This window comes from Roseovarius sp. D0-M9 (assembly GCF_037083805.1).
In the GTDB taxonomy this organism is placed as follows: Bacteria; Pseudomonadota; Alphaproteobacteria; order Rhodobacterales; family Rhodobacteraceae; genus Roseovarius.
Map to the genome: position 1 here is coordinate 1 of NZ_JBAPKZ010000024.1, position 57,027 is coordinate 57,027.

The following is a 57,027-nucleotide window of genomic DNA, read 5'->3' on the forward strand; positions in this document are numbered from 1 at the left end:
ACCTGCCGTGGTCTATTGGCTGAGAAAAGACAAAACCCAACCCGATCAGCAGGTGCAAAAAGTAGCTTAATTTACGCCAGATCCTGTCCAAGGAATGGGGAGTAGCTCAATAACCTGTTTTTGTCCGCCCGCGGCCCGGGTCCAGCACCGGCGCCGTGGTTTCGTCCATGAACAGCTTCGTGGACGTCTTCAGGTGCTCGGCCAACCGATCCACGACGGGCGCCAGTTGAAAGGCCGCCACGCCGACCCAGTCGGTCTGGGTCGAGCGGTGAATGTCGATTCCCGAACGGGACAGGACCTGTGACTGCCGATACAAGGGGCAATGTTCCGCATACTTGCTCACCACCACATGCGCGATGGCGCCTTCGTCGGCAGCCCACCCTCTATCAGCCAAGACGGCGTCGGCGCCTGGGTGATCCCATCCGTGCAGGTGCGACAGGCGTATTTCGGGCGGATCGTCACGATCACCCGGCACTGCGCCGGAACGATGTCGAGCCGCTCGTTGCGGTCCTCGCCAATCCTGTGCATCTGCCCACATCCACACGGGCAGTCGAAGCTGTCCGGCTCGATCACTCGCTCGATGCGCGGCAGCCCTTCCGGCAGATTGCCACGATTGCGTCTGGTGATCTTTTTGCGCTTGGACGTGTCATTATCTGGCGCCTGCACCTGCTTTTGTTCGCGGGCCTCGGCGACGGCAGCCTCAAGATCCTCGAACGCCAGCTGGTGATCATCTTCACTGAGCTTCTCGGACTTCTTGCCGTGGACCACGTGGTTCAGCTCGGCCACCAGATACTCAAGACGCTTGACGATGTGCTCCAGCTCTGCGGTTCGCGCAGCTTTTGCCTGCAAGGCCTCGAAAGCCACACGGTATTCCGGTGGCAGGACGGACAGATCGAGGTCTTTGGCAGCGGCGGTCATAGCCAAGTTTATAGCCCGGAATCAGGTCCATTACCGCTGCATTCGACACCCTGATTCATTCCGCCGCAGCCGGAGGCCGGGTCTCCAAAGCTTTGACCTTGCGCCAGTCCAGCTCGGAAAACAGCGCCTCGAATTGCGCGTGATTCAGCGCCATCATTCCGTCCTTGATCGCGGGCCAGGTGAAGGTCGTGTCCTCGAGCCGCTTGTAAGCCATCACGAGACCTGACCCGTCCGGGCAAGAAAGGCGCGATCAGTGCCCATTCGGGGTCTGTCAGATCGCTTGCGTATCTGCCACCCGCTCGGGCATGCTGGCGGCGAGTGAGTTCGGTCCAGGCCATCGTGATCTCCGTTCAGCTTTGCAACCGAACAGAAGCACAACCTGCTGAACTCACTCAATTAGTTTCAAATCGGGCTCTGAGAGAAAGGTTGGCCAAAGTCTGGCCAACCGAAGAATTTTTTATAACACATCCGGTAAGGGGCTTGCATGTGTTGGGCCCGCCCTTTTTTCGTTCTGCCTTGAGGGCTTTGATCAGCTGCCCCGAGGCAACGCGGCAATGCCGGTGCGCGCCAGATCCGAGAGGCCAAGAGGGCGCATCAGATCGGCGAAGGCGTCAATCTTTTCCGATGTGCCGGTGATCTGGAAGGTGAAGCTGTCGAGGGTGCTGTCCACGACGTTCGTGCGGAAAATATCCGCAAGGCGCAGTGCTTCGACCCGCTTGTCGCCCGTGCAGATGACCTTGATCAGCGCCAGCTCTCGCTCGACCGCGCGCCCCTCGACGGTGAGGTCATGCACCTCGTGGACGGGCACGATCCGGCCCAGCTGTGCCTTGATCTGCTCGATCACCTGAGGGGTCCCGGTGGTCACGATGGTGATGCGGGACATATGCCCTTCATGGTCGATTTCGGCCACGGTCAGACTGTCGATGTTGTAGCCGCGCCCGGAAAAAAGACCGATGACGCGCGCCAGCACGCCCGCCTCGTTGTCGACGAGAACGGCGAGGGTGTGGCGCTCTTCCACGTCCGAGAAATTGGGGCGCAGGTTATAGGCCGAATGCTTGTTCGAGCCTTTCTTGATATTCAATGCGGACATCGCCTGTCTCCTTGGCAGACACGCACATTTCGTGCGAACCATCTGCAAAAATATGTATTACGATGGGCTTGCGAGCCCCTCTTAAACCATCACTGCGCCCTTGGTGCCAATGGCGTCCTTGGTGGACGCCTGGCCCAGCAGCATCTTGTTGTGCGGCTCGCCCGACGGGATCATGGGGAAGCAGTTTTCGTGTTTTTCCACAAGGCAATCAAAGATCACCGGGCCGTCGTAATTGATCATCTCCATGATCGCATCGTCCAGATCGGCAGGATCGTCGCAGCGGATGCCCTTGGCACCGAACGCTTCGGCCAGCTTGACGAAGTCGGGCAGGGCCTCGGACCAGCTTTGTGAATAGCGCTCGCCGTGCAGCAGCTCTTGCCACTGGCGGACCATGCCGAGGCGCTCGTTGTTGAGGATGAATTGCTTGACCGGCAGGTGGAACTGGATGGCTGTTCCCATCTCCTGCATGTTCATCAGCCAGCTTGCCTCGCCCGCGACATTGATGACGAGCGCATCGCGGTGCGCCATTTGCACGCCGATGGACGCCGGAAAGCCATAGCCCATGGTTCCAAGGCCGCCCGAGGTCATCCAGCGGTTCGGATCCTCGAAGCCGAGGTATTGCGCGGCCCACATCTGATGCTGGCCGACTTCGGTGGTGATGTAGCGGTCGTGACCCTTGGTCAGCGCCTCGAGGCGGGCGAGGGCATGCTGTGGTTTGATGACCTTGCCCGTTTGCTTGAAGCTGAGGCAATCGACCTTGCGCCATTCGTCGATGCGCTTGTTCCACTTGGCGATCGCCTCGGCGTTGACCTTGCGGCCACGCGATTTCCAGACCTTGAGCAGATCCTCCAGCACATGGGCGATATCGCCGACGATGGGGATGTCGGTCTTGATCACCTTGTTGATCGACGAGGGGTCGATGTCGATGTGCGCCTTTTTCGAGCCGGGCGAGAATGCGTCGAGGCGCCCGGTGATCCGGTCGTCAAAGCGCGCGCCGATGTTGATCATAAGGTCGCAATCATGCATCGCCATGTTCGCCTCATAAAGGCCGTGCATGCCCAGCATGCCTAGCCACGCTTTGCCCGATGCCGGGTAGGCGCCCAGCCCCATGAGCGTCGATGTGATCGGAATGCCCGTGGCATCGACCAACTCGCGCAGCAGCTGGCTGGCGGCGGGGCCGGAGTTGATGACGCCGCCGCCGGTGTAGAAGACCGGGCGCTTGGCCGTCTCCAACGCCGCCGCCAGTTCGGTGATGGCATCCAGATCGCCCTTGACCTGCGGCTGGTAGTGTCCGGTGCGCACCTTTTGCGGCGCGGTGTATTCGGCGCTGGCAAATTGCACGTCCTTGGGGATGTCCACCAGAACCGGGCCGGGGCGGCCTGCGGTGGCAACATGGAATGCCTCATGGATCACCGCTGACAGGTTGGCCGTGTCCTTGACCAGCCAGTTATGCTTGGTGCAGGGGCGGGTGATGCCGACGGTATCGGCCTCCTGAAAGGCATCCGATCCGATCATGAAGGTCGGCACCTGTCCGGTCAGCACCACAAGCGGGATGCTGTCGAGCAGGGCATCGGTCATGCCGGTGACCGCATTGGTCGCGCCGGGGCCAGAGGTGACCAGCACGACACCCGGCCTGCCGGTCGAGCGGGCATAGCCTTCGGCGGCGTGAACGGCACCTTGTTCATGACGCACGAGGATATGCTGGATACCCTCCTGCTGAAAAACCTCATCATAGATCGGCAGAACGGCGCCGCCGGGATAGCCAAAGACGACGTCCACGCCCTGATCCTTGAGGGCCTGAACCACCATTTTCGCTCCGGTCATCTGACGTGTCATCGCTTTGCTCCGTTCATGACATCATTGCGCATCGGCGCATAAAAAAGCCCCCGAAGTGGCGGGGGCGCATGGGGGACCTTTAGGGTGTCCGGTTACCGGCCCATGCGTATTTCCCGTGTGACTACAACTAGCGGCTCCACTGGACCACTCCCTTTTGCGTTTGTCCGGACATTATGACCGGGTGGCAGGGAGGTCAAGCGCAAGGGGTGGATTAAATGTCGCGGGCGGGCCATTTTCTTTGCGTTTGTTGCGCCTGGCGGATTGTTTTTGACGTTTTATCCACGGACAAGTGGCGCCACGGCGCGCAAGGGCGGCGAAAATGTCGCGCCTCGCGTCCTTGGCCGGGCCATTCGGGGCGGTGCGGCCCGCTCTAGCGCTGACGTGCGTGCATGATGAAGCCGAGAAAATTCAGCAGCACCTGTGCCGCAAGAACCGAAGTCACATCGCCCACATCATACGCGGGCGCCACCTCGACCAGGTCGATGCCGACCACTTCGTGACGCTCTGCCACCTTCTGGAGCAGCTCCAGCACCTCGTAATAGAGAAAGCCGCCATGGCTGGGTGTGCCTGTGCCCGGTGCGATCGATGGGCAGAAGGCGTCGATGTCGAGCGTGACGTAGACGCGCGCGCCTTTGGGGATGCGGTCTGCCAGAGCCTCGGCACTCAATGCGCGGCACTGGCGGACCGACAGAATATCCGACCCCATGGCGCGCGCCGCGCCATACCCTTCCTTGGCGGTCGAGCTGACATTGCGGATGCCCAGCTGAGTAAGGCCGGTCACATAAGGCTTCTCGGCGGCGCGGCGCATGGGGTTGCCGTGGCCATTGCGCACCCCATGCCGTTCGTCCACGAAATCGAGGTGAGCGTCAATTTGCAGAATATGGATATCGCCGTGCCCGTCAAACGCGTCGACGCAAGGGATGTTGACCGAATGATCGCCGCCGATGGTGACGGGCAGGGCGCCCGCATCGAGGATGGCGCGCACGCCCTTCGTGATGTTTGCGTGGCTTTGGGCCGTGTCCGTGTGAACGATGTCGGCGTCGCCGATATCCACGATGCGCACGTCCGGGCCAAGATAGGTGGTATCATCCTCATGGTCATAGGCGCCGCCATGTCCAAAACTGAAGAGGGTCGACGCCTCGCGCACGGCACGCGGGCCAAAACGGGCGCCGGGGCGAAACTGTGTGCCGCCGTCGAACGGCGCGCCGAGAATGGCGATATCGGCGTCGATCGCGCCCCAATCGGCCACATAAGCCCGCTTGCCGAAGGTCGAAATACCCACGAAGGGCAGGTCGAGCCGCCCGCTTTCATACCCATGTCCGCTCATCTGTCCGCCTCCTGTCAGGTCCGTCAGGCCAGATAGACAGCCCGCGCGCGCCGCGGCAAGCCACCATTTGCCGCGCCTGCGCCTTTTGCCTTTCGCACAAGCGGCATCCGTGAAATAGGGAGTTGCCAAACGATCTGTTCATGGAGAAACGTGATGAAGATTCGTGAGGCTTTGACCTTCGATGATGTCCTTCTGCTTCCTGCCGCGTCCAATGTGCTGCCCAGCACCGCCGATACGCGCACGAAAGTAACCCAGTCAATAACGCTCAACATTCCCTTGCTCAGCTCGGCCATGGATACGGTGACCGAGTCGCGCATGGCGATCTGCATGGCGCAATATGGCGGGATGGGCGTGATCCACCGCAATTTCAACGTCGAGGATCAGGCGAACGAAGTGCGCCGGGTCAAGCGGTTTGTCAGCGGCATCGTCTATAACCCCATTACCCTGACGGCAGATCAGACGTTGGCTGATGCAAAGGCACTGCAAGAGCAGTACCGCGTCAGCGGCTTTCCCGTCATCGATGCCAAGGGCCGCGTCGTCGGCATCGTCACCAACCGCGACATGCGCTTTGCCGATGATGACCACACGCCCGTAAGCGCGATGATGACCTCGGAAAACCTGGCGATCCTGCAAGAGCCTGCGGACCTCGAAGAGGCCAAGTCCCTGATGAAGGCCCGCCGCATCGAAAAGCTGCTGGTCACCGACGGCGGGGGCAAGCTGACCGGGCTGTTGACGCTCAAGGACAGCGAGCAGGCGGTGCTGAACCCTTCGGCTTGCAAGGATCGCCTCGGGCGCCTGCGCGTTGCCGCGGCGACGACGGTGGGCGATACAGGCTTCGAGCGTAGCCAAGCCCTCTTGGATGCGGGCGCCGACATGATCGTGATCGACACCGCGCATGGCCATTCGGCGGGCGTGGCCGAGGCGGTGCGCCGGGTCAAAGCCGTTGCAGGCGATGCGCAGGTGGTCGCGGGCAATGTCGCCACCGGGGACGCGGTGCGCGCACTGATTGATGCGGGCGCGGATGCGGTCAAGGTCGGCATCGGCCCCGGCAGCATCTGCACGACGCGCATGGTGGCCGGCGTCGGCGTGCCGCAGCTGACCGCGATCATGGATTGCGTCGCGGCGGCGGGCGACGTGCCGATCATCGCGGATGGCGGCATCAAGTTTTCGGGCGATTTTGCCAAGGCGATTGCCGCTGGCGCCTCCTGCGCCATGGTCGGCAGCATGATGGCCGGCACGGACGAAAGTCCGGGCGAGATGATCCTCTTCCAGGGACGCTCCTACAAGGCGTATCGGGGCATGGGAAGTCTTGGTGCGATGGCCCGCGGCAGCGCAGACCGCTATTTCCAGAAGGACGCTGCCAGCGACAAGCTGGTCCCCGAGGGCGTAGAGGGGCAGGTGGCCTACAAGGGCTCGGCCGGGACTGTCATCCACCAGCTGGTCGGCGGACTGCGCGCCGCGATGGGCTATACCGGCTGCGCCACGGTCGACGACATGCGCAAGGGCTGCGAGTTCGTGCGCATCACCGGCGCCGGTCTGAGCGAGAGCCACGTGCACGACGTTCAGATCACCCGCGAGTCGCCCAATTATCGAATTGGATAATTGGATCAGCGGGATGTGCGGCTATCTGGATGTCACTATAGGGCGCGCGCCATGACCCCCGGCGCGCGCATTCAGGCCGCCATTGAGCTGCTGGATCGTATCAGTGAGGGCGCGCCTGCCGAAAAGGCGCTGACGACATGGGCCCGCGGCGCCCGGTATGCTGGCTCGGGGGATCGAGCCGCCGTGCGCGACCACGTTTTCCAAGCCTTGCGCTGTTGGCGCTCCTACGCCTGCATCGGTGGCGGCGAGACGGGCCGTGCGCGCATGATCGGTGCGCTGCGCAGTGCAAAGGTGGATCCGGACACGTTTTTCACCGGTGCAGGCCATGCGCCGGAGCCGCTGAGTGCTGATGAGCGGTCCGCAGGCACTGTGCCCTTGGGGGCCGCCGCCTGCGATCTGCCCGATTGGCTCTGGGATGCCTTTCGCGTCTCGTTGAAGGACCGTGCAGAAACAGCGGCGCAGATGCTGCGCGAGCGCGCGCCCGTCATGCTGCGCGTGAATCAGGCCCGTGCAAGCCGCGACCAAGTCATTCGTTCTTTGGCTCAAGACGACGTGAAGGCCGAGCCGCAACCCATTGCCAAGAATGCCCTTTTGGTCACCCACGGCGCGCGCAAGGTGGCGCGCAGCCGCGCGTATCTGGAGGGCCTCGCAGAGCTTCAGGACGGCTCGGGTCAAGCTGCGATGGAAGGGATTAATCTGACGGATGCGCAGAGCGTCCTCGACTATTGCGCGGGCGGCGGCGGCAAGGCGCTTGCGCTGGCTGCGCGCGCGCAGGCAGAGATCTATGCCCATGATATCGACCCCGCGCGGATGCAGGATCTGCCCGAGCGCGCGGCGCGGGCAGGCGCGCGCGTGGCGACGCTGGAAACATCAGCTTTAGCGTCCAAGGCCCCGTATTCCATCGTTTTATGCGATGCGCCCTGTTCGGGAAGCGGCACCTGGCGCCGCGCTCCCGAGGCAAAGTGGCGCCTGACGCCTGAGCGTCTGGCCGAGCTGACCGAGATCCAGGCAGGCATCCTGCGCGAGGCGTCGCACCTCGTCGCGCCCGAGGGGCGGCTGATCTACGCCACCTGTTCTGTGCTCAGGGATGAAAACGAGGACCGCATTGATGCCTTTCTGGACAGCGCCCCCGAATGGGCGCTGCGCAAGATGCAGCGCTTTGATGTCTCGGAGGCGGGCGATGGATTTTTCGTGGCACATATGGCGCGAAAAGATAAAATTGCTCAGTTCTGATGGGGGTTTTCCCGGAAATATTAAGACGCGGTTAAGGGTTCTGGTGCAAGCGTAGCAGAGATCTTGTGCAGCAAAGGACCTCGCGCGTGACCGTTCCTGACCATGCAATCGGCCCTGTGAAGGTTGCGGCGTCTCGCATGCGGCCTCATGCGAGCCTCGTGTTTTGCTCGGCAATGCTTTTTGCCCTCACCGCATTCATGGTGGCGCCCGGACCTGAAAGGCATGTGATCATATTGGTCGCCGCCATATTGGGCTGCGCGTCATTGTGGATCGTTGCCATTGCGCGTCTGTCTGAGGCCTCGGGCGTTCGCGCGACCTCGGCGGTGAGCGATCTGATCGAGCATGACGCCGTCGCATGCATCGTGACCGGTGCCGATGGTGAAGTCACCTACTGCAATGACGCGGCAGAGCGCGGCTATGAAGCCCGACGTTTCAGCACGATTGCGGGGGTGCTTCAGCCCTTGATCGCAAATCCGGGTGCAATTCTATACAGGCTCCAGACCAGCGCCCGCGCGCGGGGCGCTGCCCATGAGGATGTGGTCACCGGGGCCGGGCATGTTCGCCTATCAGTGCATCGCGCGGGTGGGGACATGCTGCTCTGGCGGATTGAGAAATCCGCTGAGAGTGCGGCGCGCCGCGGCGGTGCCGTTCCGTTGCCGATGCTGACGGTCGGCCGCAACAACGCCGTGCTTTTCATGAATGATGCGGCCCGGCTTCTGATTGGCGAGCGGGCGCGCACCCTAGATCGCATTTGTGCCAAGTTACCGCTGAGGTCGGGCCAGATGAACGACATCAGCACGCAGACGGGTGTGCAATCGTGTCTGGTGGTCGAGCTTGAAGGCATAGCAGGGCGTAGGGAGATCTTTGTGATGCCCGGTGTGGCCGCCACAGAGCGCCCATCAGATGGCTGGACCTTCTTTGATGAGCTTCCCGTGCCTTTGCTCAAACTGACGCGGGGCGGGGCCATACTGCTTTGCAACAGGCCTGCAAGTGATCTGCTCGGGTGCGCCGATTGGGGGGGCAAGCAGATCACCGACTTGCTGGAAGGGCTGGGAAGGTCCATTCCGGACTGGCTGGAGGATGCCGCGCTGGCCAGGGGAAGCGTGCATTCCGAATTCTTGCGCGTGCGCCGTGCAGATGAGGAAATCTTCATTCAAGTGACACTCAACCGCGCGACCCAAGAGGGTGAGACCATCTTGATCGCGGTGCTGAATGATGCGACCGAATTGAAATCCTTGGAGGCGCAATTCGTTCAATCCCAAAAGATGCAGGCGATCGGGCAACTTGCTGGCGGTGTTGCACATGATTTCAACAATCTTTTGACGGCGATTTCCGGACATTGCGATCTTCTGCTTTTGCGCCACGATCAGGGCGATTCGGACTACGGTGATCTGTTGCAGATCGCGCAGAACGCCAACCGGGCAGCCTCGCTCGTGAATCAGTTGCTTGCTTTTTCGCGCAAGCAGACGCTGCGTCCCGAGATCATGGATTTGCGTGACGCGATGTCGGATCTCACACATTTGCTCAATCGGCTCGTGGGCGAGAAAATCATCCTGTCGCTCAATCATGACCCGACCTTGTGGTCGATCCGCGCGGACAAGCGTCAGTTCGAGCAGATCATCATGAACCTCGTCGTAAATGCGCGCGATGCAATGTCTGGGGGCGGCGAAATCAAGATTGAGACGCAGAACGTAACGCTTGAGGCGCCGTTGCACCGGGACCGTGCGGTCGTCTCTCCGGGACGCTGGGTGAAAATAAGCGTATCGGATCAGGGCACCGGCATCCCTCCGGATCGGCTGCAGAAAGTCTTTGAGCCGTTCTTCACCACCAAGCGTCCGGGGGAGGGCACGGGCCTAGGGCTTTCGACAGCCTATGGAATCGTCAAGCAAACCGGTGGCTTCATTTTCGTTGATAGCGAGCGGGATGTCGGCACGACCTTTTTCTTGCTGTTTCCGGCACATGAAACTGCGGCGGCCGTCATTGCAGCCGAGCCTCAGCCAATCATGGAGGTTACTCCGGCAGAGGGAAGTGTTCTTTTGGTCGAAGATGAGGCGCCGGTGCGGGCCTTTGCCTCACGTGCGCTCCAGATGCGCGGATTCACCGTTCTGGAGGCAGAATCGGCCGAAGAGGCTCTCGATATACTTTCGGACAAATCGGTCTTTGTGGATGTCTTTGTCACCGATGTCGTCATGCCTGGGATGGATGGTCCGACGTGGGTGCAAAAGGCGCTGGTGGATCGGCCAGAGGTTCGTGTGGTCTTTGTCTCCGGCTACGCAGAGGAGGATTTCGGCGATACGCAAGCCCGGATACCGAATTCCGTTTTCTTGCCAAAGCCGTTTTCTCTGACCGAGCTGACGGAGATTGTTCAACGCCAATCCAAGGTCTGAAGCATTGCGTTTGGTCTGGGCATCATCATTCTGCGCGTAGCACGTGATGCACTTCTGTTGCGCCCGAAATTTTCACATAACTTGATGTTTCGAACGGCTGAAAGGCGGCGATCGAATCGCGGATCCGACCCTTGTTCACAGCGCGTATCGATTCAGTGACGTCTCACTTCACCGCATCATCACGTCTTGAGGAGGGGCAGTCATATTGATCGGGTTTTCATCCTCACGGTCCTTGCTACCGACAGTGGGCAAGCACGCGTGTTATGACGCTCCGAAAGATTGGCTCTATGAGATGGCCGTTCTCGTCAAGCCGAATGCACGGGGGATGCGTCAGGTTCTGCGGTGTAGTGGCCACGTTCAGTGATGCTGTCATAAAGTCGGAAATCAGGCGCATATTTGCGGCGCAGAATGGCTTCGGTCTCACTCGACAGTGGCAAAGGCTCCTGCGGCGACGCGTTCAATCGCCGCGTTTCGACGCGCAGACCAAGCCGATCTTCCAGATACGCTGTCAGCGCGCCTTGGTTCTCATAGCGAAAGAGATGGGTTGCCGCAGTCCCGTTTCGCTGCGGTTCGAGAAATTTCGATTGCGACCCGACATTCGCATGACGCGGTTGATCACCCTGCACGTAGGCTTGGACGAAATCATCGAAGCTGAGCCCCTCGGTGCTGGTTGGCCGGCCCGACAGAAAGGGTCTCTGACGATAGCGATACCAACTGCCCAGCCAGTCGATCGGCGCGCGCATCACGGCGATCACGTGCAAATCTTCGCCGATGAACTTTTCCAAGGCCGGTCGGAAAAACCGATTGTAGCGAAAAATCGGCGCGTGCTTGAGCTCGGGCGGATCGCTGATGATCATCGACGCGTGCGGGCCAAGGGCCGCTTGCCACGCGGTCGTGCCGGTCTTGGGGACCGACAGGAAAACCAGTTTATGCTTTGAGAATACCATCATAGCGCGAGTGTTACCCTTGGATTGCGCAAAAAAACATATGCTCATGGGGCGATCTTAACCGTTCTTCAACACTTCCGGGGAATTGTGAAGCCAAGAACATTTGACTTGAAATGTTCGCGCTTTGTCTGCAAAAGGGTGGGAACAAGACGCGAACAAACGCAGTGATTGCCGCTTGGGGCATGGTGTGGAATAAGGATGCGAACGCAATGGCAACGGCAGATCTTTTGAGCATGGACAATAAGAAGAGCGCAGACAAGCAAAAGGCCCTCGACAGTGCCCTGGCGCAGATCGAGCGGCAATTCGGCAAGGGCTCGATCATGAAGCTGGGTGGCGACAATGTCCTCAAGGACATTGAGGCGACCTCGACCGGATCGCTCGGCCTGGATATCGCGCTGGGGATTGGCGGTATTCCAAAGGGCCGTGTCGTCGAGGTTTATGGTCCCGAAAGCTCGGGCAAGACAACGCTGACGCTGCATTGCATCGCCGAAGAGCAGAAGAAGGGCGGCGTTTGTGCCTTCGTTGATGCAGAGCACGCTCTTGACCCGCAGTATGCGCGCAAGCTGGGTGTCGATCTGGATGAGCTGCTGATTTCGCAGCCCGACACGGGCGAGCAGGCCTTGGAGATCGTGGATACGCTGGTGCGGTCCGGCGCGGTCAGCATGGTCGTGGTCGATTCGGTCGCGGCACTGACGCCGAAGTCCGAACTGGAAGGCGACATGGGCGACAGTAGTGTTGGCGTGCATGCCCGTCTGATGAGCCAGGCGATGCGCAAGCTGACCGGTTCCATCAGCCGCACGAAATGCACGGTGATCTTCATAAACCAGATCCGCATGAAGATTGGCGTTATGTTTGGCTCGCCCGAGACGACGACGGGCGGCAATGCGTTGAAATTCTATAGCTCGGTGCGTCTCGACATTCGCCGGATCGGCGCGCTCAAGGACCGTGACGAGGTGGTCGGCAACGCGACCCGCGTCAAGGTGGTCAAGAACAAGGTGGCCCCCCCCTTCAAGCAGGTTGAGTTTGACATCATGTATGGCGAAGGCATCAGCAAGATGGGCGAGATCCTGGATTTGGGCGTCAAGGCCGGTATTGTCGAGAAATCGGGTAGCTGGTTCAGCTATGGTGATGAGCGGATCGGGCAGGGACGTGAAAACGCCAAGACGTATCTCAAGGAGCACACCAAGATCTCGCTTGAGATCGAGGACAAGATCCGCGCAGCCCATGGTCTTGATTTTGACCTGAGCGACGCCGATCGCAGTGGTGGAGATGACGACGACCTGATGGAAGCGTAGGCGCGCCGCCATTCCCGAGACGAAAGGCCCGGGCGCAGTTGCGCACCGGGCCTTTTTCTTGCGGTAGACAGGGCGGGCGGGGGCGGATAATCAGAAACGCGCCCGACCCGTCAGAATTGATCCCGTGAAAGAGGCCCCGCATGCCGACGCTGAACGATATCCGCTCGACCTTTCTGAGCTATTTCGACCGCAACGATCACCGCATCGTCGACAGCTCGCCGCTCGTGCCGCGCAATGATCCGACGCTCATGTTCACCAATTCGGGCATGGTTCAGTTCAAGAACCTGTTCACCGGCGTCGAGCGCCGCGACTACAACCGTGCCACTTCTAGCCAGAAATGCGTGCGCGCGGGCGGCAAGCATAACGACCTGGACAACGTCGGCTACACCGCGCGCCACCACACTTTCTTTGAAATGATGGGTAATTTCAGCTTTGGCGACTACTTCAAGGAGGATGCCATCCGCTTTGCCTGGGAGCTTCTGACGCGCGATTTCGGTCTCGACAAGTCCAAGCTTCTTGTGACCGTTTACCACACCGACGATGAGGCGGCGAATATCTGGAAAAAGGTTGCGGGCCTTACCGATGACCGTATCATCCGCATCGCGACGGATGATAATTTCTGGTCGATGGGCGCGACCGGCCCGTGCGGGCCGTGTTCCGAGATTTTTTACGATCATGGCCCCGAAATCTGGGGCGGTCCTCCGGGCAGTCCCGAAGAGGATGGAGATCGCTTCATCGAAATATGGAACCTCGTCTTCATGCAGAACGAGCGGTTTGAGGACGGCACGCAGCGCGATCTCGATATGCAGTCGATCGACACCGGCATGGGGCTGGAGCGGATCGGGGCGCTCTTGCAGGGCAAGCACGACAATTACGACACTGACCTGATGCGCGCGCTGATCGAGGCCAGTGCCCATGCGACCAGCACCGATGCGGATGGGCCGGGCAATGTGCATCACCGTGTGATCGCCGATCATCTGCGCTCGACCTCGTTCCTGATGGCCGATGGCGTGATGCCCTCGAATGAGGGGCGTGGGTATGTGCTGCGCCGGATCATGCGGCGCGCGATGCGCCACGCGCATCTCCTAGGGGCCAAGGATCCGGTGATGCACCGCCTTGTGCCGTCGCTGGTGACGCAGATGGGGCAAGCCTTCCCCGAGCTCGGCCGCGCGCAGGGCATGATCGAAGAAATGCTGCGTCTGGAAGAGACACGCTTCAAGCAGACGCTGGAGCGGGGACTGGGCCTTCTGGATGAAGCGGTGATGGATCTGGACGAAGGCGCCGATCTGCCCGGCGCGACCGCGTTCAAGCTGTATGATACCTTCGGATTTCCGCTCGATCTGACGCAGGATGCGCTGCGTGAAAAGGGGCGCGGCGTTGACACCGCAGGATTTGACGAGGCGATGGCCGAACAGAAGGCCAAAGCGCGCGCCGCATGGGCCGGCACCGGCGAGGCGGTTGATCAGGCTGTCTGGTTCGACATCGCGGAAAAGAGCGGCGTCACCGATTTTCTGGGCTACGACACAGAAACAGCCGAGGCGCAGATCGTCGCCCTCGTCGAGGACGGTGCGCCGGTCGCCAGCGCATCGGAGGGGGCCTCGGTCCAGATCGTGCTGAATCAGACGCCGTTCTACGCCGAATCCGGTGGTCAGGTTGGCGACAGCGGCACGTTGCGCTGCGAAGGCGGCGAGGCACGCATCACCGATACGCGCAAGGTGGCGGGTGTCTTCATCCATTTCGCCGAGATCACGCAAGGCACCCTGAGCAAGGGCGCGGCGGCGCAGCTTGAGGTCGATCATGGCCGCCGCAGCGCGATCCGGGGCAACCATTCGGCGACGCACCTGCTGCATGAGGCGCTGCGCGAGACGCTGGGCGATCATGTGGCGCAGCGCGGCAGCCTCAACGCCGAGGATCGTCTGCGCTTTGATTTCAGCCACACCAAGGCATTGAGTGCCGATGAACTGGCCCGCGTCGAAGCCGATGTGAACGCCTTCATTCGCCAGAATGCGCCGGTGCAGACGCGCATCATGACGCCGGACGAGGCGCGCGCCTTGGGAGCGCAGGCACTCTTTGGTGAAAAATACGGTGATGAGGTCCGGGTCGTCTCAATGGGACGCAAGGACGGATCGGGCCGCGGCACCGATGGCCAGACTTACTCGATCGAGCTTTGCGGGGGCACGCATGTGGCCGCGACGGGTGATATCGGGCTGTTCGTGCTGCTTGGCGATGCGGCCTCGAGCGCCGGGGTGCGCCGGATCGAGGCCCTGACCGGCGAGGCGGCGCTGCGCCATCTGGGCGGGCACTCAAAAGCGCTGACCGAAATCGCGGGCGCGCTGAAGGTGCGACCCGAGGATGCGCAATCGCGCGTGCAGGCCTTGATGGACGAGCGCCGTGCGCTGGTCCAGGAGGTTGCGCAGTTGCGGCGTGATCTGGCGATGTCGGGCGGTGCGGGGCAGGGCGGCGAGGCCGAGATCGAAGAGATCGGCGGCATGCGCCTGATCGCCCAGGTGCTGAGCGGCGTGGCCGGCAGGGATTTGCCCGGTCTGATCGACCAACTCAAGGCGCGCGTGGAAAGCGGCGCGGTCCTTTTGATCGCCGATGTCGGCGGCAAGGCTGCGGTCGCTGCGGGTGTGACCGATGACAGAGTGGGCGATACCTCGGCGGTTGACATGGTGCGCGCGGCTGTCACCGAACTTGGCGGCAAGGGGGGCGGTGGTCGCCCCGATCTTGCGCAAGGTGGCGCGGCCAGCGTCGACAATTCCAGCGCCGCGATGGATGCGGTGCGCGCCCTTTTGAAAGGATAAACCATGCCAGCACTTTGGATCGGCCACATCACCGTCACCGATGAGGAGGCGTATGGCCGCTATGCCGCGCTGGCCGGGCCCGCCATCGCCAAACATGGGGGCGCGTTCATCGCGCGCGGCGGGCGCTTTGTTCAGCTTGAGGGCAAGGCGCGTCCACGCAATGTCGTCGCCCGCTTTGCTTCGGTCGAAGCCGCCGAGGCATGCTATCATTCGCCCGAATACCAAGAGGCGCTCGCCCATGCCAAGGGCGCGGCGGAGCGTGAGTTGCTGGTGGTCGAGACGACCGAATAGCGTGATCTCGTGCATTGGTGCTCTGAACCGACGCGTACCCAACTGTCTCGTTAATCGTCGGTTTCAGCAGACGGCGCGGCGATTGTTGCCATGGCTGCTTCGGTGTCTCCGGCATTGGCTTGGGATCTTGGTCGCGCCCGAGCATATCGTGATTTGCCAGATTGCCTGTAAGAAAAGCTGATAGGGCTGGACGCATTAGCGACGGCACCTAACTCCTCCTCACAAGGGGGAGTTCGCTGATGACATGGATACTGCGGTTATTGATTGTTTGTCTGCCTTCGGTGCTGGCCGCGCAGGAGGCCAAGCTACTTGACCGCGACGGCGCGGTCCTGTTGATGCGTCATGCCTTGGCGCCCGGCACAGGCGATCCGGGGGATTTTCAGCTGGGCGATTGCAGCACGCAGCGCAACCTCAGCGATGAGGGTCGCGATCAGGCGCGCCGCATCGGCGCCGCCTTGCGCGCGGCGGATGTGCGCCCCACGCATGTCTTTACCAGTGAGTGGTGCCGTAGTCGCGAGACGGCCGAACTCCTGGATCTGGGCGAGGTGATCCCGCTTCCTGCGCTCAACTCGCATTTTGCGGGACGCGGCGACAAGGCTGCACAGACGCGCGCGGTAATGGACACGCTGGCCAATTTGCCAGACGATGCGCGCCCGATATTGGTGACGCATCAGGTCAATATCACGGCGCTCAGCGGAACTTTCGCCCGTTCGGGCGAGATCGTGATGACCGTATCAGACGAAAACGGCCAGCTCATCGAGGCTGGCCGATTCATGATTGAGCCTTGAAATCAGGCGCTTTTTGAGGCGCGCTTGCGCTCGTGCGGGTCCAGATGCCGCTTGCGCAGACGGATCGCATTGGGCGTGACCTCAACCAACTCGTCATCGTCGATATAGGCGATGGCTTGCTCGAGGCTCATCTCGACTGGGGTGGTCAGGCGCACGGCCTCATCGGTGCCGGAGGCGCGCACGTTGGTCAGCTTCTTGCCCTTGAGGGGGTTCACTTCCAGATCGTTTTCGCGGCTGTGCTCGCCGATGATCATGCCGGTATAGATCTTGGCCTGCGGGCCGATGAACATCTTGCCGCGATCCTCTAGGTTCCACAGCGCATAGGCCACCGACTCGCCGTTTTCCATCGAGATCAGCACGCCTGCGCGGCGACCCGGAATGGTGCCACGATACGGCGACCAGCTGTGAAACACACGGTTCAGCACGCCGGTGCCGCGAGTGTCGGTCAGAAATTCGCCGTGATAGCCGATCAGGCCGCGCGACGGGACATGCGCGATGATGCGCGTCTTGCCAGCGCCTGCGGGCTTCATCTCGGTCAGATCGCCCTTGCGCGGACCGGTCAGTTTTTCGATGACGGCGCCCGAGTATTCGTCATCGACGTCGATCGTGACTTCCTCGATTGGCTCCACGCGCTCGCCATTCTCGCCTTCGCGCATGACGACCTGCGGGCGCGAAATGCTCAGCTCAAAGCCCTCGCGGCGCATGTTCTCGATCAGAACGCCCATCTGTAATTCGCCGCGCCCAGCAACCTCGAAGGCCTCGCCGCCGGGGGTGTCGGTCACCTTGATGGCGACGTTCGATTCGGCTTCTTTCATCAGGCGGTCCCGGATCACGCGGGATTGCACCTTCTTGCCATCGCGGCCGGCAAGGGGGCTGTCGTTGATGCCGAAGGTGACGGTGATCGTCGGCGGATCAATCGGACGCGCCTCAAGAGGCTCGTCCACCGCGAGGGCGCAGATCGTGTCGGCGACCGTCGCCTTGGACATGCCCGCAAGGCTGACGATATCGCCGGCCTGCGCTTCTTCGATGTCCTGACTGGCCAGACCCCGGAAGGCCTGGATGCGCGTCACGCGAAATTGCTCGATCTTCTGGCCGATGCGGCTGAGGGCCTGCACGGTCGCGCCGACCTTCAGCTTGCCCGATTCCACGCGGCCCGTCAGCAGGCGGCCCACGAAGGGGTCCGCGCCCAGCGTCGTTGCCAGCATGCGGAAATCCTCGTCCTGACGCTTGACCTGGCGCGGCGATGGCACGTGATTGACGATCAACTCGAAGAGCGCGGTCAAATCCTTGCGCGGTCCGTCCAGTTGATGATCGGCCCAGCCAGAGCGCCCCGAGGCATACATATGCGGGAAATCGAGCTGATCGTCATCCGCGCCAAGGCTGGCGAAAAGGTCAAAGCATTCGTCCAGCGCGCGATCGGGCTCGGCGTCGGTCTTGTCGACCTTGTTCAGAACCACGATCGGGCGCAGGCCGAGGGCCAGCGCCTTGGAGGTGACGAATTTGGTCTGGGGCATCGGGCCTTCGGCCGCGTCGACCAGCAGAACCACACCGTCGACCATGCTCAGGATACGCTCCACCTCGCCACCGAAGTCGGCGTGGCCGGGCGTATCGACGATGTTGATGCGCTTGCCCTTCCATTCGACCGAGGTCGGCTTGGCAAAGATGGTGATGCCGCGCTCGCGCTCCAGGTCGTTGCTGTCCATCGCGCGCTCGTCCACGGCCTGATTGGCGCGGAAGGCGCCCGATTGCTTGAGCAATTCGTCGACTAGCGTCGTCTTGCCATGGTCCACGTGGGCGATAATCGCGATGTTGCGAAGGTCCATTCGAGTAAATCCTTGGGGTTTTTTTCAGCGCCCTATAGCCTGCGCGCCTGTTTGACCAGAGCAAAGAGGGGTTCAGGCGGATATCGGCGCGCCTGTGTTGCCGCGCGGCAGGCTAAAGGTGCAGCCGTGTCGGGCCGATATCACGCAGCATCGCACCCGCCTCCAGCTTGAAACGCGCAAGGCCCGGCCCGCGCGCCGGATCGGCAAGCCCGAGATCGAGGCGCGCGTAACCACGCTGGCTTAATATGCACGAGGCGCGCCAGAGAAGCAAATTATGTGCGCTGAGGCCGCGCCCGCGTGGGCCGGTCCAGCCGATGTGATAGGTCGCGGTATCGCCGTGGAGCAGCATCAGCATGAAGGCGACGGGCGTCCCGGCCTCGGCTGCGGTGATCATCAGGTTCGCCTCAGGCGCAAACGCCGCCCACCTTTCAGTGAAGGCAGTCGGCAGCGCGGCGTAGCGCCGTACTTTGCGCTGCGCCGTCTCGGCGGCCAGAAGGGGCGCATCGCGGGGCAGGTCCAGCGGGCGCGCGGTGACGGTCAGGCCGGCCTTTTCGGCGTGCGCCAGGCGATTGCGCCATTTTCCGTGCTGGGCGGCGCGGCGCGCGGCCTCATCCGGGCGCAGGTCCAACTCGGCCATCTTCATGCCCTTCGAAGCGCGCAGGCCGGTTTTCCCCAAGCCCGTGGCCTCCAAGCCTGCGTCGGTGCTGGTTGCCCAAAGCGCGCGCCAAGGCGCCGCACGGGTCAGGGCGGCGTTGGCGCGCGTGCACAGATCAGGCGGCGCGCCAGCGCACCAGACCGGACCGCGCGGCATCCAGGCAAGCCGCAGCGGGCCGATCTTGCGCAGATGGATGCGCGCGCGCCCGATCAATGCGCCCTCTGCGCGCAACTCCGCCAGCGCGCTGGTGCATCCGAAATGGGCGAGGGTCGCAGCGTAGGGGCCGCTTTGCTGAAGAGGGGTGCCGGGCAGATCACACGCGCACTCGGGCTCGCCAAAGGCGATGTCGATTTCAGGATATGTGAGCCGCGGATGGAACATGGGCGCCAGTAAACGGCGCCCATGCCTAACATCGCGTTAACGGGCGAGGGCTGGCTGCCTTAAAACGGAATCTCGTCGTCGAAATCGCGCGAGGGGGCACTGCCACCACCGCCGCTGCCCGAGGAGCCGCCACGGTCGTCGGGGCCGCCATAGCCACCCCCACCGCCGCCATAATCGCCGCCGCCGCCGCCATATCCACCGCCCGCGCTGCCGCCGCCACCACCTTCGCCGCGACCGTCCAGCATGGTCAGCGTCGAGGAGTAGGGCCGCAGAACCACCTCGGTCGAATAGCGATCCTGGCCGGACTGGTCTTGCCATTTGCGCGTCTCAAGCTGGCCCTCGATATATACTTTTGAGCCCTTTTTCAGATATTGCTCGGCAATCCGTGCGAGCGGTTCGGAAAAGATAGCGACCGAATGCCATTCGGTGCGCTCGCGGCGCTCACCGGTGCTTTTGTCCTTCCACTGCTCGGATGTGGCGATGCGCAGGTTGCACACCTTGCCGCCGTTCTGGAAGGTCCGCACCTCGGGGTCGCGGCCCAGATTGCCGATGATGATGACTTTGTTAACCGACCCGGCCATGCGCGTCCTCCTAATGGAATTTTGAATTTCACCCCGTGTTACATCACCACACGCTGGTTAACGCCAGCCTAAAATATGGCAACAGCGCCGGGGGTCGAGGTGGCGACGGTGCGTCAAGACTGGATATCGGCGCCGTAATCGGTTAACGTTTCGCACCTGGGACGGGATAAAGAGATTTCATCATGAAGACTTTTCTGGCAACCGCGCTGGCGGTTTCTGTTGTGGCAGGGGCGGGACAGGCTCAGGTCCTGTCCACGAAAGGCACTGGCAATCTCTTCAAATCGAAGACAAGCGTGTTGGATAACCGCGCCGCGTCGCAATACAATTCTTCGGTCCGCCTGCAACCGGCCAAGATCAACACACCCACCAAATGGGGCACGGCCAAGACCTATACCGGCAGTTACCGTGGCGAGTTTCTGAGCATGGCCAAGGAGGCCGCGCGCAGACATTCCGTGCCCGAAGACCTCTTCTTGCGGCTTGTGCAGCAGGAAAGCGGCTGGCGGCCCACGGCGCTGAGCCACAAGGGCGCAATCGGGCTGGCGCAGTTGATGCCGGGCACGGCTGCGGTCCTGCGCGTCGATCCGCATGATCCGCGTCAGAACCTCGAAGGCGGTGCGCGCTATCTGGCGATGCAGTATCGCGAGTTTGGCTCGTGGCGTCTGGCGCTTGCCGCCTATAATGCGGGGCCGGGTGCGGTCAAGAAATACGGCGACGTGCCGCCCTACAAGGAAACGACCAATTACGTGCGTGTGATCTGGGGCAGCTGAGGCAGCTCAGGCCTTGCGGGCGCGGCGGCGCAGCTCGGACGGGCTGAGCCCTGTATGCTGCAAGATGAAGCGCGAGAAGTAGGCCGCGCTGCCAAAGCCCAGCTGCGCCGCGACATGGCGCACCGCGTCGCTCCCATCCTCCAGGCCCTCGCGCGCGGCGTGAAGGGTCCGCTGTACCAGCAGATCGGCGGCGGTCATGCCGCAGCAGGTCTTGCAACTGCGCGTCAGATGCGTGGGCGTCACCCCCAGATCGCGGGCATAATCGGCCATTGGCTGGCCCGTTGCGTGATCCTGTTCGATCAGCGCGGCATAGGCGGCGACAAGGCGCTGCGCGGCACTGAGGCGCGGCGCAGGTGCCTGCCCGATCAGCGCCCGGCGCAGCCAGACCGTGACCATGATCGCCAGCGCTTCGGCGGCCTCGTCGGCAAAGGGGCGCGCGGCGCTTGCCTCGCGCGTCATGGCCTCGAGAAGGCTGGTCAGTTCGCCCTGCTGATGAACTTCGCGGATTCGCAGATGTTCGCTCTGATCGGGCATCAGGGCGGGACCGTCGGGCGCAATCAGACAGACCTGCCCATAGCAGCCCGGCCCGACATCCAGCGAGAAGAGCGTGCCAGCGGGCACTGCAAGCGCATTATGCGCGCCGACACCGCGCCGCAGGCCGCTGACCGTGGCGCGGGCCTGACCGCGTGTCACCCAGATCAGCGCATGGCGCGGCTGGCTGTGCGGCAGGTTCAGCCGCCACGGCGCGCCGCGCGACCATTGCGCGATGGTAAGGATCTGCGGGGCGTCACTCATTGGCGATGTGCGCCTTTTGTTAGAATCATCCAAGCTTGCATCAGGGGCAGGGCTGCGGCCAGTGGGAATGGTTATAAATTGCAGATCTGGCGATTTATGTGCGCAGATTAGGTGCGCGCGATGCGCTGCCAGTCCTTCATGCGCGCGCGAAACCATGTGCGCTGGCGCTTGGCGAACTGGCGCGTGGCGATGGTGGCGGCCTCAGTCGCGGCGACAAGCGTGCATTCGCCGCGCAGATAGGCGGCGAGTTCGGGCGCGCCGATGGCGCGGGCCGCTTGTCGTTCGCGGGGCCTGTGCAGATGTGTGCGCACCTCGTCCAGCGCGCCGGCCTCGATCATCGCCTCCAGACGATGCGCGATACGCGTATTCAGCCAATCACGCGGGGCATCCAGCACCAGCGCATGGCACTGCGGCAGCGGCAACAGGGGCGCGGGCGTTGCGTCCTGCCACGCAGCCAGACCGCGCCCCGTGGCGCACTGCACCTCCCACGCGCGCTGGACGCGCATGGGGTTTTTCAGATCGACGCGGGCCGCTGTCTGGGCGTCGAGTGCGGCGATCATCCTATCCATCCCGCCATCCAGCCGCAGCGCATCGGCCTTTTCGCGCACATCCTCGGGGATGGGGGGAATCTCGGCCAGCCCTTGGGTCAGCGCCGTGAAATAAAGCCCCGTGCCGCCAACGATGATGGGCCTTTCGCCACCGGACAGAAGCGGCGCCACCTCGCGCAGCCATTGGCCGGCGGAATACGCCGCGTCCTGTGCGACATGGCCATAGAGCAGATGGGGCGCGCGCGCCTCATCCTCGGGGCTGGGCCGGGCGGTCAGGATGCGCCAGCCGTCATAGACCTGCATGGAATCGGCGTTGATCACCACGCCGCCCAAACGCTCGGCAATCTCCAGCGCCAGCGCGGATTTGCCCGATGCGGTCGGCCCCGCGATCAGGACGGGCCGGTCGCGCGATATGTCGAGATGGCTCAGCATGTGTGCCTTCTAGCGTGGGCGCGGCGCGCTGGCGAGGGCCGGTGCGGCGTTTTGGTGCCGGGCCGAGGGCAGCCCGCGCTTTAAGCGATTGAACATTGCCGCCATTTGCGACATTTTGCGCGCCAGAGCGCCCCCTGACATTTTGCCAGACCCGCAAGCCAGACCCACAAGACGGAGCCACCCCATGCCCGATAGCGACACCCCAAGAACGACCTTTCGGCGCGTGATGCTGAAAATCTCGGGGGAGGCGCTGATGGGAGATACGGCCTACGGCCTGCATCCGCCGACGGTCGAGCGCATCGCGCGCGAGGTCAAGGTGGTCCACGACATGGGCGTCGAGATCTGCATGGTCATCGGCGGCGGCAACATCTTTCGCGGGCTTCAGGGCAGCGCGCAGGGGATGGAGCGGACGACCGCCGACTACATGGGCATGCTCGCCACCGTGATGAACGCGCTTGCCATGCAAAGCGCGCTGGAGGCCGAGGGCGTCTTTTGCCGGGTCATCTCGGCCATTCGGATGGACGAGGTCGCCGAGCCTTACATTCGCCGCCGTGCCGTGCGCCACCTCGAGAAAAAGCGCGTCTGCATCTTTGCGGCGGGCACGGGCAACCCCTATTTCACTACCGATACCGCCGCGACGCTGCGCGCCAACGAGATGGCCTGCGAGGCGATCCTCAAGGGGACCAAGGTGGATGGTGTCTATGACAAGGATCCGGTGACCAACGCGGATGCCGTTCGCTACGACCGCATTTCATATGACGACGTGCTGCAAAAACACCTGAAGGTCATGGATGCCAGCGCCATCGCGCTGGCGCGCGACAACAACCTGCCCATCATCGTCTTTTCGCTGGACGAGCCGGGGGGATTCAAGGGAATCCTCGCGGGAGAGGGCACCTATACCACCGTTCACGCCTGAGGGCGCACCGGGCCTGCGCCGCGCGCGCGGCCATCTGACAGACTGCAAGAGGATAGACCACCATGGCCGAAGACATCGAAATCGACACCGCCGATCTGGAGCGGCGGATGGAAGGCGCGATCGCCTCGCTCAAGATCGAATTTGCCTCTCTACGCACGGGGCGGGCCTCGGCCTCGATGCTGGAGCCGGTGATGGTCGACGCCTATGGCGCGCAAACGCCGATCAATCAGGTGGGCACCGTCAACGTGCCCGAGCCGCGCATGGTCACCATCAACGTCTGGGACAAGGGGCTGGTCAACAAGGTGGAAAAGGCCATCCGCGAGAGCGGCCTTGGCATCAATCCACAGATGAACGGCACAATCATCATGCTGCCCATTCCCGAGCTGAATGAAGAGCGCCGCCGCGAACTGACCAAGGTGGCCTCGAATTACGCCGAACACGCCCGCGTCGCCGTGCGCAACGTGCGCCGCGACGGCATGGACCAGATCAAGAAGGCCAAGGGCGAAGGGATGTCGGAGGACGACCAGAAGTTCTGGGAGACCGAGGTGCAGGACCTGACCAACCGCTTTATCGCCCGCGTCGACGAAACGCTCGAGACCAAGCAGGCGGAGATCATGCAGGTTTGATGTTCACCCGATCGAGCACCAAGCGGCAGGCAAAAGGCGCCGAAGCCGCGCCGCGCGACCCCGATGAGGGCCATCGCGGTCCGCGCCACGTGGCGGTCATCATGGATGGCAACGGCCGCTGGGCGCAGGCGCGCGGGCGGCCGCGTCTCTTTGGCCATCACGCAGGGGCCAAGCGGGTGCGCGAGATCGTCAATGCCTGCCCTGATCTGGGGGTCGAGTACCTGACGGTCTTTGCGTTTTCCACCGAGAATTGGAAGCGCACGCAGGCCGAAGTTTCCGGGCTGATGAGCCTTTTCCGGCGCTACATTTCGAAAGAGGCGCGGGCGCTGCGCGACGAGGGCGTGCGCGTGCGCTTTATTGGGGACCGGGTGCGCCTCGATGCCAAGCTGATTGCGCTGATGGACGAACTCGAATCTTTGACTGAGCATAATGAGCGGATCAACCTGACTATCGCGCTCAATTACGGCAGCCGAGACGAGGTGAGCCGCGCGATCAAGGATCTCGCAGGGGATGTCGCCAAAGGAACGCTGAGCCCAGCGGATGTCGATGAAGAGACCCTGACGAAGTATCTGGACACAAGGGTTCTGCCGGATCCGGATCTGGTGATCCGCACCTCGGGCGAGGCGCGGATTTCGAACTTCCTGCTTTGGCAGTCGGCCTATGCGGAATATGAATTCGTCGATACGCTCTGGCCTGATTTCACCAAGGACATCTTTGCCGGAATCGTTGGCGCATACGGCGTGCGCGATCGCCGATTTGGAGGAACGAGCACATGAGCCGCTCTGAGCGCTGGGGCGATCTCAACGTCCGGCTGATCTCGGCTGCGGTGATGATCGTCATCGGCCTCGTCGAAGTCTGGCTGGGCGGCGCGCCCTTCATGGTTGCCATCTGGGTGCTGGGTGGCGCCATGGTGTGGGAGTTGTCGCGCATGCTGGGCGGTCGGGCCTGGGCGCCGGGCATGGGTGTGATCGCCGGAGGGGCGCTGGCGCTGGCGTGGCTGGTGCCCATCTGGCTCGCTCTGCCGGGCCTCATCGCCGTCGCCTGTTTCGGCGCGTGGCAGATCGCGGCGCGGCGTATTCTCTTTGGCACCTTTGCGGCGGCGACCCTGCTGGCGTGTCATGCGACTGTGCTCTTGCGCATTGATGCGGGCATGGCATGGCTTTTGTGGGTAGTCTGCGTGGTCGTGGCGACGGATGTGGCCGGATACATGGCGGGCCGCTCTCTGGGCGGGCCTAAATTCTGGCCTGCGATCAGCCCCAAGAAAACCTGGAGCGGCACAATTGCGGGATGGGTCGCGGGCGCGATCGTGGGCCTCATCTTCGGCCTGATCCTCGGCATCGGGGGCAGCCTGGTCGTGCTGTCGGTAATCCTTTCGGTTGCGGGGCAGGCGGGCGACATTTGGGAGAGCTGGATCAAGCGGCGCGTCGGCGTCAAGGACAGCTCGAACCTGATTCCTGGCCACGGCGGCGTCCTGGACCGGTTTGACGCGATGCTGGGCGCGATGCTGCTGGCGGGGCTGATGTGGCTCTTTGGGCTGCTGCCGGGAATAGTATGAGACGCGTCAGTATCCTTGGTGCCACCGGGTCGATCGGGCAGAACACACTGGACCTGATCCGGCGCGCGCCCGGCGCGTTTCAGGTCGCCGCGTTGACCGGCGGGCAGAACATTGCGCAATTGGCCAAGGATGCGGTGGAATTTCAGGTCGAGCTGGCCGTGACCGCTGATCCGGCGCGTCTCGAAGACCTACGCGCGGCCCTTGGCAGCAGCGGCATCTCTGCGGCAGCGGGCGAAGCGGCCCTGATCGAGGCGGCCGAGGTGCCCAGCGACTGGATCATGTCGGCCATCGTCGGGGTCGCGGGCCTCGCGCCCGGCCTCGCCGCCTTGGGGCAGGGCACGACGCTGGCGCTTGCCAACAAGGAATCGCTGGTGGCCGCGGGCCCCCTGATGATGGCGACCGCCGCCGCGCATGGCGCGCGGATCCTGCCGGTCGACAGTGAACATTCGGCGATCTTTCAGGCGCTGGTGGGCGAGGACGCGCGCGCGGTCGACCGTATCGTCATCACCGCTTCGGGCGGTGCATTTCGCGATCGCCCGCTCGCGGATCTGGCGCATGTCACGGTGGCCGAAGCGTCTGAACACCCCAATTGGGAGATGGGCCAGCGGATCACGATAGACTCGGCCTCCATGTTCAACAAGGCGCTGGAAGTCATTGAGGCCAAGGAGTTTTTTGGGGTCCACCCAGATCAGATCGAGGTTCTGGTGCACCCGCAATCAACTGTGCATGCGCTGGTCGGTTTCGTCGATGGTGCACTGATGGCGCATGTTGGTCCTCCAGACATGCGGCACGCCATCGGCTATGCCTTGAATTGGCCCCACCGGCGCGCCCTGCCGGTCGAGCGGCTGGATCTGGCCGCGCTTGGCCGGCTTGACTTTGCCCACCCCGATCCCGCGCGCTATCCCGCGCTGGGGCTGGCGCGGCAGGTGATGGAGGCGGGTGGTCATTCGGGCGTCATCTTCAACGCGGCCAAGGAACGCGCGCTGGATCACTTCATCGCCGGACGCATCGGTTTTTCCCGGATGAGCGCGCTGGTCGCCCAGGCCCTGGACGAAGTGTGCGATACGCAAACACCCGGTTCAGGCTGCGACACGATCACGCTTGAAAGCGTCCGGCGCTGGGACCACTTTACACGTCAACACATCGACCGGCTTGTCGCTGCCTGAGGGCAAAAGGCGACTGGCTTGTTAGAAAAGGACATTCCTTGGACATTTTCGCGATTATTCCGCAATTCGGCAGTTTCATCGGCGTCATCGCCGCCTTCGTGGTGGCGCTCTCCGTCATCGTCGCGATTCATGAATACGGCCACTACATCGTGGGGCGCTGGTCGGGCATCAAGGCCGAGGTATTCTCGCTGGGATTTGGCCCGGTCATCTTCTCGCGGGTGGATAAACACGGCACGCGCTGGCAACTCGCGGCGCTGCCCTTTGGCGGATACGTCAAGTTTCTTGGCGATGCTGACCCGGCCAGCGGCAAGGATTCGGCGGCGATGGCCGCAACACCGCCCGAGCGCCTGCGCCAGACGATGCACGGTGCGCCCCTCTGGGCGCGCACGGCGACCGTTGCTGCAGGGCCAATCTTCAACTTCGTCCTGTCGATCCTGATCTTTGCGGGTGTCCTGATGTTTCAGGGACGCATGGCCGACCCCCTTGAGATTGGCGCGCTCAAGCCGCTGCCCGCGCAGGGTATCGAGCTGCGGCCGGGTGATACCGTGCTGGACGTGGCGGGCGCGGATGTGCCGGGCTATGACGACCGCGGCGCGTTCGATGCGTTCTCCAGCGCGCTGCCCGACCAGCAGGTGATGGACTATCGCGTGCGCCGCGATGGCACCGAGACAATCGCGCAAGGCCCTCATCCTCTGCCGCCCATCGTGACCCAGCTGGCCCCGCAATCGGCCGCTTACCGCGCGGGCATGAAAGTGGGGGATGTGATTACGGGCGTGAATGGCGACGCGATTTCATCCTTCACCCAGCTCAAGAACATTGTCGAGACGTCCAACGGTGCGCCTCTTGCCCTCGATGTCTGGCGGGGGGGGCAAACCCTCTCGCTGGAGCTGACGCCGCGCCGCACGGATGAGCCCCAAGCCGAGGGCGGTTTTGCCACCGCGTGGCGGATCGGCATAGCGGGCGGCTGGTCGTTCGAGCCGGGAACCGAGCGGATGGGCCCTGTCGATGCTCTTGGCGCGGGGGTGGAGCAGACCTACGCGGTGGCCGCGAATTCCCTCTCGGGGCTTTACTATATGATTACGGGTGCGATCAGCAGCTGCAACATGTCCGGCCCCATCGGGATCGCACAAGCCTCGGGGGCGATGGCAAGTCAGGGCGTCTCGGACTTCATCTGGTTCATTGCCGTGCTTTCGACCGCCGTGGGCCTTTTGAACCTGTTTCCTGTGCCTGTGCTCGATGGCGGCCATCTGGTTTTCTATGCCTACGAGGCAGTGGCGGGTAAGCCGCCGAGCGATGGTGCGCTGCGGGTGCTGATGACGATTGGCCTCACGCTTATTCTGGGTCTTATGCTGTTCGCGCTCTTCAACGACATTTTGTGCCCGTGATGGCGTAGATTGCCCCCGTTTTGCCACAATGCTGTGCCGGATCGTGCCTTATTAGTGGGCCATAAGCTGGATCAGCGCATCCCATGGGCGGGTGCATGGCAACGAACGGGGGGCTTTCCCATGCAGAACATCACTGGATACCGTGGCTTCGGCCTTTTCATCGATCTGAACATCGACCGTTTTCTCATTCCCTGCGCCTTGGTCGCGGCGCTTTATGTCGGGGCGTTCATCGCCTCGTTCTAAGGATAATGGCACGCGTCCAGTTCCATCGAGGGCGTCAGGTGCCGTATGTGCTGCGCGCGCAGCTGTGTGCCACACAGTGTTGCGCTTTTTCCACCCGAGCCGCTGGTCTGCGGGTTTTGGCATTGGCGTTTTGACAAGCACCCTCCTACCCGTTACTGACTTTCGTACTGGGGTTCTGGACTGGGTGTTATCATGAAATTGTCGATCTTCTTGCGCGCACTGCACTGTCTTTCGGGCCCTGCCAAAAGCATCGTTGTCGCGATCGGTCAGCGCGGCTCGGCAATGCGCGCCGCAGCCTGCACCGCTTTGATCGCACTGGCAGTTCTCCTGACCCCGACAAGTGCGGGCGCGCAAAGCTACCGCTTTACAGACGTCGCCATCGAAGGCAATCAGCGGATCGAATCCGGCACCATCCTGACGTATGCGGGAATCGGGCGGGGGGAGACGGTTTCGGCGGGCGAGCTGAACGAAGCCTACCAGCGCATCCTGAACAGCGGGCTTTTCGAGGAAGTGTCGATCAATCCGCGGGGAAACACCCTTGAGATCAGCGTGATCGAATACCCGACGATCAGCAAGATCGCCTTCGAGGGCAACACCCGTATCGAGGACGAAGACCTTTTCAGCCAGATCGAGAGCGCGTCGCGCCAGGTCTATAACCCCGCCAAGGCCGAGCGTGATGCCGCCGTCATCATCGACGCCTACGCGCAATCGGGCCGCAGCGCCGCACGTGTCAGCCCCAAGGTGATCCGTCGCAGTGACAACCGCGTCGATCTCGTCTTCGAGATTTTCGAGGGCCGCAAGATCGAGGTGCAGCGCCTGAGCTTTGTAGGGAACCGGGCCTATTCCGACCGCCGCCTGCGCCGCGTCGTGGACAGCAAGCAGGCGGGCATTTTCCGCGCGCTGGTCAACCGTGACACCTTTGTTCAGGACCGCATCGAATTCGACAAGCAACTGCTGGCAGATTTCTATTCGGCGCGGGGATATGTCGACTTCCGTGTCACCGGCACCAACGCAGAGCTGGCGCGCGAGCGTGATACCTATTTCGTGACCTTCAACATCGAAGAAGGCCAACAATTCAGATTTGGCCGCATCACCACCGTGAGCGAGCTGTCCGAAGCGGACTCCGCCGCATATCAGGACGTGCTCAAGATCAAGCCGGGCGACATCTACACACCCTCGCAGGTCGAGAACTCGATTGCGCGTATGGAGCGTCTGGGCGTGCGTCAGGGCATAGACTTCATGCGGGTCGACCCGCGCATTACCCGCAACGACCGGGATCTGACGCTGGATGTGGAATTCGCGCTGGTGCGCGGCCCGCGCATCTTTGTCGAGCGGATCGATATCGAGGGCAATACGACCACGCTGGACCGCGTGATCAGGCGCCAGTTCGATACCGTCGAGGGCGATCCGTTCAATCCGCGCGAAATCCGCGAAGCAGCCGAACGCATCCGCGCACTCGACTATTTCGAAAGCGCCGAGGTCGACGCCCGCGAAGGATCGACACCCGATCAAGTGATCGTTGACGTCGACGTTGAAGAGAAAAGCACCGGTTCACTGTCCTTCGGCGCCTCTTACTCGTCCAGCAGCGGCATCGGCTTCTCGATCGGTTTTTCCGAGCGTAACTTTCTCGGGCGCGGTCAGCGTCTGTCGGCTCAGATCGCGGCAAGCGCTGATCGGGCCAACTACCGGCTGAACTTTGTCGAGCCCGCATTTCTCGGGCGTGACGTGGCGTTTGGCCTCGATTTCAGTCTCATTGAGACTGAGGACGACTTCTCGTTCTACGACACCACGATCGGCACGTTCCGGCCCAGCCTGACCTTCCCGGTGAGCGAAAATGGTCGGCTGTCGCTGCTTTATAGCGCCGCATACAAGGACATGAGCAATTACACCGGTACTTCTGGCATCCTTGCGACCGAGACGGCACGCGGCAGCGAATTCGCCAGCGGTGTCGGGTATGAATATACCTATGATACCCGCCGCACCGGCCTGAACCCCAACGCAGGCGTTCTGTTGTCCTTTGGACAGGAGTTCTATGGCCTCGGCGGCGATCAGGAATACATCAAGACTTCGGCGCGGGCGATTGCGCAGACACGCGTGTTGAATGAAGAACTGACACTGCGTGCCACGCTCGAGGGCGGCGCGCTGAACTTCACCGGCAGCGAGGATAGCCGCGCTGTTGACCGGTTCTCCGGCCAGATCATTCGTGGCTTCGAGCCCAATGGCATCGGCCCGACCGAGTCGCTTGAGCAACTGGGGGGTAACTACTTTGCGGCGCTCAAGTTCGACGCTGAATTCCCGCTGGGCTTGCCGGAGGAATATGGCATCACAGGGGGCGCGTTCTATGACATCGGTGCGCTCTGGGACGTCGATACGGCAGGGGCGACTGGCCCGGTCGCATCGACCGGCTTCAATGCACGCCATGCGGTAGGGGTTTCGGTGATCTGGGAGTCGCCTTTCGGTCCTCTGCGCTTCAACTTCTCGCACGCGCTCGAGAAGCAGCCGGGTGACAGGACGCAGGCCTTCGATCTGTCAATCGCCTCGACGTTCTGATGCTGTCCCTCGGCCTGCCTTTGCGCGTGGCCGCGCTGTTGGCGGTCTGCGCGCTGCATCCTGCGCCCGGCGCGGCGCAAAATCAGGACGTCGGCATGGTCCAGAGCGAAATTCTGGTTCTGGACCCCGACCGTCTGTTTGCAGGCACCGAAGTAGGCCAGCGTCTGACCGAGCAATATCAGTCGGAACGTGATGCGCTTATCGCCAACAACCGTGAGTTGGAGTCAGAGCTGCGCGCCGAAGAGCAGGAGCTGACCGAAGCGCGCAAGACCATGACAGCTACCGAGTTTCGTGCCGAGGCTGACGCATTCGACGCGCGTGTCCGCTCGATCCGGGCCGAAAACGACCGTAGGGCGCGAGATCTGGAACGCGGGCGTGAAATCGCTCCCTTGACCCTGATGCGGATGGCCGAGCCCATTCTGGTCCAGCTGATGCGCGACACGGGCGGCAAGATCATTCTGGATAACCGGCAGGTGCTGCTGCGTGCGGACGTGGTCGACATTACCGACATCGCCATTGCGCGCATCGATGCCGAGATCGGAGACGGCTCGGGCGCCTTGCCCGACGAAAACGGTTTGGATCCGGACGGGTCTGCGCCTGCTATTCCAGACGCGCCGGCCCTATCGGATGATGACGCAGCCGAGGATGCCGCCGAGTAGTAGCCCGTGCCGTGTCAGCCCTGCACGGGCCCAGCTCTGCCTGCCTTGCTCCGTGCCGGATGAATTGCTAAAGCATTGCGCAAGATAGCCCGCCATGCAGCGCCCGACCGGCGCCGAAAGGACATAGATGACCCAGCCGCTCGCCACTGCCGACATTCAGATGATTCAACGGCTGATCCCGCATCGCTATCCGTTCTTGTTGATCGACAAGGTGCGCGACATCGATGGATATCAGTCTGCCGTGGGCATCAAGAACGTCACGATGAATGAGCCGCATTTTCAGGGCCATTTCCCGTCCAAGCCAATCATGCCTGGCGTAACGATCGTCGAGGCCATGGCTCAGACGGCGGCGGTGATGGTCGGCACCGCGCTGGATATGCAGGACAAGAACATGCTCGTCTATTTCATGGCGATCGACAAATGCAAGTTTCGCCGCATGGTCGTGCCTGGTGATGTGCTTGAAATGCGCCTGACCACGCAGCGCGGCAAGCCGGGCGGCAAGGTGTGGAAGTTTGCCAGCGTGGCAACAGTGGAGGGTGAAATGGCCTGCGAGGCAGAGTTCACCGCGATGATGGACCTCGGCGCCACATGAGTGAGAGCAACATACATTCCAGTGCAGTGATCGAACCGGGCGCCCAGATTGGCGCGGGCTGCACCATTGGACCCTTTTGCCACATCGGCCCGAACGTCGTTCTGGGCGAGGGCTGTGTTCTGAAAAGCCACGTGGTCGTCACTGGCGAGACGGTCATCGGCGCAGGCGGCACGATCTTCTCCTTTGCCTGCATCGGCGAGGTGCCGCAGGACCTCAAGTTCCAGGGCGAAAAGACACGACTGGAAATCGGCGCGCGGGCCCGCATCCGCGAGCATGTGACGATCAACACAGGCACGGCAGGAGGCGGTGCGTTGACCAGCGTAGGGGATGACTGCCTGCTCATGGCAGGGTGCCATGTTGCGCATGACGTGCGTGTCGGTAATCGTGTGATCATCGTCAATAATGCCGCGCTCGCGGGCCATTGCGTGCTGGAGGATGATGTCATCATCGGTGGGCTTTCGGGCGTGCATCAATATGTGCGTATCGGACGCGGCGCCATCATCGGGGCGGTCACGATGGTGACAAATGATGTCATTCCTTACGGCCTCGTGCAGGCACCGCGCGGCGTGCTGGATGGGCTGAACCTTGTCGGGCTCAAGCGCCGCGGCGTGGGCCGGGACGACATTACCGCGCTGCGTGCCGCGTTCCAGATGCTGGCGCAGGGCGAGGGCACATTTCAGGAGCGCGCAAGACGTATGGGCGATGAAAGCGACAGCAAGTATGTGGCGCAGATCGTTGAGTTCGTGACCGGTGTGAGTGATCGATCCTTTCTCACACCCGGGCAGGGCTGAGCCATGACGGGCCGGTTGGCAATCGTCGCCTGCGGGGGTGCGCTGCCCGTGATGCTGGCGCAGGCGCATCCAGATGCGCTGCATTTTACCTTGCGCGGCGTTCCAAGCCAGCTCGCGGCAACCGCGCAGGAATTTCCGCTGGAGCGAATCGGCGCGCTTTTTGCTGCGATGAAGGCGGCGGGCGTATGCCGCATGGTCTTTGCCGGATCGTTGGTGCGCCCCGCGCTGAACCCCGCTGAATTCGACGCCGAAATGGCGCGGCTCGCCCCGGGTCTGATGGCGGCAATCCCGCGCGGGGACGATGCGCTGTTGCGATTCGTCATTGATATTTTCGAAGAGCAGGGCTTTGAGGTGCTGGGCGCGCATGAGTTGTTGCCGGGCCTCGCGGTCGAGCCGGGGCTGGCGGTCGGCCCCGCGCCCAGCGAGGCGGAGCGCGCCGATGCGGCGCGTGCGGCGCACATCCTGGCCGAGATTTCGCCCCTCGATATCGGGCAGGGGTGCGTTGTCGCGGGCGGGCAATGCCTTGGGATCGAGACGGTGCAGGGGACGGATGCACTCTTGGCCTTTGTCGCGCAAACACCGGCGGCTTTGCGGCGCGGGCAGCGCGGGGTCTATGTCAAGGCACCCAAACGCGGTCAGGATCTGCGCATCGACATGCCAACTGTCGGCCCCTCGACGATGGATGCGGTCGCCGATGCGGGGCTGGCAGGGCTGGTTCTGGCCGAGCGAAATGTGGTGATCCTTGATCGTGATGAGGCGCTGAAGCGCGCAGAGAATCGAGAGATATTCGTTGTATCACAGGCGCTTGAATGAAGGTCTTCATCCTCGCGGGTGAGGCGTCGGGGGATCGTCTTGGCGCGGCGCTGATGGCGGGGCTGCGCCAGTTGACGGGCGTGGAGTTCCTCGGCGTCGGCGGCCCGCTGATGGAGGCGGAAGGGTTGCAGAGTCTTTTTCCCATGGATGAGTTGAGCGTCATGGGGATCGTGGAAGTTCTTCCGAAATACCGCCATCTCAAGCGCCGCATCCGCCAAACCGCCGAGGCCGCGCTGGCCAGCGAGGCGGACGTGATAATCACCATCGACAGCCCCGATTTTTCGCTGCGTGTCGCAGCGCTGGTCAAGGCGCAGAGCAATATGCGCACCGTGCATTATGTCGCCCCTTCAGTTTGGGCATGGCGGGCAGGCCGGGCGGCCAAGATGGCCAAGGTCATCGATCAGGTGCTCGCGCTTCTCCCGTTCGAGCCGCCCTACATGCAGGCCGCAGGGATGGAGTGCGATTTTGTCGGTCATCCCGTGGTGGGCGAACCGCAGGCGAGCAAAGCGGAAATCGAGGATTTCCGGGCGCGTCATGCTCTGGGTGATGCGCCTGTGATGCTGGTCCTGCCGGGCTCGCGCAGGGGCGAGGTCGCGCGCCTCGGGCCAATTTTTGGGCGCGCTTTGGCGCCAGTTCTGAGGGAGCATCCGGATTTGCGCCTTGTCGTGCCGACCACCGGACATGTCGCGCCTGTCTTGCGCGAGGTGGTGGCGGAGTGGCCTGTGGCACCGGTCATTCTTGATCCATCTGGCATCAAGAGTGACGTCTACAAGTCTGAAAAGTCTGCGGCATTTGGTGCTGCATCGGGCGCCCTGGCCGCCTCCGGCACCGTGTCCCTGGAACTGGCGGCCAGCGCCACACCCATGGTCATCGCCTATGACGTGAGTTGGCTCAGCCGCCAGATCATCGCGATGATGCTGCGGATCGACACGCTGACATTGGTCAATCTGGTGAGCGAGACACGCAGTATTCCCGAATGCAATGGCAAGCATTGCAACCCGCCCGAAATCGCGGCGGCAGTGCTCAAGATGCTTGAGGATCCCGGCGCGCAAATGGACGCGATGGCGCTGACCATGGAGCGTTTGGGGCGCGGCGGCGAGGCGCCTGGCCTGCGCGCGGCGCGGGCCGTCCTGAACGGCCTCGGCGCCTGACCTAGTAGCCGCGCCAGATCCAGCCACCACCCAGGATGCGGCTGCCGCCCGTTTCGTAGAAAACGCAAGCCTGCCCGGGGGATACGCCCTCTTCCGGCGTCAGAAGTTCAACCTCGGCCGTGGTGGGCGAGAGCGGACGAATGACCGCCTCGCGCGGCGCTCGGGTCGAGCGGACCTTGACCGACACATGCCGTTCGGGAGCCGCATCAAAGGCATCATCGCCCAGCCAGTTGATTTCGCGCACGGGCACGATCGCGGTGCTCAGCATCTCTTTGGGGCCAACGATCACCCGGCGGGCATCCACATCCAGTTTGACTACGTAAAGGGGCGTTTCAAGCCCGCCAATGCCGAGGCCCCGGCGCTGGCCCACGGTATAATGCAGCACGCCGTCATGCCGGCCCAGAATGCGCCCCTCATGATCGACAATTTCGCCCGGCTCGGCCGCGCCGGGCCGCAGTTTCTCGATCACCGAGGCATAGTTGCCGTTCGGGACAAAGCAGATGTCTTGGCTGTCCGGCTTGTCGGCGACGCTGAGCCCATATTTTGCGGCCAGCGCGCGCGTCGCGTCCTTGGAGGGCAGGTGGCCCAGCGGAAAGCGCAGGTAATCAAGCTGCTCGGGCGTGGTGGAGAAGAGGAAATACGACTGATCGCGGTTCGCATCGGCGGCCGAATGAAGCTCGGCCCCGTGCGGGCCCATCTTGCGCTGGATATAGTGGCCCGTCGCCATGCAATCGGCATCGAGATCGCGCGCCGTTTCGAGCAGATCCTTGAATTTAACCCTCTCGTTACAGCGGATGCAGGGCACGGGCGTCGCGCCAGCCAGGTAGCTGTCGGCAAACTCATCAATCACCGCTTCCTTGAAGACGTTTTCATAATCAAGGACATAGTGAGGGAAGTTCATCTCTTCGGCCACGCGCCGGGCATCATGAATATCAAGGCCGGCGCAACACGCGCCCTTTTTGGCCAGCGCCGCGCCGTGATCGTAGAGCTGCAAGGTCACGCCGACCACGTCGTAGCCCTCCTCTGCCAGCTGGGCCGCCACGACAGAGCTGTCGACACCGCCCGACATGGCGACGACGACGCGTGTGTCGGCTTCGGGCTTGGCAAAGCCGAGCGAATTCAGGCGGGGGGCGGTATCGAGGGGCATTGTGCAGGGTCCGTTTGAGGCGTCTAGGGTCCACATAGTGACTCTGGTGACAAAACGCAAAACGCTTTGCGGCGGATATGCGCCCTTGGTTTAGAAAAATCCTAGGTATTTATGCCGTTTCGTTTCAGCCAGCGTTAAGGGCGCTGCGGCCATCTTGATCCTCGGTTTTGGTGAGGATAATGAGATGTATCTGAGAAAAGTCGACCGCCCGCGCGCCGTCACGCTGCCCGATGGCACGACCATGACGCAGGCCGACCTGCCGCCGGAAAATACGGTGCGCTGGGTCGCGTCGCGCAAGCTGGCGGTGGTGCGCGGCGTGCTCTATGGCCTTTTGACGCAGGCAGATGCGCGCGAGCGTTACCAACTGAGCGAAGAGGAGTTTTCGGAGTGGGTACGTGCGGTTTCCTTGCACGGTGAAGAAGCTTTGAAGGCAACGGCGCTGAAAATCTATAGACAACCCTGAATTGTATTCGCTAAATGTTCGCTTATAGTAACTTGTAGTTAAACAATTTTAGTCAGTTTGGACAAAAGTGATCTTGCTGCGGAGAAAAGCGAATGCGCATCCTATTGGTCGAAGACGATCCAACGACATCGAAAAGCATTGAGCTGATGCTGACCCATGCCAATCTCAACGTCTATACGACCGAGATGGGCGAAGAGGGCGTCGATCTGGCCAAGCTCTATGATTATGATCTGATCCTGCTGGACATCGGGCTGCCGGATATGACCGGGCACGATGTTCTGCGACAACTTCGCCTTGCAAGAATCGAAACGCCGATCCTGATCCTGTCGGGCGCGGATGATACCGATAGCAAGATCAAGGGGTTCGGCTTTGGCGCGGATGATTACCTGACCAAGCCCTTCCACCGCGAGGAACTGGTCGCGCGTATCCATGCGATTATACGGCGCTCCAAAGGCCATTCGCAATCGGTGATCCGCACCGGTATGATCAACGTCAATCTGGATGCCAAGACCGTCGATGTCGCCTCCAAGGCGGTGCATCTGACCGGCAAGGAGTATCAGATGCTCGAGCTTTTGAGCCTGCGCAAGGGCACGACGCTGACCAAGGAGATGTTTCTCAACCACCTTTACGGCGGAATGGACGAGCCTGAGCTCAAGATCATTGACGTCTTCATCTGCAAGCTGCGCAAGAAGCTGAGCGAGGCGACGGGCGGCGAAAGCTATATCGAGACCGTCTGGGGCCGTGGCTATGTGCTGCGCGATCCCGAGCCGTCAGAGCTGGATGACAAGCGCCTCGCCATGGGGGCCTGAAAAAGCTTGGTGGCCTGAGGAGGAATAGCGGCCTGAGGAAAGAGTCGCGCGGCGCGTGGCATGGCGTCGGCTTTGCTGTGCCCGTCTCCGGGATTTACCGACGTGCCGTTCGGCGGACTCGGCATGCTTGGCGTGCAGCTTGTGCGCAGATGCCGGGTGTTGCGCAGTCTGCTTCGCGTCGCTGGACCTTGCCTCCTCAGCGCCCTATCACTTCAGCAATGATCGAGGCCCGGTGCTTCGGGCCGCATTGCAGGGGGCAGGGATGAAGCAAGCACGCAGTGTCGAAAGTTTGTCCGAAAGCGATGCGCGGGCCGAGCTGGAGTGGCTGGCGAAAGAGCTTCTGAAAGCCAATCTGGACTATCATGCCGAAGACAGCCCGCAGCTGAGCGATGCCGATTATGACAAGCTGAAGGCCCGCAATAGCGCGATCGAGGCGCGATTTCCGAATCTCAAGCGCGCCGACAGCCCCAGTGACATGGTGGGGGCCGCCCCCTCGGGACGCTTTGGCAAGGTCACGCATGCCCAGCGTATGATGTCGCTGGGTAATGCGTTCGACGCAAGTGACGTGACCGAATTCGATGACCGGGTGCGCAAATACCTAGGCGTCAGGGCTGGCTCGGCGTTGCCCTACACCGCCGAGCCAAAGATCGACGGGCTGAGCCTGTCACTGCGCTACGAGAATGGCGCGCTGGTTCAGGCGGCGACGCGCGGGGACGGCACGGTGGGTGAGAATGTCACCGCCAATGCGCGCACGATCCGGAGCATTCCCCAGAAACTGACCGGCGCACCTGAAGTCCTGGAGGTGCGCGGCGAAGTTTACATGACCCACGCGGATTTCGAGGCGCTCAATCAACGCCAGGAAGAAGCGGGCGCCAAGACCTTCGCCAATCCGCGCAACGCTGCCGCCGGATCCCTGCGCCAGCTGGATGCGCAGATCACCCGCACGCGCCCCCTCGCGTTTTTCGCCTATGCCTGGGGCGAGGTGAGCGCGCCCCTTGCCGAGACGCAGATGGGCGCGGTCGAGCGGTTGGCGTCGCTTGGGTTCGACATCAATCCACTGACGCGGGTCTGTGCCGATGTCGATGCCCTGTTGGAGCAGTACGCGGAAATAGAGCAACAGCGCGCGCGTCTCGGTTATGATATCGACGGCGTCGTCTACAAGGTCAACGACCTCGATTTGCAACGCCGTCTGGGGTATCGCAGCACCACACCCCGCTGGGCCATCGCGCATAAATTCCCTGCCGAACTGGCCTGGACCCGGCTTGAGGATATCGAGATCAACGTGGGCCGCACCGGGGCGCTCAGCCCCGTTGCGCGTCTGTTGCCGGTCACCGTCGGCGGCGTGGTGGTCAGCAATGCGACCTTGCACAACGAGGATTACATCGCTGGCCGGGCCAGTGACGGCGGCGAGATCCGCGGTGGCAAGGACATCCGGGTCGGGGATTGGGTGCAGGTCTATCGCGCGGGCGATGTGATCCCCAAGGTGGCCGATGTCGATCTGTCCAAGCGGCCCGAGGGGGCGGCGCCCTACCGCTTTCCCGAAACCTGCCCCGAGTGCGGCTCGGACGCGATCCGCGAGGAGGGCGATGCCGTCCGCCGCTGTACCGGTGGGCTGATCTGTCCGGCGCAGGCTGTTGAAAAGCTGAAGCATTTTGTCAGTCGCGGCGCGTTCGATATCGAGGGTCTGGGCGCCAAGCAGGTCGAAATGTTCTATGCCGATGATCAGCTGCCGGTTCGCACTCCGGCAGATATCTTTACCCTTGAGGCGCGCGATGCTGCGAATTTGACCAAACTGGCCAATCGCGAGGGCTGGGGCGAGACGAGCGCGCGCAACCTCTTTGCCGCCATTGACGAGCGACGGCGCGTGCCGCTCGCGCGGCTGCTCTTTGGCCTCGGCATCCGCCATGTGGGCGAGGTGGCTGCGGCCGATCTGGCGCGCCATTTCGGCAGTTGGTCGGCTTTGACGCAAGCCGTGGACGCGGCGGCGCCCGCCGCGGCGCGCCACTTGCGCGCGGATGAGGCCGAAGCTGCCGAGCGCCGGGCCGCCGCAGAGGAGGGCCGCCGCGCCCGGATCAAGCCCGCACGGGAGGCCGCTTGGGAGGGATGCGATGCCGCCGCCCGCGCCGCGTGGGAGGATCTGATCGGGATCGACGGCATCGGCGCGGTGGTGGCCGCTGCCCTCGTCACCGGATTTGGCCAGAGCGCCGAGCGGGCCAGCATCGACAGGCTGGTCGAGCAACTGACCATTGAGGATGCCGCCGCGCCGGACACCTCGGGCAGCCCGGTTGCCGGCAAGACGGTCGTCTTTACCGGCACACTCGAAAAAATGACCCGTGCCGAGGCCAAGGCCCGCGCCGAGGCCTTGGGGGCCAAGGTCTCGGGCAGCGTTTCGGCCAAGACCGATATCCTTATCGCAGGGCCCGGCGCGGGTTCGAAGGCGACGCGGGCAGCGGAGCTGGGTGTTGAGACAATGGATGAGGACGCCTGGCTGGCGCTGATCGGCGGCGCGTGAGCGAGGCGGGCTCCAGCGCGCCCAAGGGGCGGCCTCCGGCGCTCTTCCCGCTTTTTGCGGGGATCGAAACGCTGCCGGGTGTCGGGCCTAAGTCGGCCAAGCTGCTGGCGGCGCTGCGCATCGAAAAGCCCGTCGATCTGCTACTGACGTTGCCACATTCGGGCATCGACAGGCGCACGCGCGAGACTATTCTTGGGGCTGATTTGCCCGGATATGTCACCGTCGAGGCGACCATTGGCCAGCATCAGGCGCCTTCCCGTCGCGGTGGCGCCTATCGCGTCGCCGCTGAGGATGCACAGACGACGTTTCAGATCGTCTTCTTTCGGGCGCATGACGATTATTTGCACCGCGTCCTGCCGACCGGCGCGCGCCGGGTGCTGTCGGGCAAGGCCGAGTATTTCGATGGGATGGCGCAGATGGTGCATCCCGATCACATGCTGCCCCCGGAGGAGGCGGGCGATATCCCCGATTTCGAGCCGGTCTACCCGCTTACCGCCGGCCTCACGCAGGGTGTGATGCGCAAGGCGGCGCTGGCGGCGCTTGCCCGCGCGCCTGACCTGGCCGAGTGGATCGACCCGGCGCAGAAGGCGCGCGAGGCATGGCCGGATTGGCACGCGGCGCTCCAGGCGGCGCATGCCCCCCGGACGATGGGCGATCTGGGCGCCGCGCATCCGGCGCGGGTGCGCCTCGCTTATGACGAGTTGATGGCGCATCAGCTGACGCTGGCCCTCGCGCGCAGCCAGATGAAACGCGGCAAGGGGCGCGGATCGGTCGGCACCGGAAGCCTGCAGGCGCGGGTTCTGGACGCGCTGCCCTATAAGCCCACAGGTGCGCAGACCCGCGCCATTTCCGAAATCGCCGCAGATATGGGCCGGGACATTCGGATGAATCGCCTTTTGCAGGGGGATGTTGGCGCGGGAAAGACGCTTGTAGCACTCAACGCGCTCCTGATCGCGGTCGAGGCGGGTGGGCAGGGCGTGATGATGGCGCCGACCGAAATCCTCGCGCGCCAGCATCTTGAGGGGCTGCGCCCTCTGGCCGAAAGTGCCGGAGTGGTGCTGGATATCCTGACGGGCCGCGACAAGGGGGCTGAGCGCCGCGCGAAGCTGGCCGCCTTGGCCGCGGGCGATATCCAGATCCTTGTCGGCACCCATGCCGTGTTTCAAAAGGACGTCGCGTTCCACGACCTTCGCCTTGCCATCATCGATGAACAGCACAGGTTCGGCGTGCGCCAGCGGCTGGAGCTGGGGCGCAAGGGCGCGGCGGTGGACGTGCTGGTGATGACCGCGACACCGATCCCGCGCAGTCTGAGCCTCGCGCAATACGGCGATATGGACATCTCGGTGCTCGACGAAAAGCCGCCCGGCCGCAAGCCCATTGCCACCGCGCTGGTCAATATGGCCCGGCTTGACGAGGTGACCGAAAAACTGCGCCATGCGATTGCCGAAGGTCGGCAAGCCTATTGGGTCTGTCCCTTGGTCGACGAGAGCGAGGTGAGTGACCTGAGCAGCGCCGAAGAGCGATATCGCCGCCTGCGCGCGGCGCTTGGCGAGGGGCGCGTCGGGCTGGTTCATGGCCAGATGCCCCCCGAGCAGAAGGATGCCGCGATGGCCGCCTTCCAGCGCGGCGAGACATCCGTGTTAGTGGCGACCACCGTGATCGAGGTGGGTGTCGATGTGCCCAATGCGTCCATCATGGTGATTGAGCGGGCCGAAAGTTTTGGCCTTGCGCAGTTGCACCAGCTGCGGGGGCGCGTCGGGCGCGGCAGCGCGGCCTCGACATGCCTTTTGATGTATCAGGCGCCGCTGAGCGAGAGCGGCGAGCGGCGGCTGGCGACCATGCGCGACACCGAGGACGGCTTTCGCATTGCGGAGGTCGATCTGGAAATGCGGGGCGCGGGCGACATGATAGGCACCGCGCAATCGGGCTTGCCGCGCTTTCGCATCGCGGATCTCGAAGGGCAGGCGGCGCTGATGGCCGTGGCACAAAGTGACGCGCGCAAACTGCTGAGCGATGATCCGGACCTGACCGGCCCGCGGGGCCAAGCGGCGCGCGTGCTTTTGTGGCTGATGGAGCGGGATCAGGCGATTCGTTTGATTTCAGTAGGTTAGTGCAGATGTTCTGATAGGTTCTCAAATGTTCTTAAAAAGTTCTTTACTTTGATGAGCGAAAATGAGAACAAAGTGGCAACTGATCCAATGAAGGGGTGCCACGATGATACATCAGATCAAAACTGCCGCTGCGCGGTCGCAAGATACACTGCTGGCCGATGCGCTTGGGGCGATGGCCCTTGTGGTGATGCTGATGGGGTGCCTTTACCTTCCGGGCCTCGTTCAGGGGTTCTGATCCGCCGTTTCCTGCCTGCGAAATCCCGTGCCTGCGCGTGATTGCATCTTCTGTCCCCAACATATGATGAGCCACGAACGACCGACACTGCCTGTCACCGATCGCTTCGGACTTTGCCTTGTCCGAGATACGCGCCCAGGGTCCCCACGGGAACACGCATACCTCCGCCGCCATCCACATCGGATGTGCGGCGGTTTTTTTTTGTTTTGAACGCCAGTCGTTACGCGTTGCAGGCAGTGTCGAGCGCCTCGACAGCAGCCTCGAGCGACAGCATGATCGACGCATGGCGGTTCTTGTATTCCTGCGCGGGGCGCAGCACATCAAGTCCGTCAAAGGGGGCAGCGGGCGGCGGGCCGTCCTCGGTCAACATACGCTGCAGCGCATCGCGCGCCTCGATGACCTGCTCGCGGCTGCACCCGACAATTGCGCCGCCCACGACGCTGGCCGCCGCCTGACCCAGCGCACATGCCTTGACGTCCTGCCCGTAGTCCGCAACCACGCCGTCCTTGCAGGTGATGTCCACGGTGATCGCCGATCCGCACAGGGGCGCGCGCCGCCGCACGGTGGCGCCGGGCGCCTCGAGCCGATGATGATGCGGGATATCGGCCGCCAATGCGAGGATGCGCTGAGAGTAGAGCTTGATCATATCGGTCTTGGCGGTCATGTCTGTGTCCTCATTTGGTGCCCCTTAGATAAGGCGGGCGCCGCCAGAAGCAAAAGGAAAAGCCGATGCCTTTCGATCCCGCCAGCCTGACCTACGATCCGCGCGGCCTGATCCCGGCGATTGCGCAGGATGCCGCGACGGGCGAGGTCCTGATGATGGCCTGGATGAACGCAGACGCGGTCGCGCAAACGCTGTCGACCGGGCGCGTCACCTATTGGTCGCGCTCGCGGCAGGCGTTTTGGATCAAGGGCGAGACATCGGGCCACACCCAGCGGTTGATAGAGATGCGTGTCGATTGCGACCGTGATTGCCTGCTGCTCAAGATCGAGCAGGTGGGGCCTGCCTGCCACACCAACCGGCGCAGTTGTTTTTACACAGTTGTCGAGGAGAGTGGCGAGACGGTGGTGATGGCGCCTGAACCCGGCTGAGGGATCTTGAGTATTTTTGCCAAGATGAAGCCTCATGATGGTGCGTGCGGCATGTCCAGCATTTCCCGTATCAGGGCCGGGGTGAGACCGTCCTGGCGATACCTGGAAATGGCGCGGGCATCATCGCGTTTTGCCAGACGCTTGCCTTCACCGTCACGGATCAGGCGATGGTGGTGGTAGACCGGTGTGGGCAGGTCAAGGAGGCGCTGGAGGATCACGTGGATCGTCGTCGCCTCGAAAAGATCTGCGCCGCGCGGCACCATGGTGACTGACTGGGCTGCATCGTCGAGCACGACCGACAGGTGATAGGATGTGCCCATGGCGCTGCGGGCGAGGGCGATATCGCCGATGCCCTGCCGGACCTGCTCCCAGTCGCTCTGGATGCGGCCCGTCTCGCCTTTGGGGCTGGCGCCGGTTTCGGTGAAGTGCGGTGGCGCGCCGATGGCGCGCTCTGCGGCGCGCATGTCGAGACGCAGCGCGGTATCGGCGGGCATCGGGCCTTTGGGCTGGGTGCCCGGAGCCGGCCGACATGTGCCGGGATAGACGATGCCATCGGGCCCGAGGAGGGGCGCGCCCTCTTGCGGGGCGCTGGCGGAGGCGGCGACATCGCGCCTCGTGCAAGTGCAAGGGTATAGGAGGCCGCGCTGCCAAAGGGTTTGCAGGGCGTCCGAGTAGGTCTGCATGCGATCTGACTGGCGCATCACGGGCGCGGGCCAGTTGAGGCCAAGCCACGCGAGGTCATTCAGGATCTGCGCTTCCCACTCGGGGCGGCTGCGGGTCTGGTCGATATCCTCGATCCGAAGCAGGAAAACACCGTCCTTCGACCTGGCCATGTCATGTGCGAGGAGCGCGGAGTAGGCATGACCGAGATGGAGCGGCCCGGTTGGAGAGGGGGCAAAGCGCGTGATGAATGTCATTTTATATCAGCCACTTTCGAGATCAAGCTGATGTGACGAAACGGCATCAGGCGGGCGCGCCGGTGAGCCATTCTTGCCAGGCGCTTTTCGCGCGGTCGGTATAGGCCTTGTAGCGGTCAGTGCGGCCGCGACGGCCGCCTTTGAGCCCCTCGACCGGGCGGAAAAGGCCAAAGTTGACGTTCATCGGCTGAAACGTCTTGGCCTCGGCGCCGCCGGTGATGTGGTGAATGAGCGCGCCCATGGCACTGTCCTGGGGCGGCGTCTTCATGGGCTGGCCCAGAATTTCCGAGGCGGCGAGACGACCGGCCAGAAGGCCCATGGCCGCGGATTCCACGTAGCCTTCGACGCCGGTGATCTGGCCGGCAAAGCGAACATGGGGATGCTTGCGCCAGCGCATCTGATCGTCGAGCAGCGTGGGCGAATTGAGGAACGTGTTGCGATGGATGCCGCCGAGGCGGGCAAAGCGCGCATTTTCGAGGCCGGGGATCATGCGCAGGACGTCGGCCTGCGCGCCGTATTTCATCTTGGTCTGGAATCCGACGATATTGTATAGCGTTCCCAATGCGTTATCTCGGCGCAACTGGACTACTGCCCAAGGCTTGATGTCTGGCTGATGGGGGTTCGTCAGGCCAACGGGTTTCATCGGGCCGTGGCGCAATGTCTCGCGGCCGCGCTCGGCCATAACCTCGATGGGCAGGCAGCCGTCGAAATAACCGGCTGTCTCGCCCTCGTGAAACTCGGTCTTGTCGGCGGCGAGCAGCGCGTCGATGAAGGCATCATATGTCTCGCGGTCCATCGGACAATTGAGATAGGCAGTGCGCTCGGCCTCCGTCTCGCCCTTGTCATAGCGCGATTGCATCCAGGCGCGGCTCATGTCGATGCTGTCATGGTGGATGATCGGCGCGATGGCGTCAAAAAAGGCGAGGGCATCAGCGCCGGTCTCCGTGGCGATGGCCTGGCCCAATCCGGCGGAGGTCAGCGGGCCGGTGGCGATGATCCAGCTGCCATCCTTGGGGATCTCGGTGATCTCGGCGTCCTGAACGGTGATGTTCGGATGGGCGCGCAGGGCCTCCGTTACCGAGGCGGCGAAAGGATCGCGGTCGACAGCGAGGGCGCCGCCAGCGGGCAGGCGATGCTTGTCCGCGGTCTGCATGATCAGGCCATTGGCCGCGCGCATTTCCCAGTGCAGGAGGCCCACGGCGTTCTGTTCGTCGTCGTCGGAGCGAAAGGAATTGGAGCAGACCATCTCGGCCAGATCGCCGGTACGATGGGCGAAGGTGGCCACGCGCGGGCGCATTTCATGAATGATGACCTGCACGCCCATGTTGGCGGCCTGCCATGCGGCCTCGGACCCGGCCATGCCGCCGCCGATGATATTGAGAACCTGTGTCATGCAGCGGCAGATAGTCCATCGCGGGCCTCATGGAAAGGGGCGAGGTTGGCGTGCTGATCTGCGGCATCAAAGCGCGCCTTGTCGCGCGGGCCGTTCTGTCACGCGGGACTGATGCGGCGCTGCCTGTTGCTGCGAGATACGCTGCAAGTAAAAACGCTTGATTTTGGGATTGGGAAGATCGGGTCACCGCGCCGTGCACATCGGGGGCCAGAGAGAGGCTGGCCTGGAGGGACGTGACGGCGGCTGCGGTGACCCAATATCTAAATTCAGCTTAGCTTCAAATAAAACTTTTGGAAAGAACATCTTGAGCGAATAGGGCGGAAAAATGGCGAGCGATCGGCCTCTGGTAGGGCGGCTTGGAAACATTTCGCACAGATGTATTAAGATTGCATTGAAGACGGAGACAAATTTCGAAGTGCTGAATGACCCCGCGCACGAATCGGGCTTTAATGTGACCAATCCGTGCCGCGCTTACCACGGGAACTGGCTGTGGCGTCCTGCCGCTGGGCATTTGCTCGGTGCACCAAGCCAGAGCAGGCACGCCGCACTTGTTGGGCGAGGCGCGTTCATCGCCGTCTTGTCGTTGGGCGCGGGATGGGTCAATCTCCGGCAAGATGCCCCCCGGTGAAGAGAGGGCAATGCAAGCCGGAGCACTGCATGTCGCCCAAGATGACCAAGGCCGAGTTGACAGCATTCATGACGCGTGAGTTTCCGCAGGTGGCCGATGACTTCATGATCGACGACCTGCGCGCGATGCATCTGACATTGCGCCTCCGGGTGGCCGAGCGTCATTTGCGCCCCGGTGGCACCGTGTCGGGGCCGGCAATCTTTGCGCTTGCGGATGTGGGGATGTATCTGGCGGTTTTGAGCATGATCGGCCCCCAGGCGCTGGCAGTGACCACGAATTGCAGCCTCGATTTCATGCGCAAGCCCGTCGCTGGCGCCGATCTGATCGCCGATGTGCGCCTGCTGAAGCTGGGCCGCGTTTTGGCGGTGGGCGACGTGCTTGTCCGGTCGGACGGGGCAGAGGCCCCAGCCGCGCGCGCCAATCTGACCTATTCGATCCCGCCATCCGAGGTGGAGCGCTGACAAGGTGCTTTTTCAGGCAAAGATATGGGGTATTATAATACCTAATTTTCAAACCATTGATTTACATATATAAATCAGACTAGACGCATGTTGACGCGGCGCAGCCCTACTATATAACCCGCCCATCACCAAAAGGGGCTGGCACGGCCTGCACCCGTTAAGGCAATCAAGGATTCTGCGGTCATGAAGACATTCTCAGCGACACCGGCGGATATCGACAAGAAATGGATCGTGATCGACGCAGACGGCGTCGTTCTGGGCCGTCTTGCCTCGGTTATCGCCATGCGCCTGCGCGGCAAGCACAAGGCGAGCTTTACCCCTCACATGGACATGGGCGACAACGTCATCGTCATCAACGCCGAAAAGGTCCAGTTGACCGGCAAGAAGCGTGACAAGCCCAACTACTGGCACACCGGCCATCCGGGCGGCATCAAGTCGCGGACCACCGGCGAGATCCTCGAGGGCAAATTCCCCGAGCGCGTCGTCATGCAGGCGGTCAAGCGCATGCTTCCGGGCAACCGCCTCAGCCGCACGCAGATGACCAATCTGCGCGTCTATGCCGGCGGCGATCACCCCCACGAGGCACAGGGCCCCGAGGTGCTGGACGTCAAGAACATGAACTCCAAGAACACGCGGGTGAACTACTGATGGCTGACGAAATCAACTCCCTCGAAGAACTGTCGGCTGTCGCAACCGGCACGACCAATGTTGAAGCGGCCGCGCCGCGCGAGCCCATCCGCGACGAGCTGGGCCGCTCCTATGCCACGGGCAAGCGCAAGGATGCGGTCGCCCGCGTCTGGATCAAGCCCGGTTCGGGCAAGGTCACCGTCAACGGCAAAGAGCTGAACGCCTATTTCGCGCGTCCCGTCTTGCAGATGATCCTGCGCCAGCCCTTCACGATCTCGGGCACCGAGGATCAGTTCGACGTGATGGCCACGGTTGTCGGTGGCGGTCTTTCGGGGCAGGCCGGTGCGGTCAAGCACGGCATCTCGAAGGCGCTGCAGCTCTACGATCCCAGCCTGCGCGGCGCACTCAAGGCGGCAGGCTTCCTGACCCGCGACAGCCGTGTTGTCGAGCGTAAGAAGTATGGCCGCCGCAAGGCCCGCCGCAGCTTCCAATTCTCCAAGCGCTAATTTGGGCCTTGGCGAGTAAGACATGCAAATGGGCGCGGCGGGATATCCGCCGCGCCCTTTATTTTGATTAACCATTTTTCTTCAAGAGCGCGCCGCAAGGGCCCGCCGCTCGACCCGAGACAAGTCATGCGATACCGACCCGAAATAGATGGCTTGCGTGCTGTTGCCGTCGTCCCGGTCATCCTCTTTCACGCCGGGTTTTCGGCCTTTGAAGGGGGCTATGTCGGTGTTGATGTATTTTTTGTCATCAGCGGCTATCTCATCACGACAATTCTGATTTCCGAGCGCGAGGCAGGCACCTATTCGCTGCTCGACTTTTACGAGCGGCGCGCGCGGCGCATCCTGCCCGCGCTTTTTCTGGTGCTATTGGTCACGATCCCCTTTGCCTGGCGTTGGTTGGCGCCGGACCCATTCGAGGATTATGCGCGCAGTCAGGCCTTCGCAGCGCTCTTCCTGTCGAACATCCATTTTCTGGAAAAATCGTCCTACTATGACATTGGCTCGGCCCTGCGCCCGCTTTTANAGGATTATGCGCGCAGTCAGGCCTTCGCAGCGCTCTTCCTGTCGAACATCCATTTTCTGGAAAAATCGTCCTACTATGACATTGGCTCGGCCCTGCGCCCGCTTTTACACACCTGGAGCCTTGCGGTCGAAGAGCAGTTCTATCTGCTCTTTCCCCTTGTCCTGCTGCCATTGGGCGCCTTCGCGCGCGGCAAATTCATGGTGGCTTTCCTCATTCTCTCGGCGCTGTCGCTGGCGGTCGCTGAATGGGGCTGGCGCAGCTATCCGGACGAAAATTTCTATTTCACCTTCTCGCGCCTGTGGGAGCTTCTGGCGGGGTCGATTTGCGCTGTGATCCTCTATGCGCGGCCGCAGTTGCGCAATAATGCGGCTGCACTGGCGGGTCTTTTGCTGATCATGTGGTCGGTCTTCAACTACACGGCCGCCACGCCGTTTCCGTCGGTCTATGCTTTGGTGCCCATCGTCGGAACTGCTCTGGTGATCCTCTATGCCGACACCGGCACTTGGGCGGCGCGCGCGCTGAGCGCTGCGCCGATGGTCTGGATCGGCCTCATCAGCTACAGCGCCTACCTGTGGCACCAGCCTCTTTTTGCCTTCGCGCGCATCCGCAGCATTGCCGAGCCGTCGCTTTGGGTGATGTCGGCGCTGTCGCTGGTTACGCTTGGTCTGGCTTGGTTGACCATGCGCTTTGTCGAGACGCCCTTTCGTCGCCGCCGCATCCTGCCGGGACGGCGCGCCCTTTTGTCGGTCAGTGCGATCAGTATCGTCACAATTTCTGCCTTAGGCTTTACCGGTGTTGCGACGGCTGGCTTTCCCGCGCGGCTGGGCCCCAGCGCGCCTGGATTTCTAAGCGACATGCGCGCGCAGTTGCTTGCCGACCGGCCTGCCACCCCTTGCATTGACGGCGGGGCTGGCAGCGATGAGGCGCTCTGCACCGTTTTTGGTGGCCCGTCCCGGGATGCGCCGCAGATTGCCCTGTTGGGTGACAGTCACGGGCAGGCGTTGTTGCCGGGGTTTGCAAGTCTGTCGCAGGTGCACGGTGTCGATGTGCAGGTGGCGGCACGCGGCGCCTGTCCCCCGCTCCTCGGGGTCTATCTTGCCAGGGGCGGCGATTATGCACGGGACTGCCATGACTTCGTGCGTCGGTCCGCCGAGGAGGTTGTTCAGGACGGCATTCAGACTGTCTATCTCGTCGCGCGCTGGAGCCTTTACACGACGGGCGAATATGCCGATGCCAGGTCGACCTTTGCGCTGGTCGAAACGCCCGGCGCTCAGCAGGTCAATCGCGCAGCGCGACTTGCCAATTTCGAGGCGGCGCTGGACCGGACGCTTGCATATTACGTGGCGGCGGGGGTGCGGGTGGTGCTGGTTGGTCAGGTGCCACTCCAGACTGTGATGGCGCAGACGATGATCGAGCAGGCGATGCTGATGCGCCTCGATTCCCCGCAGGCGGCCCAGAAATTCGAGGGAAGTTTTGTGCAGCGCGACATGGCCGAGGCGCTTGTGCAAGCTTCCGATGAGATCATCGGGCGCGTGGCCGCGCGCTACGGTGCGCAGGTGTTGACGCTTGCAGGGTCGTTTCAGCAGGGCAATGCCTTTGCGTGGATCCGGGACGGCGCCTCGCTTTATCGCGACACGAACCATGTGTCTGTCGCAGGCGCGCTATCGCTTTCGCCGCTCTTGTCGCGCAGCTATTTGGCGCCCTGATCGGGCGGGATGAGACCGAGGCCACGCAGGTAGATCCCGATTCCTGACTCCAGCAAATCTTCGGGCGCGTAGGGGCTGGCACTGCCCGGCGCGCCGCGCGCGAACAACTCGACCACGCCATGGCTCATCGCCCAGATATGGGCGGAAAACATCGTGGCGGGGGGGCGCTGCGCCTCGGGGATATGCTGGCACAACTGTGCGGCAGCCGCCTCCAACACGCGGCGGGCGGCCAGTGCTGCGGCAGCCAGTTCGGGCGTGCGATTGACGCTGATGCCGCTTTCGAACATGGCGATATAGTGGCCCGGATGCTTGCGGGCAAAGGCCAGATAGGCCCGGCCCGTCGCTTCGAAGGCGGCCAGCGCCGAAGGCTGACCATCTGCATAAGCATGGGTCATGAGCGCGCCGAACATCTCGTAGCCTTGCAGCGCGGCCTCGGCGATCAGATCCTCGCGCCCGCTGAAATGGCGATAAACGGCGGCGGGGGTCACGCCAGCGCGGGTTGCGGCCTCGGACAGGGTAAAGCCGGTCGGACCCTTGTCCTCGATCAGCGCCAGCGCCGCCTCGACCAGGGCCTGGCGGAGGTTGCCGTGGTGATACCCACGTTTACTCATGCGCAGAGGGCGCCGCACCATCCGACCACAGTTCGGGTCCACCGGTGATGCCGTTGTCGAATGGCCCTATGGCGTGCGTGTCCTTATTGTCATAGGGCACGGCGCTCAGCACTCTTCGGATGGCGGCCAGGCGAGCGCGGCGCTTGTCGTCGGCGCGAACGATTGTCCAAGGGGCGTGCGGGCTGTGTGTACGTGCCAGCGTCTCGGCGATTGCGTCTGAATACGCGTCCCACTTCTTGACGCCCTCGACGTCGATCCAGCTCAGCTTCCAATGCTTCAGCGGATCGCTCTCACGGTCGAGGAACCGGCGCAATTGCTCGGCCCGGCCCACGTTCAGCCAAAGCTTGATGACGATGATACCGTCCTGCACCAGCATATGCTCGAACGCGGGGGCCTGATCGAAAAAGAGGGCGCGCTCGGGCGGGGTGCAAAATCCGAACACATGCTCGACCACGCCGCGATTGTACCAGCTGCGGTCAAAGCACACGATTTCGCCTGCCGCTGGCAGGTGCGCGATATAGCGCTGAAAATACCACTGGGTCGCCTCGGTGTCGGAGGGCTTGGGCAGGGCTACCACGCGCGCGCCGCGCGGATTGAGGTTCTCGCGAAAGCGCTTGATGGTGCCGCCCTTGCCGGCGGCGTCGCGCCCTTCAAAGATAATGGCGATGCGCGCGCCTGTGGTCTTGGCCCAGGCCTGCATCTTGACCAGCTCGATCTGCATCAGGTCCAGGCGCGCCTCATAAGCCTTGCGGCCCATCCGCTCGGGGTAGGGAAAATCGGTGGCGAGGATATCATCCTTTTCCACGCGCCGGATCGCGTCACGGATCTGGGTGGGCGCGCCGGTCTGGAAAAAGGCGCTGATCGCGCCGTCGAAAGGAAGGCTCATAATGTAAAACTCCGGCTTCTCCGCACTATGCGGTCCATGCGGCCAAGGTGCAATCGGCTCGGCGGCCTTGTGCTAGAGCCCGGCGCGCGCGGCGGCGCGGTCGATGGCCTCCACGACGGCGTCTTCGGCCACGTGATGCACCATATGCCCGATCCCCGGCAAACGCGTGAGGACCGCGCCGTCGATCTGGTTTACCAGCTTTTCCGAGTGGATTTCGAGGCCAACGGTCGTGTCGGCGGTGCCGTGCAGGATCTCTGTCGGGGCGGTGATCTCGCCGTAGCGGGGCAGCAGTGCCTCGATCTCGCCCAAGAGGCTGGCGCGCTGATCGGCATTGGCGCGCAGCGACACGCGGCGCAGGGTCAGCGGCGCGGCAATCGCCTCGGCATAGCCCTCGGGTGCGTCCTGGGGTGCGAAAACCGCCTCCACCGATGAGATGACGACCGCGTTCGGCACGAAAGCGGTGATCAGCGGCACGACCAGCGCCTGTCCCCACCGCGATGACGTGACCTTGTAGAAGGTGCCAAGGCCGGTATCCCAAGGATTGGACGCGGCCGCGACCGGCACCAAGGCGGCCACCTCAGCGGGGTGTCGCGCAGCCCAGGCCAACGCAACAGCGCCGCCATAGCTTTGGCCGATGAGGATGGGGCGGGTGGCGCCCAGTTTTGCCGCGGCATCGCGCAAGAGGTCGGCCTGCTGCATGATGCTGGCGCCTGTGTCGTTGAGCCGCTGGGTATAGCCAAGGCCGGGCCGGTCGAAGACGATCACGCGATAGCGCTCCGCGAGGCGGGGGGCGAGGCTGAACGTCATGTCGCGGGTGTTGCCGCTGGCCCCGTGGATCAGCACCAAATCGGGGCCGGACCCCATGACGACGGCATGAACCTCAACGCCTCCGACATTCAGAATCTGGCCTTCGGGTGGATATTCGGTGACGGCGCGCCGTTCGCGCATATTTGCCATGATCTGAACGGCCGCGATGAGCACCGATATGAAAAGTGCTATGTATATCAAGGTCTTACGCATCCGGTCATATACCGATAGCGTCGATGTCGTAGGGCACCGTCTGGTAGATCATCGAGATCCAGTTGCCGTAGAGCAGATGCGCGTGACTGCGCCAACGATTGCGCGGGGCCAGCGCGGGATTATCGTCAGGATAGTAATTGCAGGGCACGTTGATGGGTTTGCCGCTGGCGATGTCGCGGTCATATTCCTGCTTGAGCGTGTCGCTGTCATACTCGAAATGATTGAAGACATAGAGCGCGCGATGCGCGGAATCCTCGACGAGGCAGGGCCCCACCTCGTCCGAATGCAGCAATGTTGTCAGGCCGGGCGCGGCGTCGATTTCGGCCTTTCGCATCTCGGTCCAGCGGCTGACCGGGATCACCATATCGTCGGAAAATCCTCGCAGGTAGGGCGAGGCGGGCTGCATGTTTTCATGCCGGAAGCAGCCGAACGCCTTGGCGGGCAGCATATGTTTGCGAACGCTGTGGAAGTGATTGATCATCGCCATGCCGCCCCAGCAGACACCGAAGGTCGAATGCACGTGGCCTTGGGTCCAGTCAAAAACGCGGATGAGTTCGTCCCAATAGGTCACGTGAGGGAACTCCAGATGCTCGATCGGCGCGCCGGTAATGATGAGGCCGTCGAATTTCTCGCCCGACGCCTCGACCTCGGCAAAGGAGCGATAGAAGCTCTCCATGTGATCGGCGGCGGTGTTGCGCGTCTGATGCTCGCTCATGCGGATCAGGCTCAGCTCGATCTGGATCGGCGTTGCCCCGATCAGACGCGCGAACTGGTTTTCCGTCTGTATTTTTTTCGGCATGAGGTTCAGCAGGCCGATGCGCAGGGGCCGGATGTCCTGAATGGCTGCCTGATCCTCGTCCATGACCATGACGCCTTCACGTGTGAGGACGTCAAAGGCTGGTAGGTTGGCAGGGATCTTGATGGGCATGGCTCGCGGCTCCGGTCTTCGGAAAGGTCTTAGTTAGGCGCGGATTCCTTACGCTCAAGGGCATCCGCGATCCGGTCATTGAAACTGTCGGCATCGGTGATCGCCTCGACGTCCCTTGGTGTCAGCGTGACACCCCAAGGTGCCATGGCCTCATAGCGGGGTTTGCGATGCGCCAGCGCGCGCGCATAGGTCCAGCGGATAAAACTGTCGGGATCAACATCAGCTTCTACACACTTGTTTTCACGCAAATATTCCTCCCATGCCTCGCTGAGGAATTCGGGCTGGTAGGCCATTGGCTTGGGCGCGCGGTCAAAGCGACGGATCAATTCGGCAGTGTGGGCCTCGGTGCCTTCAAGGTAGACCAGCAGGCAGTTGCGCGACAATTCGGTCAGCAGCAGATCGTCGGGATCGTTTCCATCCACCCATTCGCAGGTCGACCCGCCGGTGTCGCAGATGAAGTTTGGATAGCCATAGAGCTGCACGGCGCGTTCGATGAAATAGCCGGTGTCATTGAGTGCGGCGATCTCGGCACGGCGAAACTGCTCCTGCCGGGTGCGATACTGCTCGATGGGCATGCCGCCTCGTTCGATAGCGCCGGGCTTGCCCAGATAGGTCGAGACGGGGGCGAGATTGTTGAAGGTGATGTTCGAGCCGATATAGATCGAATCGGACAACAGCAGGTCGCGCAGGAACGGCACCTGCATCGCGTGTGCCTTGGCATTATCGGCAATCAGCTCGCCCATGTAGCGCGTGCCGATGCGGTAATCGATCGAGTAATGAAACCAGTTGCCCGCCGCGCGCAGCATGTTCGACAGATGTGTCTTGCCGAGGCCGGACATGCCGTAGAACAGCACATGTTTTGCAGGCGCGGCGCGCCAGGTTTCAGCGTCGGGATAGAGCATGACCTGCCTCATTGCCTTGAACGTCCTGGCTGGTGGGGGCGCCTCGTTATGACGCTATTCCCACTCGATCGTGCCGGGCGGTTTGCTGGTGATATCGTAGGTCACGCGGTTGATGCCGCGCACCTCGTTGATGATGCGGGTTGCCGTTTCGCCCAGAAAATCATGGGTGAAGGGATAGTAATCGGCGGTCATGCCATCGACCGAAGTGACGGCCCGCAGCGCGCAGGCGAAGTCATAGGTGCGCCCGTCGCCCATCACACCGACGGTGCGCACGGGCAGAATTGCGACGAACGCCTGCCAGATCTCGTCATACAGACCATGCCGGCGGATCTGGTCGATATAGACCGCATCTGCCTTGCGCAGGATCTCCAGCTTTTCGCGGGTGATCTCGCCGGGGCAGCGGATGGCGAGGCCGGGGCCGGGGAAGGGATGGCGTCCGATGAAACTGGCGGGCAGGCCCAGTTCCATGCCGAGGGCGCGCACCTCGTCCTTGAACAGCTCGCGCAGCGGCTCGATCAGCTTGAGCCCCATCTTTTCGGGCAGGCCGCCGACGTTGTGGTGCGACTTGATCGTGACCGAGGGACCACCCGAGAAGCTGACCGATTCGATGACATCGGGATAGAGCGTGCCCTGTGCCAGAAATTCGGCGCCCTCGATCTCGTTCGCATATTTCTGGAACACGTCGATAAAGAGGCGGCCAATGATCTTTCTTTTGGTTTCCGGGTCACTTACGCCGTCAAGCTCACCCAGAAACAGCTCTGCCTCATCTGCATGGATCAGCGGGATGTTGTAGTGATCGCGGAACATTGTGACCACTTCATCCGCCTCACCCTGACGCAAAAGGCCATGATCGACAAAGACGCAGGTCAGCTGGTCGCCGATCGCCTCGTGGATGAGGACGGCTGCGACGGACGAATCGACGCCGCCGGAGAGGCCACAGATCACCTGCCTGTCGCCCACCTGTTCGCGGATCAGGCGCACTGCCTCTTCGCGGTAGGCGGCCATCGTCCAGTCGCCGGTGAACCCTGCATCCTGGATAAAGTTCTGATAGAGCGTCTTGCCGTTCGGGGTGTGATGCACCTCGGGGTGAAACTGCACCGCATAAAAGCGGCGCTCAAGATCGGCGGTCACAGCAAAGGGTGCGCCGGGCGAGGTGCCGTAGATCTCGAAACCGGGGGCGATTGCGGCGACGTGGTCGCCATGGCTCATCCAGACCTGCTCGCGCTCTTCCAGGAACCAGCCCTTCAGAAGGTCGATGCGCGTCTGGGCCGGGGTGACATAGGCGCGGCCGAATTCGGCGGTGCCGTCGCCGCGTTCCACCTTGCCGCCCAGCATGTGCATCATCACCTGCTGGCCATAACAGATGCCAAGGACGGGAATGCCCATCTCGAAGACTTTCATCGGTGGCCGGGGCGAGCCTTCGTCCATGACGCTGGCCGGGCCGCCCGACAGGATGATCGCACGGGGCGCCATCTCATCCAGAAAGGCATCCGTCACCTTTTGGAACGGGTGGATTTCGCAATAGACATCAAGCTCGCGCAGGCGGCGCGCGATCAGCTGCGTCACCTGAGAGCCGAAGTCGATGATAAGAAGGCGTTCGTGATGTATTTCGGTCATGTCAGCCTAGTAGGACGCGGCGCGGATTTGCGCAAGAGGGCGGAGCGTTTGGATGCGCGGCGCGCTCATGTCGCTTTCCCCCCGCAAATGGCGCAAATCGGCGCAGTCGCGTCATTGCGCTGCGCTATGAGGGGCCATGAATTGGCCCCGGACACCGGGGCTTCACAGCATTGCGAAGGGACAGGTCATGTCAGAAGCAGTAGCCGGGCGGCGCGCGCGTGGGGGCGGAGGCGCCGCACGCCGCGCCGAGCGGACCGCCGTCAGCGTCGAAACCGCCAAGTTTATCGAGCGCAACATTCCGGTCTATGAAATGCTGAACGAGGAGGCGCTCGAAATTATCGAACGGAACGCCGAGACCGTGCTGGCCGAGATCGGCGTCAACGTAGTCGACAATCCCGCTGCACTGGACCGCTGGCGCGAAGCGGGCGCCGAGATCGAGGGCGAGCGCGTGCGCATTCCACGCGGCCTTGCCCGCCAGCTCTGCGCCACCGCGCCCAGCCGCTATACCCAGCATGCCCGCAATCCTGCGCGCAATGTCGAGATCGGCGGCAATACCCTCGTGACCGCGCCGGTCTATGGCCCGCCCTTCGTGCGCGACATGGAAGGCGGCCGGCGCTATGCGACGATGGAAGATTTCCGCAAGTTCGTGAAGCTGGGCTATATGTCCAAATGGCTGCATATGTCGGGTGGCACGGTCTGCGAGCCGACAGACATCCCCGTGAACAAGCGCCACCTCGACATGCTCTATGCGCATATGACCCTGTCGGACAAGCCGTTCATGGGCTCTGTCACCGAGGCCAGCCGGGCGCAGGACAGCGTCGATATGTGCGGCATCCTGTTTGGTGAGCAGTTCGTTCAGGAAAACACGGTGATGACCTCCCTCATCAACGTGAACTCGCCGCTGACCTTCGACGACGTCATGATGGGCGCGCTTGAGGTCTATGCGAAAAACAATCAGGCCTGCATCATCTCGCCCTTCATCGTGG

Annotated in this window: 52 protein-coding genes and 2 pseudogenes (1 of these 54 only partly in view); 32 read left to right on the forward strand and 22 right to left on the reverse strand. The window is 62.7% G+C overall.

What is annotated here, in order from left to right; all coding sequences use genetic code 11:
* Positions 1–109: 109 nt before the first annotated feature.
* From V8352_RS14965 to speB, 6 genes and pseudogenes are all read right to left on the reverse strand, one after another.
* Positions 110–918: pseudogene (locus tag V8352_RS14965) on the reverse strand (IS66 family transposase); the annotation flags it as partial.
* Between the two features lie 55 nt (positions 919–973).
* Complete coding sequence (gene tnpB / locus V8352_RS14970; RefSeq protein WP_336425103.1) at positions 974–1,132, reverse strand: IS66 family insertion sequence element accessory protein TnpB; 159 nt, start codon at positions 1,130–1,132, stop codon at positions 974–976.
* A 19-nt stretch (positions 1,133–1,151) separates the two neighbouring features.
* Positions 1,152–1,256 (reverse strand): annotated as a pseudogene (locus V8352_RS14975) (IS5/IS1182 family transposase); the annotation flags it as partial.
* Positions 1,257–1,447: 191 nt separating this feature from the next.
* The gene (gene ilvN / locus V8352_RS14980) at positions 1,448–2,008 is read right to left on the reverse strand and encodes an acetolactate synthase small subunit (protein WP_336425104.1); all 561 of its coding nucleotides are present in this window, start codon (positions 2,006–2,008) and stop codon (positions 1,448–1,450) included.
* 81 nt (positions 2,009–2,089) lie between these two features.
* Positions 2,090–3,844, reverse strand: coding sequence for an acetolactate synthase 3 large subunit (locus tag V8352_RS14985; RefSeq protein ID WP_336425105.1), 1,755 nt, complete (start codon positions 3,842–3,844; stop codon positions 2,090–2,092).
* Positions 3,845–4,214: 370 nt separating this feature from the next.
* Positions 4,215–5,171, reverse strand: a complete 957-nt coding sequence (gene speB, locus V8352_RS14990; RefSeq protein ID WP_336425106.1) for an agmatinase — start codon at positions 5,169–5,171, stop codon at positions 4,215–4,217.
* A gap of 153 nt (positions 5,172–5,324) precedes the next feature.
* Here speB and guaB point away from each other — a divergent pair, with 153 nt between their 5' ends.
* From guaB to V8352_RS15005, 3 genes are all read left to right on the forward strand, one after another.
* Positions 5,325–6,773: an IMP dehydrogenase gene (gene guaB / locus V8352_RS14995; RefSeq protein WP_336425107.1), complete on the forward strand. Its 1,449-nt coding sequence runs from the start codon at positions 5,325–5,327 to the stop codon at positions 6,771–6,773.
* A gap of 51 nt (positions 6,774–6,824) precedes the next feature.
* The gene (locus tag V8352_RS15000) at positions 6,825–8,006 is read left to right on the forward strand and encodes an RsmB/NOP family class I SAM-dependent RNA methyltransferase (RefSeq protein WP_336425108.1); all 1,182 of its coding nucleotides are present in this window, start codon (positions 6,825–6,827) and stop codon (positions 8,004–8,006) included.
* Between the two features lie 137 nt (positions 8,007–8,143).
* On the forward strand, positions 8,144–10,393 hold the full coding sequence (locus V8352_RS15005) for a hybrid sensor histidine kinase/response regulator (RefSeq protein ID WP_336425163.1): 2,250 nt from the start codon (positions 8,144–8,146) through the stop codon (positions 10,391–10,393).
* Positions 10,394–10,698: 305 nt separating this feature from the next.
* On the opposite strand, the gene V8352_RS15010 is transcribed toward V8352_RS15005, so the two are convergent.
* Complete coding sequence (locus V8352_RS15010; protein WP_336425109.1) at positions 10,699–11,343, reverse strand: gamma-glutamyl kinase; 645 nt, start codon at positions 11,341–11,343, stop codon at positions 10,699–10,701.
* Positions 11,344–11,549: 206 nt separating this feature from the next.
* On the opposite strand from V8352_RS15010, the gene recA reads away from it, so the two are divergent.
* From recA to V8352_RS15030, 4 genes are all read left to right on the forward strand, one after another.
* Entirely contained in the window at positions 11,550–12,635 is a 1,086-nt protein-coding gene (gene recA, locus V8352_RS15015; protein WP_336425110.1) for a recombinase RecA, read from the forward strand.
* A gap of 140 nt (positions 12,636–12,775) precedes the next feature.
* Positions 12,776–15,439: an alanine--tRNA ligase gene (alaS, locus tag V8352_RS15020; protein WP_336425111.1), complete on the forward strand. Its 2,664-nt coding sequence runs from the start codon at positions 12,776–12,778 to the stop codon at positions 15,437–15,439.
* Between the two features lie 3 nt (positions 15,440–15,442).
* Positions 15,443–15,730, forward strand: a complete 288-nt coding sequence (locus V8352_RS15025; RefSeq protein WP_336425112.1) for a DUF1330 domain-containing protein — start codon at positions 15,443–15,445, stop codon at positions 15,728–15,730.
* A gap of 239 nt (positions 15,731–15,969) precedes the next feature.
* Complete coding sequence (locus V8352_RS15030) at positions 15,970–16,518, forward strand: histidine phosphatase family protein (protein ID WP_336425113.1); 549 nt, start codon at positions 15,970–15,972, stop codon at positions 16,516–16,518.
* Positions 16,519–16,520: 2 nt separating this feature from the next.
* Here V8352_RS15030 and typA read toward each other — a convergent pair whose 3' ends face one another.
* The 3 genes from typA to ssb all read right to left on the reverse strand — a co-directional run bounded on the left by typA (position 16,521) and on the right by ssb (position 19,958).
* Positions 16,521–18,341, reverse strand: coding sequence for a translational GTPase TypA (typA, locus tag V8352_RS15035; RefSeq protein ID WP_336425114.1), 1,821 nt, complete (start codon positions 18,339–18,341; stop codon positions 16,521–16,523).
* Positions 18,342–18,453: 112 nt separating this feature from the next.
* Positions 18,454–19,377, reverse strand: coding sequence for a GNAT family N-acetyltransferase (locus tag V8352_RS15040; protein ID WP_336425115.1), 924 nt, complete (start codon positions 19,375–19,377; stop codon positions 18,454–18,456).
* A gap of 59 nt (positions 19,378–19,436) precedes the next feature.
* Positions 19,437–19,958, reverse strand: a complete 522-nt coding sequence (ssb, locus tag V8352_RS15045) for a single-stranded DNA-binding protein (RefSeq protein ID WP_336425116.1) — start codon at positions 19,956–19,958, stop codon at positions 19,437–19,439.
* A 182-nt stretch (positions 19,959–20,140) separates the two neighbouring features.
* On the opposite strand from ssb, the gene V8352_RS15050 reads away from it, so the two are divergent.
* Entirely contained in the window at positions 20,141–20,725 is a 585-nt protein-coding gene (locus V8352_RS15050; RefSeq protein WP_336425117.1) for a lytic transglycosylase domain-containing protein, read from the forward strand.
* Between the two features lie 6 nt (positions 20,726–20,731).
* On the opposite strand, the gene V8352_RS15055 is transcribed toward V8352_RS15050, so the two are convergent.
* Together V8352_RS15055 and miaA are read right to left on the reverse strand one after the other, a co-directional pair.
* Positions 20,732–21,520 carry an AraC family transcriptional regulator gene (locus tag V8352_RS15055; protein WP_336425118.1) on the reverse strand — a complete coding sequence of 263 codons (789 nt, stop codon included), beginning with the start codon at positions 21,518–21,520 and terminating at the stop codon, positions 20,732–20,734.
* 107 nt (positions 21,521–21,627) lie between these two features.
* On the reverse strand, positions 21,628–22,500 hold the full coding sequence (miaA, locus tag V8352_RS15060) for a tRNA (adenosine(37)-N6)-dimethylallyltransferase MiaA (RefSeq protein ID WP_336425119.1): 873 nt from the start codon (positions 22,498–22,500) through the stop codon (positions 21,628–21,630).
* Positions 22,501–22,684: 184 nt separating this feature from the next.
* On the opposite strand from miaA, the gene pyrH reads away from it, so the two are divergent.
* From pyrH to lpxB, 13 genes are all read left to right on the forward strand, one after another.
* The gene (gene pyrH / locus V8352_RS15065) at positions 22,685–23,416 is read left to right on the forward strand and encodes a UMP kinase (protein ID WP_336425120.1); all 732 of its coding nucleotides are present in this window, start codon (positions 22,685–22,687) and stop codon (positions 23,414–23,416) included.
* Positions 23,417–23,478: 62 nt separating this feature from the next.
* Positions 23,479–24,042, forward strand: a complete 564-nt coding sequence (gene frr, locus V8352_RS15070) for a ribosome recycling factor (protein WP_336425121.1) — start codon at positions 23,479–23,481, stop codon at positions 24,040–24,042.
* Positions 24,042–24,818, forward strand: a complete 777-nt coding sequence (uppS, locus tag V8352_RS15075; RefSeq protein ID WP_336425122.1) for a polyprenyl diphosphate synthase — start codon at positions 24,042–24,044, stop codon at positions 24,816–24,818. The genes frr and uppS overlap by 1 nt, the downstream gene beginning before the upstream one ends.
* Positions 24,815–25,597, forward strand: coding sequence for a phosphatidate cytidylyltransferase (locus V8352_RS15080; protein WP_336425123.1), 783 nt, complete (start codon positions 24,815–24,817; stop codon positions 25,595–25,597). Before uppS ends, V8352_RS15080 begins: the two co-directional genes overlap by 4 nt.
* Complete coding sequence (dxr, locus tag V8352_RS15085) at positions 25,594–26,763, forward strand: 1-deoxy-D-xylulose-5-phosphate reductoisomerase (RefSeq protein ID WP_336425124.1); 1,170 nt, start codon at positions 25,594–25,596, stop codon at positions 26,761–26,763. Before V8352_RS15080 ends, dxr begins: the two co-directional genes overlap by 4 nt.
* Before the next feature lie 38 nt (positions 26,764–26,801).
* Positions 26,802–28,148 (forward strand): RIP metalloprotease RseP, encoded by a 1,347-nt coding sequence (gene rseP / locus V8352_RS15090; RefSeq protein WP_336425125.1) that lies wholly within the window; start codon positions 26,802–26,804, stop codon positions 28,146–28,148.
* A gap of 120 nt (positions 28,149–28,268) precedes the next feature.
* A complete protein-coding gene (locus tag V8352_RS15095; RefSeq protein ID WP_336425126.1) occupies positions 28,269–28,391 on the forward strand; it encodes a hypothetical protein in 123 nt (40 codons plus the stop codon).
* A 282-nt stretch (positions 28,392–28,673) separates the two neighbouring features.
* Complete coding sequence (gene bamA / locus V8352_RS15100) at positions 28,674–30,941, forward strand: outer membrane protein assembly factor BamA (protein ID WP_336425164.1); 2,268 nt, start codon at positions 28,674–28,676, stop codon at positions 30,939–30,941.
* Complete coding sequence (locus tag V8352_RS15105) at positions 30,941–31,600, forward strand: OmpH family outer membrane protein (RefSeq protein ID WP_336425127.1); 660 nt, start codon at positions 30,941–30,943, stop codon at positions 31,598–31,600. Before bamA ends, V8352_RS15105 begins: the two co-directional genes overlap by 1 nt.
* Positions 31,601–31,727: 127 nt before the next feature.
* The gene (gene fabZ, locus V8352_RS15110; RefSeq protein ID WP_336425128.1) at positions 31,728–32,192 is read left to right on the forward strand and encodes a 3-hydroxyacyl-ACP dehydratase FabZ; all 465 of its coding nucleotides are present in this window, start codon (positions 31,728–31,730) and stop codon (positions 32,190–32,192) included.
* A complete protein-coding gene (gene lpxA, locus V8352_RS15115) occupies positions 32,189–32,983 on the forward strand; it encodes an acyl-ACP--UDP-N-acetylglucosamine O-acyltransferase (RefSeq protein WP_336425129.1) in 795 nt (264 codons plus the stop codon). The genes fabZ and lpxA overlap by 4 nt, the downstream gene beginning before the upstream one ends.
* A gap of 3 nt (positions 32,984–32,986) precedes the next feature.
* On the forward strand, positions 32,987–33,796 hold the full coding sequence (locus tag V8352_RS15120) for an LpxI family protein (RefSeq protein WP_336425130.1): 810 nt from the start codon (positions 32,987–32,989) through the stop codon (positions 33,794–33,796).
* Positions 33,793–34,947, forward strand: coding sequence for a lipid-A-disaccharide synthase (gene lpxB / locus V8352_RS15125; RefSeq protein WP_336425131.1), 1,155 nt, complete (start codon positions 33,793–33,795; stop codon positions 34,945–34,947). The genes V8352_RS15120 and lpxB overlap by 4 nt, the downstream gene beginning before the upstream one ends.
* A gap of 1 nt (position 34,948) precedes the next feature.
* Here lpxB and mnmA read toward each other — a convergent pair whose 3' ends face one another.
* Positions 34,949–36,094: a tRNA 2-thiouridine(34) synthase MnmA gene (gene mnmA / locus V8352_RS15130; RefSeq protein WP_336425132.1), complete on the reverse strand. Its 1,146-nt coding sequence runs from the start codon at positions 36,092–36,094 to the stop codon at positions 34,949–34,951.
* 184 nt (positions 36,095–36,278) lie between these two features.
* On the opposite strand from mnmA, the gene sciP reads away from it, so the two are divergent.
* The 5 genes from sciP (at position 36,279) to V8352_RS15155 (ending at position 42,224) form a co-directional block, all read left to right on the forward strand.
* A complete protein-coding gene (gene sciP / locus V8352_RS15135) occupies positions 36,279–36,557 on the forward strand; it encodes a CtrA inhibitor SciP (RefSeq protein ID WP_336425133.1) in 279 nt (92 codons plus the stop codon).
* 92 nt (positions 36,558–36,649) lie between these two features.
* On the forward strand, positions 36,650–37,366 hold the full coding sequence (gene ctrA / locus V8352_RS15140) for a response regulator transcription factor CtrA (protein WP_336425134.1): 717 nt from the start codon (positions 36,650–36,652) through the stop codon (positions 37,364–37,366).
* A gap of 262 nt (positions 37,367–37,628) precedes the next feature.
* On the forward strand, positions 37,629–39,878 hold the full coding sequence (gene ligA, locus V8352_RS15145; protein WP_336425135.1) for an NAD-dependent DNA ligase LigA: 2,250 nt from the start codon (positions 37,629–37,631) through the stop codon (positions 39,876–39,878).
* Positions 39,875–41,989, forward strand: coding sequence for an ATP-dependent DNA helicase RecG (gene recG / locus V8352_RS15150; protein ID WP_336425136.1), 2,115 nt, complete (start codon positions 39,875–39,877; stop codon positions 41,987–41,989). Before ligA ends, recG begins: the two co-directional genes overlap by 4 nt.
* Positions 41,990–42,092: 103 nt before the next feature.
* Positions 42,093–42,224, forward strand: a complete 132-nt coding sequence (locus tag V8352_RS15155) for a hypothetical protein (protein ID WP_336425137.1) — start codon at positions 42,093–42,095, stop codon at positions 42,222–42,224.
* A gap of 220 nt (positions 42,225–42,444) precedes the next feature.
* Here V8352_RS15155 and V8352_RS15160 read toward each other — a convergent pair whose 3' ends face one another.
* Positions 42,445–42,888, reverse strand: a complete 444-nt coding sequence (locus V8352_RS15160) for an iron-sulfur cluster assembly scaffold protein (protein WP_336425138.1) — start codon at positions 42,886–42,888, stop codon at positions 42,445–42,447.
* A 65-nt stretch (positions 42,889–42,953) separates the two neighbouring features.
* Between V8352_RS15160 and hisI the strand changes: the two genes are divergently transcribed.
* A complete protein-coding gene (gene hisI, locus V8352_RS15165) occupies positions 42,954–43,316 on the forward strand; it encodes a phosphoribosyl-AMP cyclohydrolase (RefSeq protein WP_336425139.1) in 363 nt (120 codons plus the stop codon).
* 32 nt (positions 43,317–43,348) lie between these two features.
* On the opposite strand, the gene gluQRS is transcribed toward hisI, so the two are convergent.
* A complete protein-coding gene (gluQRS, locus tag V8352_RS15170) occupies positions 43,349–44,233 on the reverse strand; it encodes a tRNA glutamyl-Q(34) synthetase GluQRS (protein ID WP_336425140.1) in 885 nt (294 codons plus the stop codon).
* Between the two features lie 46 nt (positions 44,234–44,279).
* A complete protein-coding gene (gene trmFO / locus V8352_RS15175; RefSeq protein WP_336425141.1) occupies positions 44,280–45,626 on the reverse strand; it encodes a methylenetetrahydrofolate--tRNA-(uracil(54)-C(5))-methyltransferase (FADH(2)-oxidizing) TrmFO in 1,347 nt (448 codons plus the stop codon).
* A gap of 657 nt (positions 45,627–46,283) precedes the next feature.
* Here trmFO and V8352_RS15180 point away from each other — a divergent pair.
* From V8352_RS15180 to V8352_RS15195, 4 genes are all read left to right on the forward strand, one after another.
* Positions 46,284–46,715, forward strand: a complete 432-nt coding sequence (locus V8352_RS15180; RefSeq protein WP_336425142.1) for a PaaI family thioesterase — start codon at positions 46,284–46,286, stop codon at positions 46,713–46,715.
* A 183-nt stretch (positions 46,716–46,898) separates the two neighbouring features.
* Positions 46,899–47,363 (forward strand): 50S ribosomal protein L13, encoded by a 465-nt coding sequence (gene rplM, locus V8352_RS15185; protein ID WP_336425143.1) that lies wholly within the window; start codon positions 46,899–46,901, stop codon positions 47,361–47,363.
* The gene (rpsI, locus tag V8352_RS15190) at positions 47,363–47,848 is read left to right on the forward strand and encodes a 30S ribosomal protein S9 (RefSeq protein ID WP_336425144.1); all 486 of its coding nucleotides are present in this window, start codon (positions 47,363–47,365) and stop codon (positions 47,846–47,848) included. The genes rplM and rpsI overlap by 1 nt, the downstream gene beginning before the upstream one ends.
* A gap of 126 nt (positions 47,849–47,974) precedes the next feature.
* Complete coding sequence (locus V8352_RS15195; RefSeq protein ID WP_336425145.1) at positions 47,975–50,077, forward strand: acyltransferase family protein; 2,103 nt, start codon at positions 47,975–47,977, stop codon at positions 50,075–50,077.
* Here V8352_RS15195 and V8352_RS15200 read toward each other — a convergent pair.
* The 6 genes from V8352_RS15200 to guaA all read right to left on the reverse strand — a co-directional run bounded on the left by V8352_RS15200 (position 50,062) and on the right by guaA (position 56,041).
* Complete coding sequence (locus tag V8352_RS15200) at positions 50,062–50,688, reverse strand: TetR/AcrR family transcriptional regulator (protein WP_336425146.1); 627 nt, start codon at positions 50,686–50,688, stop codon at positions 50,062–50,064. The genes V8352_RS15195 and V8352_RS15200 overlap by 16 nt on opposite strands.
* Positions 50,681–51,574, reverse strand: coding sequence for a polyphosphate kinase 2 (gene ppk2 / locus V8352_RS15205; protein ID WP_336425147.1), 894 nt, complete (start codon positions 51,572–51,574; stop codon positions 50,681–50,683). Before ppk2 ends, V8352_RS15200 begins: the two co-directional genes overlap by 8 nt.
* 72 nt (positions 51,575–51,646) lie before the next feature.
* Complete coding sequence (locus V8352_RS15210) at positions 51,647–52,531, reverse strand: alpha/beta fold hydrolase (protein WP_336425148.1); 885 nt, start codon at positions 52,529–52,531, stop codon at positions 51,647–51,649.
* A gap of 67 nt (positions 52,532–52,598) precedes the next feature.
* The gene (locus V8352_RS15215) at positions 52,599–53,522 is read right to left on the reverse strand and encodes a homoserine O-succinyltransferase (protein ID WP_336425149.1); all 924 of its coding nucleotides are present in this window, start codon (positions 53,520–53,522) and stop codon (positions 52,599–52,601) included.
* 29 nt (positions 53,523–53,551) lie between these two features.
* The gene (locus tag V8352_RS15220) at positions 53,552–54,424 is read right to left on the reverse strand and encodes an ATPase (protein WP_336425150.1); all 873 of its coding nucleotides are present in this window, start codon (positions 54,422–54,424) and stop codon (positions 53,552–53,554) included.
* Between the two features lie 54 nt (positions 54,425–54,478).
* Entirely contained in the window at positions 54,479–56,041 is a 1,563-nt protein-coding gene (gene guaA / locus V8352_RS15225; protein WP_336425151.1) for a glutamine-hydrolyzing GMP synthase, read from the reverse strand.
* 187 nt (positions 56,042–56,228) lie between these two features.
* Between guaA and V8352_RS15230 the strand changes: the two genes are divergently transcribed.
* Positions 56,229–57,027: the 5' portion of a trimethylamine methyltransferase family protein gene (locus V8352_RS15230; RefSeq protein WP_336425152.1), read on the forward strand. 746 nt of this gene lie beyond the right edge of the window; only the first 799 of its 1,545 coding nucleotides appear in the window; it begins with the start codon at positions 56,229–56,231; its stop codon lies off the right edge, out of view.

Coding starts and splice junctions, on each gene's coding strand:
- V8352_RS15120 (WP_336425130.1), top strand. CDS start 32,987: ATGACGGGCCGGTTGGCAATCGTCGCCTGCGGGGGTGCGCTGCCCGTG.
- ppk2 (WP_336425147.1), bottom strand. CDS start 51,574: ATGAGCCTTCCTTTCGACGGCGCGATCAGCGCCTTTTTCCAGACCGGC.
- bamA (WP_336425164.1), top strand. CDS start 28,674: ATGCGCGCCGCAGCCTGCACCGCTTTGATCGCACTGGCAGTTCTCCTG.
- V8352_RS15220 (WP_336425150.1), bottom strand. CDS start 54,424: ATGCTCTATCCCGACGCTGAAACCTGGCGCGCCGCGCCTGCAAAACAT.
- V8352_RS15030 (WP_336425113.1), top strand. CDS start 15,970: ATGACATGGATACTGCGGTTATTGATTGTTTGTCTGCCTTCGGTGCTG.
- uppS (WP_336425122.1), top strand. CDS start 24,042: ATGTTCACCCGATCGAGCACCAAGCGGCAGGCAAAAGGCGCCGAAGCC.
- lpxA (WP_336425129.1), top strand. CDS start 32,189: ATGAGTGAGAGCAACATACATTCCAGTGCAGTGATCGAACCGGGCGCC.
- rplM (WP_336425143.1), top strand. CDS start 46,899: ATGAAGACATTCTCAGCGACACCGGCGGATATCGACAAGAAATGGATC.
- V8352_RS15000 (WP_336425108.1), top strand. CDS start 6,825: ATGACCCCCGGCGCGCGCATTCAGGCCGCCATTGAGCTGCTGGATCGT.
- rpsI (WP_336425144.1), top strand. CDS start 47,363: ATGGCTGACGAAATCAACTCCCTCGAAGAACTGTCGGCTGTCGCAACC.
- V8352_RS15025 (WP_336425112.1), top strand. CDS start 15,443: ATGCCAGCACTTTGGATCGGCCACATCACCGTCACCGATGAGGAGGCG.
- ctrA (WP_336425134.1), top strand. CDS start 36,650: ATGCGCATCCTATTGGTCGAAGACGATCCAACGACATCGAAAAGCATT.
- lpxB (WP_336425131.1), top strand. CDS start 33,793: ATGAAGGTCTTCATCCTCGCGGGTGAGGCGTCGGGGGATCGTCTTGGC.
- guaA (WP_336425151.1), bottom strand. CDS start 56,041: ATGACCGAAATACATCACGAACGCCTTCTTATCATCGACTTCGGCTCT.
- ilvN (WP_336425104.1), bottom strand. CDS start 2,008: ATGTCCGCATTGAATATCAAGAAAGGCTCGAACAAGCATTCGGCCTAT.
- V8352_RS15080 (WP_336425123.1), top strand. CDS start 24,815: ATGAGCCGCTCTGAGCGCTGGGGCGATCTCAACGTCCGGCTGATCTCG.
- V8352_RS15215 (WP_336425149.1), bottom strand. CDS start 53,522: ATGCCCATCAAGATCCCTGCCAACCTACCAGCCTTTGACGTCCTCACA.
- ssb (WP_336425116.1), bottom strand. CDS start 19,958: ATGGCCGGGTCGGTTAACAAAGTCATCATCATCGGCAATCTGGGCCGC.
- V8352_RS15005 (WP_336425163.1), top strand. CDS start 8,144: ATGCGGCCTCATGCGAGCCTCGTGTTTTGCTCGGCAATGCTTTTTGCC.
- pyrH (WP_336425120.1), top strand. CDS start 22,685: ATGCCCGATAGCGACACCCCAAGAACGACCTTTCGGCGCGTGATGCTG.
- V8352_RS15095 (WP_336425126.1), top strand. CDS start 28,269: ATGCAGAACATCACTGGATACCGTGGCTTCGGCCTTTTCATCGATCTG.
- V8352_RS15055 (WP_336425118.1), bottom strand. CDS start 21,520: ATGAGTGACGCCCCGCAGATCCTTACCATCGCGCAATGGTCGCGCGGC.
- V8352_RS15040 (WP_336425115.1), bottom strand. CDS start 19,377: ATGTTCCATCCGCGGCTCACATATCCTGAAATCGACATCGCCTTTGGC.
- trmFO (WP_336425141.1), bottom strand. CDS start 45,626: ATGACACAGGTTCTCAATATCATCGGCGGCGGCATGGCCGGGTCCGAG.
- V8352_RS15160 (WP_336425138.1), bottom strand. CDS start 42,888: ATGACCGCCAAGACCGATATGATCAAGCTCTACTCTCAGCGCATCCTC.
- V8352_RS15200 (WP_336425146.1), bottom strand. CDS start 50,688: ATGAGTAAACGTGGGTATCACCACGGCAACCTCCGCCAGGCCCTGGTC.
- recA (WP_336425110.1), top strand. CDS start 11,550: ATGGCAACGGCAGATCTTTTGAGCATGGACAATAAGAAGAGCGCAGAC.
- ligA (WP_336425135.1), top strand. CDS start 37,629: ATGAAGCAAGCACGCAGTGTCGAAAGTTTGTCCGAAAGCGATGCGCGG.
- V8352_RS15155 (WP_336425137.1), top strand. CDS start 42,093: ATGATACATCAGATCAAAACTGCCGCTGCGCGGTCGCAAGATACACTG.
- gluQRS (WP_336425140.1), bottom strand. CDS start 44,233: ATGACATTCATCACGCGCTTTGCCCCCTCTCCAACCGGGCCGCTCCAT.
- guaB (WP_336425107.1), top strand. CDS start 5,325: ATGAAGATTCGTGAGGCTTTGACCTTCGATGATGTCCTTCTGCTTCCT.
- V8352_RS15050 (WP_336425117.1), top strand. CDS start 20,141: ATGAAGACTTTTCTGGCAACCGCGCTGGCGGTTTCTGTTGTGGCAGGG.
- alaS (WP_336425111.1), top strand. CDS start 12,776: ATGCCGACGCTGAACGATATCCGCTCGACCTTTCTGAGCTATTTCGAC.
- dxr (WP_336425124.1), top strand. CDS start 25,594: ATGAGACGCGTCAGTATCCTTGGTGCCACCGGGTCGATCGGGCAGAAC.
- V8352_RS15010 (WP_336425109.1), bottom strand. CDS start 11,343: ATGATGGTATTCTCAAAGCATAAACTGGTTTTCCTGTCGGTCCCCAAG.
- V8352_RS14985 (WP_336425105.1), bottom strand. CDS start 3,844: ATGACACGTCAGATGACCGGAGCGAAAATGGTGGTTCAGGCCCTCAAG.
- V8352_RS15105 (WP_336425127.1), top strand. CDS start 30,941: ATGCTGTCCCTCGGCCTGCCTTTGCGCGTGGCCGCGCTGTTGGCGGTC.
- fabZ (WP_336425128.1), top strand. CDS start 31,728: ATGACCCAGCCGCTCGCCACTGCCGACATTCAGATGATTCAACGGCTG.
- mnmA (WP_336425132.1), bottom strand. CDS start 36,094: ATGCCCCTCGATACCGCCCCCCGCCTGAATTCGCTCGGCTTTGCCAAG.
- speB (WP_336425106.1), bottom strand. CDS start 5,171: ATGAGCGGACATGGGTATGAAAGCGGGCGGCTCGACCTGCCCTTCGTG.
- frr (WP_336425121.1), top strand. CDS start 23,479: ATGGCCGAAGACATCGAAATCGACACCGCCGATCTGGAGCGGCGGATG.
- V8352_RS15210 (WP_336425148.1), bottom strand. CDS start 52,531: ATGGCAAATATGCGCGAACGGCGCGCCGTCACCGAATATCCACCCGAA.
- tnpB (WP_336425103.1), bottom strand. CDS start 1,132: ATGGCTTACAAGCGGCTCGAGGACACGACCTTCACCTGGCCCGCGATC.
- sciP (WP_336425133.1), top strand. CDS start 36,279: ATGTATCTGAGAAAAGTCGACCGCCCGCGCGCCGTCACGCTGCCCGAT.
- V8352_RS15180 (WP_336425142.1), top strand. CDS start 46,284: ATGTCGCCCAAGATGACCAAGGCCGAGTTGACAGCATTCATGACGCGT.
- miaA (WP_336425119.1), bottom strand. CDS start 22,500: ATGCTGAGCCATCTCGACATATCGCGCGACCGGCCCGTCCTGATCGCG.
- typA (WP_336425114.1), bottom strand. CDS start 18,341: ATGGACCTTCGCAACATCGCGATTATCGCCCACGTGGACCATGGCAAG.
- hisI (WP_336425139.1), top strand. CDS start 42,954: ATGCCTTTCGATCCCGCCAGCCTGACCTACGATCCGCGCGGCCTGATC.